We start from the raw sequence: 57,671 nt of genomic DNA, 5'->3' as shown, positions 1-57,671 counted from the left end.
CAACAGATGATGCTGCTGTTGTCGAAAAAGACCGCTGACGAACGCATCGCCACCTTCCTGGTGAACCTGTCGGCGCGCTTCCGTGCCAGGGGTTTTTCCGCCAACCAGTTCCGCCTGAGCATGTCGCGCAACGAAATCGGCAACTACCTGGGCCTGGCCGTGGAAACCGTGTCCCGAGTGTTCACCCGCTTCCAGCAGAACGAACTGATTGCCGCCGAAGGCAAGGAAGTCCACATCCTCGATCCGATCCAGCTCTGCGCCCTGGCCGGCGGCTCGGTGGACGCCTGATCCACAGGCGCTGCGACTGAGCCAAGCGGCTCGGTCGCGGGTATACTGGCGCGGCTTATTTCGCCCGCCAGGACACCTGCAGATGGCCTTCGACTCCTTCGACATCAAATCCCTGATCCGCCCCGTCATCGACTTCCCGAAGCCGGGCGTGATCTTCCGCGACATCACCCCCCTGTTCCAGTCTCCACGGGCCCTGCGCCTGGTGGCCGACAGTTTCGCCCAGCGCTATGTCGAAGAAGACTTCAGCCATATCGGCGCCATGGATGCCCGGGGCTTCCTGATCGGTTCGATCATCGCCTACCAGCTGAACAAGCCGCTGATCCTGTTTCGCAAACAAGGCAAACTGCCAGCGGATGTATTGGCCGAGGGCTACCAGACCGAATACGGCGAAGCCTTCCTCGAAGTCCATGCCGATAGCCTGTGCGAGGGTGACTCGGTGCTGATGTTCGATGACCTGATCGCCACCGGCGGCACGCTGATCGCCGCTGCCAACCTGGTACGGCGCATGGGCGCGAAGATCCATGAAGCTGCAGCCATCATCGACCTGCCAGAACTTGGCGGATCGCAAAAGCTCGAGGACATGGGCATCCCGACCTTCTGCCTGACCCAGTTCTCCCTGACCGAACGCTGATCTCGGCATGCCGTCCCCCGGGGGCGGCGCCTCATACCAGCAGCCACACCAAGCACCGGGCCCACCGGCGGGCCGTCTCGGCATAGTCCGATAGCGGTTGCCGCAGCCATCTACCGGTTCGACGCCCGCCAGGGCCATTGAACCGGCGCAGTCGCTGACGCTGTTCATCAGTGACGAAGACCGTGGCCCGCTGGTGATTCCCGAACCTGGCTAGAGCCCCATCTGCTTGCTGATGATTTCGTTCATCACCTCGCGGGTGCCACCGCCGATGGACAGGATGCGATTGTCGCGATACAGGCGCTCCACCAGGCTCTCGCGCATGTAACCCATGCCACCGAGGATCTGCACGGCATCGTAGGTGACGCGATCGGCAGTGTCGGTGGCGAAGTTCTTGGCCATGGAGATTTCCTTGATCACGCTCTTGCCGGCGGCCATCTTGGCCGCCTGGCGGTAGGTGAACTCCCGGGATACCTCCACGGCCGTGGCCATTTCCGCCAGGCGATGCTTGATCACCTGGAACTTGGCCACTGGCTTGCCGAACGCCTCGCGCTCGCGTGCCCACTTCAGGCTCTCTTCCACAGCCATCTGCGCAGTCATGTTGGCCATCAACGCCAGGGCCAGGCGTTCGCTCTGGAAATTGCCCATGATGCAGGCGAACCCCATGTTCTCGACACCGATCAGGTTGCACACCGGGACCCGGCAGTCCTCGAAGAACAGCTCGGCGGTATCAGACGCCCACCATCCCATCTTTTTCAACTGCCGGCCCACGGTGAAGCCGGGCGTGCCCTTCTCGATCAACAGCAGGCTGATACCGCCATAACCCGGCTCACCGGTACGCACGGCCACGGTGTAGAAGTCGGCGCGCACGCCACTGGTAATGAAAGTCTTGCTGCCGCTGACGCGATAATGATCGCCGTCGCGCACTGCGCGGGTCTGCAGGTTGGCCACGTCGGAACCGCCACCGGGTTCGGTTACCGCCAGGGCGCAAATCTTCTCCCCGGACAGCACCAGGGGCGCCACACGCTCGCGAACCTCGGGACGCGCCCACTTGACGATGGGCGGCAAGCCGATATCCAGCGACCCCAATCCCGCCACCAGCCCACCGGAACCGCTGCGCATCAACTCTTCGCTGGCGGCCACCTTGGCGAACAGATCGCCTTCATGGCTGCCCCCCAGGGCCTGCGGATAACCGATACCGAGAATGCCGGCCGCGCCGGCCTTGAGATACAACTCACGGGGAAAGCTCTCAGCCTCCTCCCACTGTTCGATGTCGGGGAGGATCTCGCGCTCGACGAAACGTCGCACGCTGTCACGGATCAGTTGGTGGCTGGGATCGAAGTATTCCTGGCAGGCAGACATCGGCAAGCTCCTCTGAAGGGTCGGAGAAACTTACCAAGCGCTTGCTTGGTTTTCAAGAGAGCGCAAGCAACCGTCCGCCGGCGGGCCGGCAGACGGATCGGGTTACAGGGTGATGGGCTTGCGTCCGGCGAAGGAGTGGGCCAGGGTGCCGCCGTCCACCAGTTCCAGCTCGCCCCCCAGGGGCACGCCGTGGGCGATCCGCGAAGCGATCAGGCCCTTGTCGGTCAACAGCTGGGCGATGTAATGGGCGGTGGCTTCGCCTTCCACCGTGGGGTTGGTGGCCAGGATGACCTCGCTAAAGGTGCCCTGCTCTTCGATCCGCGCCAGCAATTGCGGAATGCCGATGGCTTCCGGACCCAGGCCGTCCAGGGGCGAGAGATGCCCCTTGAGCACGAAATAGCGACCGCGATAGCCGGTCTGCTCCACCGCGTAGACATCCATCGGCCCCTCGACCACACACAGCAGGCTGTCGTCGCGTCGCGGATCGGCGCACTGCGGGCAGAGCTCGTCTTCGGTCAGGGTCCGGCACTGGCGGCAATGCCCCACCCCATCCATGGCCTGGCTCAGGGCCTGGGCCAGGCGCAAGCCGCCGCTGCGATCACGCTCGAGCAGTTGCAGGGCCATGCGCTGGGCAGTTTTCTGCCCCACCCCGGGCAAGGTGCGCAAGGCATCGATCAGTTGGCGAATCAGGGGGCTGAAGCTCATGGGCAAAGGTCCGACAAAACGACGAGACGCGGTTTATACCCGCGCCCCGGGATAGCGTCAAATGCTGCCGTCGGTGGCGACCTTGACCACCAGCTTGCCGAAGTTGCGCCCTTCCAGCAGGCCGATGAACGCTTGCGGCGCCTGCTCCAGGCCTTCGACCACATCCTCCTTGAACTTGACCTTGCCCTCGCGCACCCAAGGCGCCATGGCCTTGATGAACTCCGGTTGGCGATCACCGTAGTCGTCGAACACGATGAACCCCTGGATGCGTACCCGCTTGGTCAGCAGGCTGCGTTGCAGCAGCGGCAGGCGATCCGGCCCCGCCGGCAACTCCCGGGCGTTGTACTGGGCAATCAGGCCACACAAGGGGATGCGTGCCTTGTCATTGAGCAACGGCAGCACCGCATCGAACACCTTGCCGCCGACGTTCTCGAAATAGATATCCACGCCCTTGAAGCACGCCTGGGCCAGCTCGTCGGCGAATTCCGGGCTCTTGTGATCGATGCAGGCATCGAATCCCAGTTCCTCCACCACGTAGCGGCATTTGTCGGCCCCACCGGCGACTCCCACCACCCGCAACCCCTTGAGCTTGGCCACCTGCCCCACCACCGAGCCCACCGCCCCGGATGCCGCAGCCACCACCAGGGTCTCCCCGGCCTTGGGCTGGCCGATGTCCATCAACCCCATGTAGGCGGTCATGCCGGGCATGCCCAGCACTCCCAGGGCCATGGACGGGCTGGGCAAGCCCGCCGGTACTGGCACCAGGTTGCGCCCATCGCTGATGCAGTGGCTCTGCCAGCCGGTGGCGCCCACCACCAGGTCGCCTTCCTGGAACTTGGGATTCAGCGAACGCTCGACCCGGCTCACGGCACCACCGGTCATGACTTCGTCGATCTCCACCGGTGCCGCGTAAGATGGCGCATCGCTCATGCGGCCACGCATATAGGGGTCCAGGGACAGGTACAGGGTCTTGAGCAGCACCTGGCCGTCCGCCAGCTCCGGCAGCGCCACCCGCTCCAGGCGAAAGTTCTCTGGAACCGGCGCGCCCTGGGGGCGCGACACCAGTACTACACGCTGATTGAGGGTCATTGTTTGCGGCATCACAGACACTCCGTTATCGATGAATGGACAAGACTGTATAGGGTGCAGACCGTGGCCAGGCACCGGTGTTCGATGTTTCTGCCCCTGGCCGCAGTGGCGCACGGGGCGCTTGGGCCCCGCCGGGCCAATCGACGGGCAAAAAAATGCCAGGCTCCGGGCCTGGCACTGTTCGTTGCAATCCGATACGCCGCAGCGAATCAGAAAGGCAGCTTCATGCCCGGAGGCAGCTGCATGCCGGCGGTCATGCCGGACATCTTTTCCTGGCTGTTGGCTTCGATCTTGCGCACGGCGTCGTTCACCGCTGCAGCGAACAAGTCTTCCAGCACTTCGCGGTCGTCGTCGCTGACGCCTTCCAGCAGGCTCGGGTCGATGCTCACGCGCTTGATGTCATGACGGCCGGTCATGACCACGCTGACCATGTCGCCACCGGCCTTGCCAGTGACTTCGGCGTTGGCCAGTTCTTCCTGCATCTTGGCCATCTTTTCCTGCATCTGCTGCGCCTGCTTCATCAGGCCGGCCATGCCACCTTTCATCATGGTAATTACCTCAAAGTATGGTGATGAGAACGGCGCCCGGCCCTTGGCCGGCGCCCTTTAAGTTAAATGCTCAACCCTGCGCGGCCGGGGCCTCGACAGGTTCAATAGTATCGTGGCGCACCACGGCACCGAACTCCTGGACCATCCGCTGGATGAACGGATCGCCATGAATCGACTCCTCCGCCTCGCGCTGACGGTCGGCGCGACGCCGGGACGCGGCCTGGGCCGGGGTTTCCTGCTCGGGCTTGATCAGCTCGATGTTCAGCGTCAGCGTACGCCCGTGGTACTGGTTCAGCGCCTCGTTGAGACGGCGCTGCTGGGTGGCGTTGAACAGCGCGCTGTGGGCCGGATCCAGATGCAGCAGCCACTGGTCGCCGTCCACCGCGATCAGGGTGCAGTTGGCGGCAATACTGCCTGTCATCCCGGAAATAGGCAGCTTCGGAAACAGTTCCAGCCACTCCAGGGCCAGGCCGGTGGCCGGCATGGCGGCCGGCTCAGGCTCGGGTTCCGGGGCCGGCTCGGCGGTATGTTCGCTGGCCAGTTCATCGAGGTAGCTGTAGGCCGAATCCATGTCCGGCTCGATGTAGTCCTCATCCAGCGGTGGCTCATCGTCCAGGTCGCTCCCCGGGGTCGCGGCATCCACCTGGGCCACGGTCGGCTCGGGCATCGGCGCACTGGCCCACTCGGGGACGTCCGGCACCACGCTGTCCGGCACCGGAGTCAGGACTGCCGGCAACTGCGGTGGCTCGGCGATGACATCCAGCATCGGCTCCACGGCCAGCTGTTGTTCCAGCGGCGGCTCCACCGGATCGTTCCACGGCAGGTCGACTACTTCTTCGGCCTGCACGGCCTCAGGCTCAGGCGCGGCTTCGACCGAGGCCGGGGCCGGCTCGGGTGCTGGCGCAGGTATTGCTGTTGGCGCGACGGCCGGCTCGGCTAACGGCTCCGCGGCAGGAGGTGCGGCAGGAGCCGGAGCGACCGGCACGCTGGTCACAGGCACGGCAACGGACGCGACCGCTGCTGGCGCCGCCACGGCTTGGGCGGAATCAACTGTGGCCTGGCTGATCCCCACTGGCTTTAGCGGTTGTCTCGGTGCATCCGCGGTATCCGCCGGCCGGAAGGCCAGCATCCGCAGCAGGACCATTTCGAAACCGCCACGCGGGTCCGGCGCCAGGGGCAGGTCGCGCCGGCCAATCAGGCCCATCTGGTAATAGAACTGTACGTCTTCGGCCGGCAGGGCCTGGGCCAGGGCCAGCACGCGCTCGCGATCGCCGTGGCCGTTGTCGACGCCCTCGGGCAGCGCCTGGGCGATGGCCACCCGGTGCAGCACGTTGAGGATCTCCGAGAGCACGCCGTTCCAGTCCGGCCCCTGCTCCGCCAAGTGGCGTACCGCCTCCAGCAGAGCCTTGGCATCGCCCTCGATCAGCCCATGGAGCACATCGTAGACCTGGCCGTGATCGAGGGTGCCGAGCATCGCTCGCACATCGGCGGCCATGACCTTGCCCTCGCCAAAGGCGATGGCCTGGTCGGTGAGGCTCATGGCGTCGCGCATCGAACCATCGGCGGCGCGGCCCAGCAGCCACAGGGCGTCGTCCTCGAACGGCACGTTCTCCACACCCAGCACATGGCTCAGGTGCTCGACCACCCGCTCGGGGGTCATGTTCTTCAGGGAGAACTGCAGGCAGCGGGACAGGATGGTCGCCGGCAGTTTCTGCGGATCGGTGGTCGCCAGGATGAACTTGACGTAGGGCGGCGGCTCCTCGAGGGTCTTGAGCAGAGCGTTGAACGAGTGGCTGGAGAGCATGTGCACTTCGTCGATCAGGTAGACCTTGAAGCGCCCGCGGCTCGGGGCGTACTGCACGTTGTCCAGCAGTTCGCGGGTGTCCTCGACCTTGGTCCGGCTCGCGGCGTCGATCTCGATCAGGTCGACGAAGCGCCCTTCGTCGATCTCGGTGCACACCGAACAGGTGCCGCACGGGGTGGAAGTGATGCCCGTTTCACAATTCAGGCATTTGGCAATGATCCGCGCGATGGTGGTCTTGCCCACCCCGCGCGTACCGGTAAACAGATAGGCATGGTGCAGCCGCTGGCTGTCCAAGGCATTGATCAGAGCCTTGAGCACATGGGTCTGGCCGACCATTTCGCGGAACGAGCGCGGACGCCATTTACGTGCAAGAACCTGATAACTCATCGAAAACCGTCGCAACTGGAAAGCGGAAGCCGGTAATGCTAGCGGAGCAAGGGCGAAATTGCATCCGGCGCGCTCGTCTAATCTGTCTAAGCTGCCTTTTGCCAAGGATTGCCCGCTCGCCGATACCCGGAGACTCTATGCGCTGGACCCCAGGCGCCCTGCTTCTGCTCTGCGGCAGCCTGCATGCCACGGAGCCACCCCTGCGCTTCGCCGTCGCCGACAGCTGGGCCATGCCGACCGTCGCGCTGGAGGACGGTCGCCCCAGCGGCGGCATTCTCTACGACACCATGGACAGCCTGGCCCGGCATCTGGGCCTGCGTGCCGAATTCCATGTCCTGGCCCGGGCCCGGATACAGAAGGCCATGGCCCAAGGCGAAGTCGACGTGCGCTGCTACGCCGCCCCTGCCTGGCTGCCGGACCCGTCCGCCGACTACCTGTGGAGCGCCCCGCTGTTCCGCCAGCGCAACTTGCTGGTGAGCACCAGCCCGATACCCGCCGTCGTCAAGCTCGGCGACCTGCCGCGCCAGCACATCGGCACCGTCCTTAGCTATACCTATGCCCCCTTGCAGCCACTGTTCGACGCCAACCTGCTGATCCGCGATGACGCGCGCAACGAACAACAGGTACTGCAGAAGCTGGTGGTGGGCCGCTACCGCTACGCCATCGCCAGCCAGTGGACCCTGGACTGGTTCAACAAGACCCAGGCCAGCGACAACCCGCTGCATGGGGTCGCTCTGGTTCAGGACCAGGCCGTGGGCTGTTATGTGCGCAATGATCCGGCCGTACCGGGCGAACAGATCCTGGGCACTCTGCGGCAAATGAAGGAATCCGGCGAAATCGATGCCATCGTCCAGCGCTACGTCGATTCCGCCCCGCCCGCGCAAACCTCGGCCACGCCCTGAGAGCCGCCGCGCCAGGCTGGCGGCGGCAGATAGCGATGGGCCCACTCCAGCACGGCGCCCGCCGGCATCGGCGCGGCGATGAAATCGCCCATGGCCACCTCGCAGCCCAGGGCCATCAGGCGCTCGCCATGGGCCAGGCTTTCCAGGCCCTCGGCCACCACCTGGCGGCCAAACGCCTGGGCCAACCCCACCAGGGCCTGGACCAGCGCCTGGTCGTCCTGGTCGTGGAGCATGTCGCGCACGAACAAGCGGTCGATCTTGATGGTCTGGGTCCGCAGGTGCTTGAGATAGCTCAGGGACGAATGCCCGGTGCCGAAGTCGCCCAGGGAGAACTGCACGCCAAAACCCTGGCAGGCATCCAGGCAATCACTGACCTTGCGGATGTTGTCGATGGCCACCGACTCGACGATCTCCAAATCCAGCAGGGCTGGAGACACGTCCGGAAAACGATCGAGCATGCCCTTGAGCCGCTCGACGAAATCCGCACGCTGGAAATGCCGGGCGGCGACATTCAGGCTGACCGGCCATTGCTGGCCGGCGGCCTGCCAGCATTGCAACTGGTCCATCACGCCAGCCATGACCCATTCGCCGATATCGACGATCAGGTCGGTCTCTTCCACCTGGGGCAGGAACTCGTGGGCCGCCAGCAATCCGCGCTGCGGATGCTGCCAGCGCAACATGGCCTCCAGGCCCACCACGGTCCCGCTGCGCATGTTCACCTTGGGCTGGAAGAACAACCGCAACTGTCCGCCATCCAGGGCCTGGCGCACCTGCTCGACAGTCTGGTAGGTGACCATCACCTCGCGATCGCGCAATACATCGAACAGGTGGAAGCGGTTGCGGCCGCTCTGCTTGGCCACGTACATGGCCTGATCGGCATGGCGCAGCAGGGTGTCGGCATCCTGGTTGTCGGCAGGAAACAGGGTCACGCCGATACTGGCGAAGACATTGATGTCCTTGCCCTGGATCGAATAAGGCTGGGAAATGGTGGCCAGCACCCGTTGCAGCGCGGCGCGCAACTCCAGCATGTCGCGCACGTAACGCAGGATCAGCACGAACTCGTCGCCCCCCAGGCGCGCCACCACGTCTTCGCCACGAATGATCGAGCGCAGCCGCGCGGCCACTTCCACCAGCAGCAGGTCGCCACAGGCATGGCCATAACCGTCGTTGACCGCCTTGAAGCCATCGAGGTCGAGCATGCATACCGCCAGGGGAATTTCTTCCTGGCGGGAGAACTCCAGGGCCTGGTGCAGTCGGTCGGAGAGGAACGCGCGATTCGGCAGCCCAGTGAGCACGTCATGCCCGACCCGCCATTGCAGTGAATGCAGGAGCTGGCGTTTTTCGCTGACATCGAAACGAATCGAGACATAGCGCACCACGCGCCCCGAACGCGGGTCCACCAGCGGCACCATGGTGCTGTCGACCCAGTACAGGCTACCGTCCTTGGCGCGGTTGCAGATCTCGCCCTTCCATACCTGGCCCCGGGTGATGGTGCTCCACAGCCCGGCGAAGAACTCCGGAGCATGCAGTCCGGAGCTGAGCATGCTGTGGTCGGCGCCGATCAGCTCTTCGCGGCTGTAGCCCGAGACCTGGCAGAACAGGTCGTTGACATAGGTGATGCGTCCGGCCAGGTCGGTTTCGGAAAAAATGGCGGCGGCATCGACGGCCCTGCGGTATTTCTCATCCATGAGTCGAACTCACTGTCGCTAGCGGTTGAACCGCTCGACCAGGGCATGCAGCCCGGAAGAGATGTTTTCCAGCTCGGCGCCACGCAGCACCCCGGCGCTGGCGTTCTCGGCAGTGCGCTGCACCGTGGCGGCGACACTGTTGATCTGTTCCGACACCGATTCGGCTACATGGGACTGCTCCTGCGAAGCGGCGGCCATCTGCTGGCTCATGTCGGTGATGCGCTCGACCGCGGCGCCGATGCCTTGCAAGGCCTGCTGCGCCTGCAATACCTGCTGCACCCCCTGCTCGGCCTCCTCGATCCCCAGGCTGGCGATCTGCACCGCTTCGTCGGCCCCGGCCCGCAGGCTGTGGATGATGCCCTGGATCTGCTCGGTGGATTCCCGGGTCTTGCCGGCCAGGGCCCGCACCTCGTCGGCCACCACGGCGAACCCGCGTCCTTGTTCGCCGGCCCTCGCGGCCTCGATCGCCGCATTCAGGGCCAGCAGGTTGGTCTGGTCGGCGATCGCCTGGATCATGCTCGCCGCCACCATGATGTCCTGGGTCTGCCCGGCCAGGTCCCCAACCGCTTGGTTGATCTGGGTGACCGTGCGCGCCAGCACCTGGATAGCGTCACGGGAAGTGCCTGCCACCTCGCTGCCCTGCTGTGCCAGCAGGTTGGCGGTATGGGCTTGGCTGGCGGTGTGTTGCACATGCTCGGCGACTTCGGTGATCGAAGCGGCCATCTGGGTCATAGCAGCGGCGGTCATGTCGGTTTCCGCTCGCTGCTCCAGAAGAGCGGTCTCGGTGCGGCTGGACAACTGGCTGGAATCGGCCGCCGCTTCCGCCATCTGCCGGGCCAGGTCGCTGAGGCGGGTCAAGGCGGTTTTCAACCGTGCCTCCTCGCTCACCAGGATCATCTGCAGCTGCGCCGCCGGACCAAGGGATTCGCTATAGGCCAGGGCGCAGATCGGATCGGCGAAGGTGTTCGGTGTGCTGCTGACGATCTCCTTGAGTTGTCGTCCCAAGCGACGCTGGGCCAACAGACCGACGCCGAGGAAGCCGGCCAGCGTCAGGCCCTGGGCCGCCAGGGTCGGCAACCAATTGAATGCCGCGAGGCAGGCCGTGGCTACGGCCATGGGCAGCAACAAAGGCCGGGCGCCAGCCTCCAGGCGCCGCCAGGCCGGGACCGGTGATTTGTCGGCACGCAACCTTGCATACAGGGCCTCGGCACGGCTTACCTGCTCCCGGGTCGGCTTGACCCGCACCGACTCATACCCCACCAATCGCCCGTCCTCGAGGATCGGCGTGACATAGGCGCTGACCCAATAGAAGTTGCCGTTCTTGCAGCGGTTCTTCACCACTCCCATCCAACTGCGCCCGGCCTTGAGATAGCGCCACATGGATTCGAACACCGCAGCCGGCATATCCGGATGCCGCACCAGGTTGTGGGTGCTGCCGATCAGTTCGGCCTGGCTGAAGCCGCTCATGGCGGCGAACTCGGCATTGCAGTACGTGATGTGACTGCTGGTGTCGGTGGCGGAGATAAGCCGCTGCTGGTCGGGAAAGGTCTGCTCGATAGAGTTGACCGGCAAATTGAGACGCACTTTAGAACTCCATAGACAGCCTGCAATCAATAGTTGCCGGAGCCGGCATTAATTGATTGGCGATTACTTTCCTGGCGGTACGACTCAATCGGAAGATACGCCCTGATTGCAGCCGTACAGCGGGTTTGCGCCGCGGTTGACCGTCGGTGCGACATAGATCAACTAGGATCAGGTAAGGCGTCAGATGGAGGCGGCGGACGGAGTGTTGGCGGGATTACGAGACGTTCGAGCCTCTGCCAAGTCCTGGGTTTAGGTGAACAAGGGAAATGCAATGATTTCTTGTTTCATAAACCTGCCTTCTGAAACTAGATCACCAAATACCTGTCCGAAGCGCCAATTCTACGAAATGCATCACATTTTGCAAAGCAAGGTGATGAAACATGGTGTTGTCTAATGCCAATATTTATCGTTAAGTTCTTGATTCTAAATGGGAATTGAGCGATGCAAATTTCAAGTTTGGGTGCAGCCATCAAGCGCTATCGAAAGGTAGCGGGGCTTACTCAGGCTGAACTAGGTGAAAAAACCGGTTTTGACCCCAAAACCATCAGCCGCTTCGAAACCGGCACCTACACCCCCAGCGTTGAAGCTCTATTTCTATTGGCCGAAGTACTGGGAGTGAAGCTGAAAGCCTTCTTCGCCGATCTGGGTGATGAAGAGGAACAGCGGGCTTATTTGTTCGGTGTCATTCACAAAGCCACCCCGAAGGATCTGGGAAAGCTGATAGCAGCGGTAGACCAGGCCTTGTCCAAGCCTTGAGCCCCGCAGTCAATCAACCAAGAGAGGCCTGCTCGCCCCCCCCTTGCGAGCAGGTCTCTTTTTCACCTTGCGACTCCTGACAGGAACTGACGGACTCGGCGCATAAGCTGCCGCTCCAATCCAGCCCCCCCAGGAGTCATGATGATCACCAACACCTATTTTTTGCTCTACGTGGATAACCCCATCGCCAGCGCCGACTTCTACAGCCGGCTGCTGGACAAACCGCCGGTGCAGGCTTCGGCGGATTTCACCCTGTTCATCCTCGACTCGGGAATCAAGCTCGGGCTCTGGTCCCGCCAGGTCGTCAGACCCGAATCCCAGGTACTGGCCGGCGGCGGCGAACTGGGCTGGGCCGTGGACAGCCGCGAAGCCGTGGATGAACTGCATCGTCACTGGCAGGCGCTGGGCATCCCCATCGTCCAGGAGCCGACCGTGACGGGTTTCGGCTACACCCTGCTCGCCCTCGACCCGGATGGACACCGCCTGCGAGTGCTGTTCCTCACCGCGAACTGATCCGTTTATTCCCCAAGGGCGCAATCGCCGCCCTTGGGCTGCCCTTCTGCCAGTCATCGGAAATAAATGGAAACATTGCATTGAGCAGCACGCGGCTCATCGCTATCCTTGCGCGCCTATCACTTGTCACAAAATGTAAGGGAATACGATGAAGTACCTGCGTCACCTCATGGCCATGGTCGTGCTCTGCGCCACCCCATTCTTGGCCAACGCTGCCGACACGCCCGACACCAAGGACGCCGAAACCCAGACTGCCGAACAGTTTCTCGCCTCGCTCTCGCCACGCCACGGCAACATCAAGCTACCTGGCGATATCGCCAGCCTCGACCTGAGCAAAGAGTTCTACTACCTCACTCCCAAGGACACCGAGAAGCTGCTGACCGAAGGCTGGGGCAACCCGCCCGGCTTCACCACCCTGGGCATGATCGTGCCCAGCGCCGTCAGCCCGCTGGCCGCCGAAGGCTGGGGAGTGATCATCAGCTACAAGAATGACGGCCACATCTCCGACGACGATGCAGCGAAGATCGACTATCAGGACCTGCTCAAAGAAATGCAGGCCGCGGACGAGGAAGACAACAAAGAACGCAAGGAACAGGGCTACGGTGCCATCCACCTGCTGGGCTGGGCCGAGCAGCCAAGCTATGACGCGCAATCGCACAAGATGTACTGGGCCCGCGAACTCAAGGCCGAAGGCGCTGAAAGCAACACCCTGAACTACAGCATCCGCGTGCTGGGCCGTGAAGGCGTGCTGGAACTCAATGCGGTCGCTTCCATGCAGGACCTGCCCACCATCAAGCGCGAGATTCCCAAGGTGCTGGCCTTCACCAACTTCACCGACGGCAACCGCTACGCCGACTACAACCCGAGCACCGACAAGCTGGCCACCTATGGCCTGGCAGCCCTGGTGGCCGGCGGTATCGCCAGTAAGGCCGGACTGTTCGCCAAGCTCGGGGTCCTGCTCCTGGCGGGCAAGAAGTTCATCGTCATCGGCGTGCTTGCCGTCGTCGCCTTCATCGGCCGACTGTTCAAGAAGAAAAGCTGATCCACTGCACAAGGCCCCGTCAAACCGGGGCCTTGTCGCTCACGGCCCGCGCACTGGCGCTCCTGCGCCAGCGCCAGCGCCCCTCCAACTGCATCGCCATCACACTGCCCAGCACCACCGCCGCCCCCAGCACCACCCCGGAGCGCAACGTCTCGCCCAAGACGACCGCGGCCAACAACATCGCCACCGGCGGGATCAGGTACATGGCGATCGATGCCCGGCTGACCTCGACCCGCGCCAGCACATAGGCCCAGGCCAGGTAGGCCAGCGCGCTGGGAAACACCCCCAGCAACAGCACCGCCAGGTTCACCCGCAAGGGCGCCTGGACAACGGCCTGGGCCAGGCCCGGGGTGTACACCGCCAACAGCAAGGTACCGCCCCAGACAATGTAGCAAGTGGTGGTCAAGAGCCCGTGGCGCCCGGAAAAGCGCCGCAGCAGCACGAAATACAACCCCCAGGAAAAAGCCGCCAGCAGCACCAGCAAGCCCTGCGGCTGGATCGAACCCAGGCCGCGATCACCAGCCACCACCAGCAATGCGCCCACCAGGCCCAGCGCCACACAACTCCAGCGCCAGGCACTGACCGGCTCCTTGAGCCAGGAAAACGCGATCAGGGTGCTGAAGATCGGTGCCGATTGCGCCAACACGCTGGACGCGCCAGCACTCAAACCCTGCTGTCCGTAGTTGAGGCTGACGTGATGCAGGGCGATGGCGAAGAACCCCAGCACCAGCAACCAGGGCATATCGCGCCAGCGCGGCAGGGAAATACCTGCAACCAGTGCAATGCCGACCATGAATACCGAAGCGATGAGAAAGCGCAGCAACGCCAGGTGCCCGGGACTGTAGCCCTCAAGGCCGATATGGATGCCCACCGGCGAATAGGCCCAGCACAAGATGACCATGGCCGTGGCCAGAACCAGTTTCAGCGAGGGCGAGATCTTCACGAGACAAACTTCCAGGCAAGGTAGAGAACTACAGTGTCGCGCCCTCGAAAGCTCATCACAATTGATCAATACTGAGCCCATTGCTCACTGGAAATGAACGATGGAACTGACTCAATTGAAGATGGTGCAGGCCGTGGCCCGCTTCGGCAGCATCGCTCGCGCGGCCGAGCAGCTGCACTGCGTGCCGTCCAATATCACCAACCGCCTCAAGCAGCTGGAAAACGAGCTGGGCACTCCCTTGTTCACTCGCATCGGGCGCGGCCTGAAGATCAGCCCGGCCGGGGAAATCTTCCTCGGCTACAGCGAGCGCATCCTCGCCCTGGTGGATGAGGCCCGGCGCGCGGTCGACAGCCAGGCCGGGCCCAGCGGCCTGCTGCGCCTGGGTTCGATCGAGTCCTGCGCCGGCGGCCGCCTGCCCCCGCTGCTGGCCGAGTATCACCGGCGCTACCCACAAGTCAGCGTAGAACTGGTCACCGGCACCTGGTCGCAACTCTTCGAAGAATTGCGCCACCAGCGCATCGACGGCGCCCTGGTGGCCATCGATACCCTGCCGGCGAAACTGCAGCAAACCGTGCTCTACCACGAACCCCTGGTGCTGATTTCCAGTGCCGGCAGCGCTCCGATCCACAGCGCCAGCGACCTGCAAGGCCAGCACCTGTTCATGTGGCCAGTCGGTTGCCCCTATCGCCGCGCCCTGGAGAACTGGCTCGGCAAGCACGGCCTGAACCTGCCGATCACCGGTTATGCCAGCTGGGGCACTATCATCGGCTGCGTCAGCGCGGGTGTGGGAGTGTCGCTGATCCCCGAAGGCGTACTGGAGCGCTATGCGCAGTCCTCGACCCTGACCGTGCAACGCTTCGATGACCTGGCGCCGGTGGACAACCGTTTTGTCTGGCATCAAGACGTGCAGCAGCACCGCGCCCGGGATGCCTTCGCCCAGCTGCTGCGCGAGAAACTCGGCGCATGAGCGAACCCTGAGCGGTCACGATCGACAGCCCTCCATCACTGCATCAATGAAAGGCGCCTTGCGCGCAAGATATTCACCGATACCGTCGCGGTTACTGGCTTCCAGTTGCAGCTTCAGTTCCTGATAGCGCTGGCGCAGGTTCGGGTCACTGCGCAACAGGTCGCGAAACCCCAGCATCCGCCGGATTTGCCCATGCCCCGCCAGGCACACGTGCACCTTGTGGGTCCGCACCCCATCGACGTCCCGCCGATAGAAATGATGCCCGGCAGACAAGTCGCTGCCCCGGACATAACCCAGGGTCGCCATGAAAGCCTGGCGCAGCGCCTCGTCCCGATGCTGCGCGACCACCAGCAGCACATCGATTTCCGGCTTGGCCGCAAGCCCGGCCACCGCAGTACTGCCCACGTGATGAATGTCCAGCAGCTCGCCGACAAAACCCGGCGCAATGCGCTCGCGCTCCGCGGCGAATGACAGGGGCCATCGCGGGTCGTAGGGGGAAATCTTGCTGGTCAACGCCATGTTCACTCCTTGGATGTGCGTTCGTTTCGATTATCCAGGGCACTACTACACCCTCGCGAGTGCTTCGGCACTTGCCACTCGTCAGCAATATGGCGAAGCGCCATATCGATCTTCTGACTGCATCTAGACTCCGGCAGAACATGAAAAACCATGATCCAACGGAAGGGAATTCGGTGAAACGAGCCTTGTCAGCAGCTCTTTGCCTGGCTTTGTTGTCGGGCTGCACCACCGCCCGCCTATCGACCCGGACTCTCCAGGCAGAGGATCGAGTCATAACAGGTATCGAGCGCAAGGAGTTGGTCAACAACGTCCTTCAGGACGTCCGGATCATCTGCCCCGAGCCCAGCCCCGACGCCTTGAAGACATTCGCAGCATCAGGCACGGCGTCCAAGGAAGATATCGCGGCGCTGTCTGCCGCGTACCAGCAGTCCGGAGCCAGTATTGGCCTGCGTACCCAATCCATCCAGCTCCTGCGCGACCAGCTGTTTGCCGTGTGCCAGGCTTATGCCAATGGGGCGATAACTGCCGACATGTATCAGATGTACATGACCCGCAACCAACGCAACACCGTCGCCATTCTTGCAATCGAGCAACTCACCGGTGTAGCCAAGGGCCCCGCCGTGGCCCTGACCAGCGCCAGTTCGACCGCCAACAGCCAATACCTGCTCGACCAGAGCAAGATAATCAAGGACGCTCAGGACAAATTGGCCAAAATGACCGCTGGCAGTGAAGAAGCCAAAACCATGCAAGGCAATATCGACGCCATGCAGACCCAGCTCAAGCAAGCGCAGCAAGCAATGGTGCAAACCTCCAGCGCAGCAACCCTGAGTGCCGCGCCTGCCACCACTCTTCCTGCCGCAGACGTGCAGGCAATTGCCGAAGCGGTCCAGCGCATTACCGAAATGACCACCTGGACCAACGACCTGTTCTACATCTGCCTCAACGCCTATGCGAACCTGCCCAGCGCACGCCGGCCCCCATCATTGGACAGCGCTTGCGCGAAGATCTATGACAATCTCGCCCAGGCCAACCTGCTCCAGCTCAAACACATGATCGGTCTTGAAGGTACAACAGGATCGGCTGCCGCCGCTCCGGATGCCAAGCCAGCAGCGCCTGCGCCCAAGGGAGGTAAAAAGCTCAAACCTGATTTCAGCAAACTGGATGGCATTCCTCTCCACCTCAGAAAACCATTGGATTCCAGCAAATCGCTGTTTGATCCCGGCCTCTGAGTCGCCATGCCAAGGACAACTGCGACCGTTGCTGATTCTTCCGCAGTTCGTTCTCCGAACTAGCGCAGAGAGGTCTTTTAAAATGGAAACGAAGCAGTCCTGCGACTTGACTCAACGATGAGCAGTCGAAGATAGGGGTATGCAGGATTGGAAAAGATACGAAACAAGGCCCAAACACGCGCTAAAGCCTTTGAATTCGTTGAGACTCAATCATCTAGATGATTGGAGGCAGCCCCACCAGCCACACCCCGGCACACAATGTTCCCGCTGTGGCTGCTCCCTTCCGGGCCTGACCAGGTTAACGGGTAATCGTTGCGGGGGGACCGATGGGGCCACCATAACGACGCTCACCTGACGGCGAGCCGCGCCATTGTACCTATCTGAGTTGAAGATACAACCGCTCATTGCAGAATAAAAAACTCGAAGAGCTTCAAGCACTTGGAGTGTCACCAAGCAGGGCCGGCGGGCGCTGGCTCGCGCCGGCCGGCCCACGCTTCAGGCCGAAGCGGAAATGCCGTGCTCACCGAGGAAGGCGACGAATGCCTCCTCGTCCAGCACCTTCAGGCCCAGTTCGTTGGCCTTGGCCAATTTGGAACCGGCCCCGGGACCTGCCACCACGCAATGGGTCTTGGCCGAAACCGAACCAGCCACCTTGGCTCCCAGGCTTTCCAGCTTGTCCTTGGCCACATCGCGGCTCATCAACTCCAGGGAACCGGTCAGCACCCAGGTCTGGCCGGCCAGGGGCAAGCCTTCGACCGCCTTCTTCTCGCTCTGCCAGTGCATGCCGAAGTCACGCAACTGTTGCTCGATGGCCTGGGCCAACTGGGCATTGGCCGGATTGTCGAAGAACTCACGGACCGCCTTGGCCTGCTTCTCCGGCAAGGCCTGGCGCATGTCCAGCCAATCGGCGTCGATCACCCCTTGCAAGGAACCGAACTTGTCCGCCAGCTTCTGTGCCGCGCCCGGCCCCACTGAAGGAATGTTCAACTTGTCGAGCATGCCGCCCAGGGTGGTGCTGGCGGCGAATTCCGCCCCCAGCTCGCCCTGGTCCTGCAGCACCAGGGCGCACTGGTCCGCCGCCAGCAAGGCGCCGATCACCTGCTGGTTATGGCTGTCCTCGAAGAAACTGTGGATTTCATGGGCGACTTCCAGGCCGACATCCGGCAAGTAGGTCAACACCTGCGGCAACGCCAGGCGTACCCGCTCCAGGGTGCCCAGGGAACGCGCCAGGACCTTGGCGGTCTCTTCGCCGACATCGGGGATGCCCAGGGCATAGACGAAACGCGCCAGTGACGGGCGCTTGCTGTCTTCGATGGCCTTGAGCAGCTTGTTGCTGGAGACCTCGGCAAAGCCTTCCAGGTCGATGATCTGCTCGTACTTGAGCTTGTAGAGATCGGCCGGCGAGGCGATGAGCTGCTCGTCCACCAGTTGCTCGATGGTCTTGTCCCCCAGGCCTTCGATATCCATGGCACGCCGGGAGACGAAGTGGATGATCGCCTGCTTGAGCTGCGCACCGCAGGCCAGGCGGCCCACGCAGCGATAGACCGCACCTTCGCTGACGGTTTCGCGGCCCTTGCTGCGCTTGACCAGTTGCGTGCGCTCGACATGGGAACCGCAGACCGGGCAGCTTTCGGGAATCTGCACCGCCCGGGCATCCTCCGGGCGCCGCTCGGTGACCACTTGCACCACCTGCGGGATCACGTCGCCAGCACGCCGGATGATCACCGTGTCGCCGATCATCAGCCCCAGGCGCGCCACTTCGTCCATGTTGTGCAAGGTGGCGTTGGATACGGTCACCCCCGCCACCTTGACCGGTTTCAAGCGCGCCACCGGCGTTACCGCGCCGGTACGACCGACCTGGAACTCCACATCCAGCAGCTCGGTGAGCTCTTCCATGGCCGGAAACTTGTGGGCGATGGCCCAGCGCGGCTCCCGGGCCCGGAAGCCCAGCTCGCGCTGGGAAGCGATGCTGTTGACCTTGAACACCACGCCGTCGATTTCGTAGGGCAGCGCGTTACGCCGGTCGCCGATCTCGCGGTAGTAGTCCAGGCACTCGTCGATCCCCTTGGCCAGGCGCAGCTCGCGACTGATGGGCATGCCCCACTGCTTGAGCTGCTCGAGGTTGCCGATATGGGTATCGGCGATGTCCGCCGTGACCTGGCCCAGGCCGTAGCAGCAGAACTCCAGGGGCCGACTGGCGGTGATCTTCGAATCCAGCTGGCGCAGGCTGCCCGCCGCGGCGTTGCGCGGGTTGGCGAAGGTCTTGCCGCCCGTCTCCAGTTGCGCGGCGTTCAAGCGCTCGAAGCCGGCCTTGGACATGAACACTTCACCGCGCACTTCCAGGGTCGCCGGCCAACCACTGCCCTGCAGCTTCAGCGGAATGTTGCGCACGGTACGCACGTTGACGCTGATGTCCTCGCCGGTGGTGCCGTCGCCACGAGTGGCGCCACGCACCAGCAGGCCGTCCTGGTACAGCAGGCTGACCGCCAGGCCGTCGAGCTTGGGCTCGCAGCTGTACTCCACCGCCGCGCCACCACCGAACAGGTCGCCGCTCGGCAGGTCCAGGCCCTCATTGACCCGGCGATCGAACTCGCGCATGTCGACTTCTTCGAAGGCGTTGCCCAGGCTGAGCATGGGGATCTCATGGCGGACCTGGGTGAAGGCCGAGAGCGCGGCGCTGCCGACCCGCTGGGTCGGCGAGTCGCTGGTCACCAGCTCCGGATGCTCGGCCTCCAGGGCCTTGAGCTCGCGGAACAGGCGGTCGTACTCGGCGTCAGGGATACTGGGCTCGTCGAGCACGTGGTAGCGATAGTTGTGCAGGTCCAGCTCGGCACGCAGCTCAAGAATGCGGGTTTCGGCGGCGGTCATGGGGTTCTCTCATAAAGCAAAAGAGCAGCCTAGGCTGCTCGATCGAAGATGGTGTTCAGGCTTGGCTGGCCAGTCGACTCCTACAGGATAGATCCCGCTTCGGCGAAATCGCTGGCCAGCGATCAGAGGGTCACCGCTTCTGGGTCAGGGCACGGCGCTCGAACTCGACGATGCGCTGGCGGTAGTGTTCGATGGTCTGGGCGGTCAGGACGCTGCGCTGGTCATCCTTGAGCTCGCCATTGAGTTCCTGGGACAACTTGCGCGCCGCGGCCACCATCACGTCGAAAGCCTGTTTCGGATGACGTGGGCCCGGCAGGCCCAGGAAGAAGCTCACGGCCGGGGTACTGAAGTGGTCGATATCGTCCAGGTCGAACACCCCGGGCTTGACCGCGTTGGCCATGGAGAACAGCACCTCGCCGTTGCCAGCCATGCTTTCGTGGCGGTGGAAGATATCCATCTCGCCAAAACGCAGGCCGCTCTCGAGGATGTTCTGCAACAGCGCCGGCCCCTTGAAGCCCGCCGCATCACGGCAGATCACGCTGATCACCAGCACTTCCTCGGCCTGGGGCTGCTCCTTGTCGCCGAAGCTGGCAGCCTTGCCTTCATCGGCCGGGAAATCATCGTCACGACTGCTGAAGCTCGGACCGTTGTCCAGATCCAGGTCCAAGTTGAGGTCGCCCTGCTGCGGCTCGCTACCACGCTTGCCGCGCTTGGACGAAGAACTTTCCCGAGGCTCGCGGGCCGGCATGCTCACCGAAGGCAAGTCATGCTCATCCAGTTGCGGCTCCTTGTGGTTGTCCAGCACCCGGGACGGACCCAGCAGTTCGGCATTGCCTTCCTCATCCGGCAAGTTGGAAAGACTTCGATCAAGACGGAACTTCAACTTGCCCTTGCCGCCGCGCATACGCCGCCAGCCATCAAAAAGAATACCGGCGATGACAATAATGCCGATGACGATCAGCCACTCGCGCAGACCGATTTCCATGTAATCCCGTGCCTCTATGAAAAATGCTGAAAAATAAGGGGCTTACAATCTGCAAACCGCTTTAAAACGTGGCGCCAACTCTATGTTCTGAATGGCCTTTTGCTCACGCGTAGAAAAAATTGACATTAAACTAGCACGACCAAAGGCAACTTTACACCGTCTGTCGCAACGCTTATGGCCAATATGTCGCCTGGCTGGCCCGACAATGGCGAAAAACCTCCTGCGCTGCCCCCGACAGCCCCCTCAACCCCGCTGGTTCAAGCGTCCACCATCGCCATGGCCTCTTCGACGTCCACGGCCACCAGGCGCGAACAACCGGGCTCGTGCATCGTCACGCCCATCAATTGATCGGCCATCTCCATGGCGATCTTATTGTGGGTGATATAGATGAACTGCACCGTTTGCGACATCTCCTTGACCAGCTTTGCATAGCGTCCAACGTTAGCGTCATCCAGCGGTGCGTCAACTTCGTCGAGCATGCAGAAAGGTGCCGGATTCAACTTGAAGATGGCGAATACCAGGGCCAGTGCGGTCAGTGCCTTTTCTCCACCGGAGAGCAAATGAATGGTGCTGTTCTTCTTCCCCGGAGGGCGCGCCATGATCGTCACCCCTGTATCGAGTAGATCTTCGCCCGTCAGTTCCAAATAAGCGCTGCCGCCACCGAAAACTTTTGGAAACAATGCCTGTAGGCCACCATTGATCTGGTCGAAAGTGTCCTTGAAACGATTCCGGGTTTCCTTGTCGATCTTGCGGATCACGTTTTCCAGGGTTTCCAGGGCCTGTACCAGGTCGGCATCCTGGGCATCCAGGTAGCGCTTGCGCTCGGACTGCTGGCGGTATTCGTCGATCGCCGCGAGGTTGATCGCCCCCAGGCGCTGGATCCGCGCCGCAATCCGCTCCAGTTCCTCTTCCGCGGCCGGCTCGCTGGCATCCGCCGCCAGGGTCGCCAGTACCCCATCCAGGTCATAACCATCGGCCAGCAACTGCTCCTGCAGCGCCTTGCGCCGCACGCTCAGCGCCTGCCACTCCATCCGTTGCTGCTCGAGCTGCCCGCGAATCAACTGCGACTGCTGCTCGGCCTGGCTGCGACGCTTCTCGGCTTCACGCAATTCACGGTCGGCGTCTTCCATGGCGATCTGCGCGGCCTTGAGCTCGACATCCACGCTCATGCGCCGCTCCAGCAACTCTTCGAGCTTGAGGCGCAATTCTTCCAGGGGCGCCTCGCCCTCCTCCAGGTTGAGGCTCAACTGTTCGCGCTTCTCGGTCAGGCGCTCGGACTGCATCTCCAGGCGCTCCAGGGCCTGGCGCGTGGAGTCGTGCTGGGCCTTGAGCGAGCCCATGCGCACCGCCAACTGATGGGCGTGGTCCTTATGCTGGCGGGCCTCCTGGCGCACCCGGTCGAGACGCTCGCGCAAGCTGTCGCGCTGGGCCAGCAGCGACTCGCGCTGCTCGGTGTCCAAGGCCATGCCATCCAGCGCATCCTGCAGCTGCAGGCGCGCCTCGCCGATCTGCTCATGCTCCAGTTCGCGCTGCTCAGCCAGCTCCACCAGTTCCTCGTCGAGGCGGCTGCGGCGCAGATGCAACTGCTCGGCCTTGGCTTTGCCAGCGGACAACAGGGCTTTCAACTCACCCTGCTGGCGAGCCTCGTCCTGCAATAGCCGGCGCAGATGCTCACGCCCGTTTTCCTGCTGGCGCTGCTGGGCCCGCAGGTTGAGCAACTGGCTTTCCAGGTCCTCGACACTGGCTTCACGCTCATCGCGCTCGAGTATCAGTTGCTGGATTTCCTGGCCCCGGGCCAACACCCCACTCTGCGCGTCGCCGGCGCGGCGCACCCGCAGGAAATGCCGGCCGACCCAATAACCGTCGCGGCTGATCAGGCTCTGCCCCGCCGCCAACTGGCCACGCAAGGCCAAGGCCTGCTCGAGGCTGTCCACCGGCTTGACCTGGCCCAACCAGGGCGCCAGGTCGACCTGGGACTGCACCTGGTCCAGCAAACTGCCGGGCAAGGACGAAGCCTCTCCCGGCAGGCTCAACAAGCGCAGGTCGCCCTGCTCGAACCCACCCAGGTCGATACCGGTGAAATCCTCCACCAGCACTGCCTGCAGGTCGGCACCCAACACGGTTTCCACCGCCAGCTCCCAGCCGGCCTCCACCTGCAGGTCATCGGCCAGGCGTGGGCGCTCGGCCAGTTGCTGCTCACGCAGCCATTGGGCAGTGCCGGTGTCCGGATCCAGGGCCGCTTGCTGCAGGGCCTCCAGGGACGCCAGGCGACCGTTGAGCCGCTGCAACTCGCCCTGGGCTTGTTGCTGGGTCTGGGTCGCCTGCTGCAACTGCTGACGCAGTTGTTCCAGGCGCTCGACCTGAGACTCCTCGCTGGCTTGCAAGTCCTCCAGGGTGGCCTCGCTGGCGGCCAGTTGTTCATTGAGCTCGAGCATGGCCGCGTCTTCCGGATCGGCGGTCAGTTGCTCACGCTCTTCGCCCAAGCGTCGCTGGCGCTCGGCCAGGCGCTCCAGGCTGGCCTCCAACTGCTGGATGCGTGACTGCTGCACTTCCGCCTGGCGCCTTGGCTCGGCGGAACTGAGGTTGAAGGCGTCCCACTGCTCCTGCCAGCCATGCATGGTGGCCTCGGACTCCTCCAGGGCCGCCGCGGCTTCCTCGGCAGCGGCGCTGGTGAGCTCCTGTTCGGGCTCGAGCATCGCCAACTCTTCGCCCAGGGTCGCCAGCAAGGTGCGGTCGTGGCCCAGGTGCGATTCGGTCTCCAGGCGCGCGCGCTCGGCTTCCTTCAAATCGTCCTGTAACTGGCGCAGGCGCTGCTGACCGTGCTGGATGCTCTGCTCGACCCGGGCGATGTCGCCACCTACCGAGTAGAAACGCCCCTGCACCTGGTTGAAGCGCTCGGACAGCTCATGATGGCCGTCGCGCAGGCGCTCGATGGCGGCATCGGCGTTGCGCTGCTCGGCCACCAGGGCTTCGAAGCTGACCTCCTGGCTGCCGATCACCGACTCGCGCTGCCCCACCTGCTCGTTCAGCGCCTGCCAGCGCAAGGCCGACAGTTGCGCCTTGAGCTGACGCTCCTCGGCCTTGTATTCCTGGTATTTCTCAGCGGCCTGGGCCTGGCGATGCAGGCGCTCGAGCTGGCGCTCCAGCTCCTCGCGCAAGTCGGTCAGGCGCGCCAGGTTCTCATGGGTGCGACGGATGCGGTTTTCCGTCTCGCGCCGGCGCTCCTTGTACTTGGAAATGCCAGCGGCTTCCTCGATGAAATTGCGCAGGTCCTCGGGCTTGGCCTCGATCAGCTTGGAGATCATGCCCTGCTCGATGATCGAGTAGCTGCGCGGCCCGAGGCCGGTGCCCAGGAAGATGTCGGTGATATCCCGGCGACGGCATTTGGCACCGTTGAGGAAATAGCTGTTCTGGCTATCGCGGGTGACCTTGCGCCGGATCGAGATCTCGGCATAGGCGGCATACTCGCCCACCAGGGTGCCATCGGAGTTGTCGAATACCAGTTCGATGCTCGCCTGGCTCACCGGCTTGCGGCTGGTGGAACCGTTGAAGATGACGTCGGTCATCGATTCGCCGCGCAGGTTCTTCGCCGAGCTTTCGCCCATCACCCAGCGTACGGCGTCGATGATGTTCGACTTGCCGCAGCCATTGGGCCCGACCACCGCCGCCATGTTACTGGGGAAGTTGACCGTGGTCGGATCGACGAAGGACTTGAACCCCGCCAGCTTGATGCACTTGAGTCGCACGTTTATGCATCCGCCAGGGCAGACACCACCAGGTCGCTGCTGCGCTGGCCGTAGGCGGTCAGTACCCGGCGGATCTGCGCCAGGTCACGGGCCAGCACGGCAGCCAGCAATTGCTCGAACAACTGAAGGTACTCGCTCATGGACGCCTTGCGCTGGTCCAGCGCCAGGTAATAGGCGCGGCTCATGGCCGGGTGCAGGTTCTCGACGGTCTCCTGCAGGTACGGGTTGTTGGCGAAGGGATAGGCGGCGCGCATCACGCTGAAGCTGTCTTCGACGAAGGCGCGGATGTCCTGGCTCTGGTAGGCACTTTCCAGGCGTTGCTGGATCTGCAGGAACGGCGCCATGTCGCTTTGCTGCTGCCAGCCGCTGGCTACCGAATTGCCGAGCAGGATGTACATCTCGCTCATCAGGGTGCAGAGGCTGCGGACCTTGTGCTCGGTGAGCTCGGTCACGTGGGCGCCACGGCGCGGCAGGATGGCGATCAGGTGGCGACGCTCCAGAATCAGCAAGGCCTCGCGCACCGAGCCGCGGCTGACATTGAGAGCCAGGGTGACCTTCTGTTCCTGAATGCGCTCCCCAGGCTTGAGATCCCCGCGAATGATACGTTCGGCGAGGTGGTGAGCAATTTGCTCGGCGAGACTGTCCGGCGCCTTGAACGTCATGGTTTTCCTTCAGAATCTTTAATCGGCACAAGCGGCGAAGTGTAGCGCAATTGATACCTCGGCGCGGAGTGCCACGGCAGCGGAATTTGCCATGAAACCCGCACATAGACGGCTATTGGTCGGGTCTGCACCGATGGTTGTCGACTGACGCCCGGCCCCGCGCCTGCGGCCACGAGGATCTTGGTCATACTTGAATTGTTGGGCGAATAAATTTCCTGACCTTGAAGTCAGAAAATCATTGACCGAAAAGTCAGACATGACTAAATTCGGCCCACGTCGCTTAACAACAATAATGAGTTTGCGAGGCCTTCCGTGATCCAGTTTCTACTCAACCAGGAGCTCCGCAGCGAGCACACCCTGGACCCGAACCTGACCGTGCTCGACTACCTGCGCGAACACCTGGGCAAGCCTGGCACCAAGGAAGGCTGTGCCAGCGGTGACTGCGGGGCCTGCACCGTGGTGGTCGGCGAACTGCAAGTCGATGCCCGGGGCGGCGAATCGATCCGCTACCGCAGCCTCAACTCGTGCCTGACCTTCGTGTCCTCCCTGCACGGCAAGCAGCTGATCAGCATCGAAGGCCTCAAGCACCAGGGCCAGTTGCACAGCGTGCAGCAGGCCATGGTCGACTGCCATGGTTCGCAGTGCGGCTTCTGCACGCCGGGCTTCGTCATGTCGCTGTTCGCCCTGCAGAAGAACAGCAGCCAGCCCGACAGCCACAAGGCCCACGAAGCACTGGCCGGCAATCTGTGCCGCTGCACCGGCTACCGGCCGATCCTCGCTGCCGCCGAACAGGCCTGCGCTGATGAACGCGGCGACCAGTTCGATGCCCGCCAGGCCGAGACCATCGCCCGCCTCAAGGCCATCGCCCCGCAAGACACCGCCGAGCTCAACAGCGGCGACAAGCGCTGCCTGGTGCCCCTGACCGTCGCCGACCTGGCCGATCTCTACGACGCCTATCCCCAGGCCCGCCTGCTGGCCGGCGGCACCGACCTGGCACTGGAGGTGACGCAGTTCCACCGCACCCTGCCGGTGATGATCTACGTCGGCAATATCGCCGAGCTCAAGCGCATCGAACACTTCGAGGACCGCCTGGAGATCGGCGCAGCCACCGCCCTCACCGATTGCTACGACGCCCTGCGCGGCGAATACCCGGACTTCGGCGAACTGCTGCAACGCTTCGCCTCGCTGCAGATCCGCAACCAGGGCACCCTGGGCGGCAACATCGGCAACGCCTCGCCCATCGGCGACTCGCCGCCGCTGCTGATCGCCCTGGGCGCGCAGATCGTGCTGTGCAAGGGCCAGGTGCGCCGGACCCTGGCCCTGGAGGATTACTTCATCGACTACCGCGTCACCGCCCGCCAGGACAGCGAGTTCATCGAGAAGATCATCGTGCCCCGCGCCAGCGCCGAGCGGCAGTTCCGCGCCTACAAGGTGTCCAAGCGCCTGGACGACGATATCTCCGCGGTCTGCGCGGCCTTCAACCTGCGGATAGTCGACGGCGTGATCGAGGAAGCGCGCATCGCCTTCGGCGGCATGGCCGCAACCCCCAAGCGCGCCAGGCACTGCGAGGCGATCCTGACCGGCGCCGACTGGACCCAGGCGAGCATCGAGCAGGCCTGCGCGGCCCTGGTCCAGGACTTCACGCCGCTCTCGGATTTTCGCGCGAGCAAGGAATACCGCCTGCTGAGCGCGCAGAACCTGCTGCGCAAGTACTTCATCGAACTGCACACACCGCACATCGAGACTCGGGTGACCGCTCATGTCTAACCAGCACAAGGTCGAAAAGACCCAGGACGAACTCTCGGCCCTGTTTCGCCAGGACCTGACCACCGGCGTCGGTCGCAGCGTCAAGCATGACAGCGCCGAAAAACACGTGTCCGGCGAAGCGGTGTACATCGACGACCGCCTGGAATTCCCCAACCAGCTGCACGTCTATGCCCGGCTCTCGGACCGTGCCCACGCCCGGGTCATCAGCATCGACACCACCCCCTGCCATGCCTTCGAAGGGGTGCGCATCGTCATCACCCACCAGGACACTCCCGGCCTCAAGGACATCGGCCCGCTGCTGCCCGGCGACCCGTTGCTGGCCATCGACACCGTGCAATACGTCGGCCAGCCGGTGCTGGCGGTGGCCGCCCGCGACCTGGATACCGCTCGCCAGGCCGCCATGGCCGCGATCATCGAGTACGAGGACCTGGAACCCGTGCTGGACGTGGTCGAGGCCCTGCGCAAGCGCCACTTCGTGCTCGACAGCCACACCCACCAGCGCGGCGACTCGGCCAGCGCCCTGGCCAGCGCCAGGCACCGCATCCAGGGCACCCTGCACATCGGCGGCCAGGAGCACTTCTACCTGGAGACCCAGATCTCCTCGGTGATGCCCACCGAAGACGGCGGCATGATCGTCTACTGCTCGACCCAGAACCCCACTGAAGTGCAGAAGCTGGTGGCCGAGGTGCTGGATGTCTCGATGAACAAGATCGTGGTGGACATGCGCCGCATGGGTGGTGGCTTCGGCGGCAAGGAAACCCAGGCTGCCAGCCCCGCCTGCCTGTGCGCGGTGATCGCGCGCCTCACCGGCCAGCCGGCCAAGATGCGCCTGCCCCGGGTCGAGGACATGCTGATGACCGGCAAGCGCCACCCGTTCTACATCGAATACGACGTGGGCTTCGACGACAGCGGCCGGCTGCACGGCATCCAGCTGGAGCTGGCGGGCAACTGCGGCTGCTCGCCGGACCTGTCGGCGTCCATCGTCGACCGGGCGATGTTCCACGCCGACAACTCGTACTACCTGGGCGACGCCACGGTCAACGGCCACCGCTGCAAGACCAACACTGCCTCCAACACCGCCTATCGCGGTTTCGGCGGCCCCCAGGGCATGGTCGCCATCGAGGAAGTGATGGATGCCATCGCCCGTCACCTGCACCTGGACCCGCTGGCCGTGCGCAAGGCCAACTACTACGGCAAGACCGAGCGCAACGTCACCCACTACTACCAGACCGTCGAGCACAACATGCTCGAGGAAATGACCGCCGAACTGGAAGCCAGCAGCCAGTATGCCGAGCGCCGCGAAGCCATCCGGCTGTACAACGCCAACAGCCCGGTGCTGAAGAAAGGCCTGGCCCTGACCCCGGTGAAATTCGGCATCTCGTTCACCGCCAGCTTCCTCAACCAGGCCGGCGCGCTGGTCCACGTCTACACCGACGGCAGCATCCACCTCAACCATGGCGGCACCGAGATGGGCCAGGGCCTGAACACCAAGGTGGCCCAGGTGGTGGCCGAGGTGTTCCAGGTCGATATCGGCCGGGTGCAGATCACTGCCACCAATACCGACAAGGTGCCCAATACCTCGCCGACCGCGGCCTCCAGCGGCGCCGACCTCAACGGCAAGGCGGCACAGAACGCGGCGCAGACCATCAAGGACCGGCTGGTGGAGTTCGCCGCGCGCAAGTACCAGGTCAGCGAGGAAGATGTGGAGTTCCACAACGGCCACGTGCGGGTTCGCGAGCTGATCCTGACCTTCGAGGAACTGATCCAGCAGGCGTATTTCGCCCAGGTGTCGCTGTCCAGCACCGGCTTCTACAAGACGCCGAAGATCTACTACGACCGCGCCCAGGCCCGCGGCCGGCCGTTCTACTACTTCGCCTTCGGCGCGGCCTGCGCCGAGGTGCTCGTCGATACCCTGACCGGCGAATACAAGATGCTGCGCACCGATATCCTGCATGACGTCGGCGCGTCGCTGAACCCGGCCATCGACATCGGCCAGGTGGAAGGCGGCTTCATCCAGGGCATGGGCTGGCTGACCACCGAGGAATTGGTCTGGAACGCCAAGGGCAAGCTTGAGACCTGCGGCCCGGCCAGCTACAAGATCCCGGCAGTGGCCGACATGCCGGCGGACTTGCGGGTCAAGCTGGTGGAAAACCGCAAGAACCCGGAAGACACAGTGTTCCACTCCAAGGCGGTGGGCGAACCGCCGTTCATGCTCGGCATCGCCGCCTGGTGCGCCATCAAGGACGCCGTGGCCAGCCTTGGCGACTACCGGCACCAGCCACGGATCGACGCCCCGGCGACCCCGGAACGGGTGCTCTGGGGCTGTGAACAGATGCGCCAGCTGCAGGTGGCGAAAGCCGTAGAGAGCGAATCCGAGCTGGCTCCGCTCTAGACCCAGGCGCGCCTGTCGCGGGCAGCCTGGCTCCTGCCGGGATGGCATTTCCCTGGAGGAGCCAGGCTTGCCCGCGATGAGGCCCGAACAGACAACAGCGATGTCGAGGTGAACATGTACGACTGGATCAGCGCCCTCGCCGACCTGCAGAACCAGGGTGAACCCTGCGTGCTGGTGACCATCATCGAAGAGCTGGGCTCGACCCCGCGCAACGCCGGTTCGAAGATGGTGGTCAGCGCCAGCCGGGCCTTCGACACCATCGGCGGCGGCCACCTGGAATACAAGGCCATGCAGATCGCCCGGCAGATGCTCGCCAGCGGCCGGCAAACCACCCACCTGGAGCGCTTCAGCCTCGGCGCCAGCCTCGGCCAGTGCTGCGGCGGGGCCACGGTGCTGCTGTTCGAGCCCATGGGCCAGGTGCAGGCGCAAATTGCCGTGTTCGGTGCCGGCCATGTCGGCCGCGCCCTGGTACCCTTGCTCGCCGCGCTGCCCTGCCGGGTGCGCTGGATCGACTCGCGGGAGCAGGAATTCCCCGAACAGATTCCCCAGGGGGTGCGCAAGATCGTCAGCGAGGAGCCGGTGGACGAGATCGATGACCTGCCCCCAGGCAGCTATTGCATCGTCATGACCCATAATCACCAGCTGGACCTGGAGTTGACCGCCGCCCTGCTCAAGCGCAACGATTTCACCTATTTCGGCCTGATCGGCTCCAGGACCAAGCGGGTGAAGTTCGAACATCGCCTGCGCGATCGCGGCTTCGACGCGGCTACCGTGCAACGCATGCGGTGCCCCATGGGGCTGGGCGAGGTCAAGGGCAAGCTACCCGTGGAAATCGCCATCTCCATCGCCGGTGAAATCATCGCCACCTACAACGCCCATTTCGGCCAGCCCAGCGTCACCGCCGAACCCATTGCCCAGCTGCTGCCGGTCTCGCGCCGCAGCCAGGCCTCGAACTGAAACAGCCACACACTTGAGAATGACCATGTCCCAGACTCGCAAAGCCTACCGTGCCGCCATCCTGCACAGCATCGCCGACCCGGCGCAGGTCGGAATCGAAGCCTCCTACGAGTACTTCGAGGACGGCCTGCTGGTGGTGGAAAACGGCCGGATCAGCGCCCTTGGCCATGCCAGCGAACTGCTCGCGAGCCTGCCCGCCGAGGTACCGGTGAACCATTACCCGGACGCGCTGATCACCCCGGGCTTCATCGACACCCATATCCACCTGCCGCAGACCGGCATGGTCGGCGCCTACGGCGAACAACTGCTGGACTGGCTCAATACCTACACCTTCCCCTGCGAAAGCCAGTTCGCCGACCGGGCCCACGCCGACGAAGTGGCCGACGTGTTCATCAAGGAGCTGCTGCGCAACGGCACCACCACCGCCCTGGTGTTCGGCAGCGTGCACCCCCAGTCGGTGGATGCTTTCTTCAGCGCCGCGCAGAAGCTCGACCTGCGGATGATCGCCGGCAAGGTGATGATGGACCGCAACGCCCCGGACTACCTGGTCGACACCGCCGAGTCCGGCTACCAGGACAGCAAGGCATTGATCGAGCGCTGGCATGGCAAAGGTCGCCTGCACTACGCAGTGACCCCGCGCTTCGCCCCCACCAGCACCCCGCAGCAGTTGACCCTGGCCGGCCAGTTGCTCAAGGAATATCCCGATCTCTACATGCAGACCCACATCAGCGAGAACCTGCAGGAAATCGAGTGGGTCAAGGAGCTGTTCCCCGAGCGCAAGGGCTACCTGGACGTCTACGACCATTACCAGTTGCTGGGCGAACGCTCGGTGTTCGCCCATGGCGTGCACCTGTGCGACGACGAATGCGCGCGCCTGGCGCAGACCGGTTCGGCGGTGGCCTTCTGCCCGACCTCGAACTTCTTCCTCGGCAGCGGCCTGTTCAACCTGCCGATGGCCGAGAAGCACAAGCTCAATGTCGGCCTGGGCACCGATATCGGCGCCGGCACCAGCTTCTCGCTACTCAACACCCTCAATGAGGCCTACAAGGTGATGCAGTTGCAGGGCGCGCGCCTGAGCCCGTTCAAATCCCTGTACCTGGCCACCCTCGGCGGCGCCCGGGCCCTGCGCCTGGAAGAACGGATCGGCACCCTGCACCCCGGCACCGACGCCGACTTCCTGGTCCTGGACTACAAGGCCACGCCGCTGCTGGAGTACCGCCTGCAACAGGCCAAGAGCATCGCCGAGACCCTGTTCGTGCTGATGACCCTGGGCGACGACCGCACCGTGCTGCAGACCTACGCCGCCGGCCAGCAAGTGCACCAGCGCTGATCGGTCCCCGGCGCCAAGGATCCCCCGCTCGACACCGCTCGACCAGGGGATTTTTCATGGAGTCGCAACCTGCTGCGCACGCTCGCGCCGACCATCGGCAAAGAGCTCACGCGGATGGGCTCGCACTGCGTATCATCTGTCCCCTTCGCCCGGGCCCTGCTGCTCTGCCCCGGGCCCCATGGAGCAACAAGGGGCGTCGCCGCAGGCCGCCCCCGAACCGGAAGAAAGCACATGAGAGAGCTAGCTGAACTTGGCATCTACTACCAGAACTGCGTCATCGAACGGCCCATCCCGAGCCTGGATGAGATCGCCGAATTCCAGGCCAGGCAGGGCGTCGCCCTGCCCGCGGACTACCTGCAGTTCCTGCGCACGGTCAATGGCGGCGCGCCCACGCTGAACTTCTTCGAGAACGACGAGGCCGCCTTCGCCATCGAGGCCTTCCACTACCTGGCCCTGGAAAGCGATCCGGACGACAGCTACAGCATCGCCGTGGCCTCCGAGTGGCCTTGCGAGGAACTGGGCAGGAAGGTGATCGCCATCGCCGGGGACGGCAGCGGCGACCAGCTCATCATCGACCCGAGCCAAGGCCCCGAGGTGCGCCTGTGGCGACACGACGACGGTAGCGAGCCGGAGATTCTCGCCCCCAGCTTCGAGGCGTTGCTGGCCGGCCTCAAGCCCGATCCGGATGAGGACGAGTGAAACGGCGTTGAGATCTTGATCGGCGATGGCGGCCGGGCCCTGGGGAGAGCCCGGCTCCGGTACGGGTGCTCGGACTAGAAGGTCACTTCCAGGTTCAGGGTTGGCGCCGAGGTGCGGGTACCACGGCCGCCATCCACGCCGAACTTGTTGTGCCAGTACTCGTAGCCGACCCCGAGGTAGAGGTTGGGCTTGACGTTCTTGCCCGGCAGCACGGCGAACATCAACGAGGTGCGCATCAGGGTTTCCGGGGCCGTGTCACGGTCGTTGTAGTCATGGCCCTTCTCCCCGATGTAGTTGACGAAGCCCTGGAACTTGGCCGCATGGCTGACCATCTCGAATGGCCGCATCCAGGCCAGGTTGAGCAGGTAGGTATCATCGAAGGTATGGTCCGGGTCCTTGGCCCCGGGGATGCCGGAATGGTTGTTTTCCTTGTAGTACAGCAAGCTCAGGTCGAGCACGCCGACGGTGTTGAACTTCAGGGTCGGGCCGAACACCAGGGCGCGTTTCTTCGCCGAACCCAGGTTGTTGTTGCGGCTGGCGTCGAAACCCAGGGTCAGCGCGTAGTCCTTGACCAGGCCTGTGCCCAGGGGCGTATCCAGCACCCGCGAGGCGAAGAGCTGGTGACGATAGACGCCGTACACTTCGCTGCTGCCCTTGTTGGTGCCCTTGCGCGGGTCATCGTTGTCGGAGAGCAGCACATCCAGGTGCAGGTAGTTGCTGCCGTACTGATAGCCGCTGGCGTGGGTGAAGCTATAGACACGCTTGCTGATGTAGTGCGGGTTGTTGGGATTGGTGAATTCCTTGCCATAGCGAAAGCCCACGCTGTTGCTCATCCATTCCAGGGCGGTCGCTTGCCCCGCTCCGATCAAGGTCATCAGCAGGGTCGCGCCTTGTAGTGCCTTTTTCATTTTTATTATGTCCTGTGGCTGATGGCAGCTTCGCTGGCTGCCGACCGGCGCAGTATCGACACAAGCGCCGCAGGGGCCAAAGCACAGAATATCGCCCGGCGTGCTGCCAAAACGGCAGCGCTGGCCTGATGCCGGTCAGTTAAGCGAGGTGATCCCCTGCAGGAGCAGCCGGTCGACGCTCGATTGCTCGCGATGGCTGTCAGCGTTAGCGCTTGCTGACTGGATAAACGCGGCGCTCTGCAGTCCATCGCGGGCAAGCCTCGCTCCTACGATTTCCTCAGCTGATCGACATTAAGCACTGGCTGGCGGCCAGTGCATTCGGCGCGCTGGCGAATACCGATCTCTTCATCCAGCAGGTGCGCCAGTGCCTCCACGGCGCCAGGCAGGTCGCGACCGCTTCGGGCATAGAGCCCCAGGTCGCTGTAGATGCCGCCCTGGTCGCTCAGGGGGATGTGCACCAGCGCGCCGTGGGCCAGGTCCGCCTCGACTCCGATCCGGGTCTGGAAGGCCACACCCAGGCCGTGGCGGACCATCTGCCGCGCCAGCTCCATGGAGTTGCTCTGCAGGGGTGGTTTGTCCACCAGGCCGAGGCGCTTGTGCAGGGGCATCAGCAGGTGATGGATCGACAACTCGCTCTTGGCCAGGATCAGGCCATGCTCGGCACAGGTGGCGAAATTCACGCTTCCCCGATCAGCCAGGGGATGCCCGGGGCTGACCAGCGCTCCCAGGCGAAAATGCCCGACGCTCAATTGGCGGATCTCGGCCGCCCTGGGCAAGGCGAACGCCAGCCCCAGGTCCGCTCGATTGCTGGTCAGCGCCTGGGGAATCGCCTGCGAGCCCTGGACCGTCACACCGATGGTCACCTGGGGATAGAGGTCGCGCATGCGCTTGAGTACCGCCGGCAACAGGTCGACGGTGGCGCCCTCCACCGTGGCGATCTCCACGTGCCCGCTCTGGAGCCCGCGCAGCGCATCGAACTCCAGGCGCACTCGCTCCAGGTCCTGCAGTACCAGGCTGACATGCCGACTCAACGCCTCGCCGGCCAGGGTCAGGCGCAGGCCGCCGGGCAGGCGCTCGAATAGCGAGGTACCGATTTCATCCTCGATCTTGAGGATCTGCCGGTTCACCGCCGAGGAGGCGACATTCAAGCGCCGGGCAGCCTCGCGGATCGAGCGGCAACGGCGGACCATGTCGAAATAATGGATCGCGCAAGAATGAATACGCAGGGTTCTGCCGCTCATGCCTTGGACTCCTTGGGCACGATGAAAGGCCGCCGCGGGCTGGCCGAGAGCGTTGAAGACAGAACTGTATACAATTAAACAAGAAAACCACAACAATCCAGCAGTTGCCCAGCGCCCGGGGCGCCAAACAACAATCCCCCGCCCCATGGAACATGGAACGGGGGATCGGTCGTGCGGGACGAGGTCCTACAGCTTGGCGCTGGAGCGGCCCGGTTTTTTCGTTTGCAGCAGGTGCGAGAACACCGCGTGCAGGTCGTCCGAGGCACTTTCCTCGTCGAGATTGAGCTTGCTGTCGATGTGGTCCATGTGGTGCATCATCAGGTTCACCGCCAGCTCGGCATCACGCGCCTCGATGGCATCGATCAGCTGGGTATGCTCGTCGTAGGAACAATGGGAGCGGTTGCCACTTTCATACTGGGCGATGATCAGCGAGGTCTGGGATACCAGGCTGCGCTGGAAGCTGATCAGCGGGGCATTTTTCGCCGCCTCCGCCAGCTTCAGGTGGAATTCCCCGGAAAGACGGATGCCGGCACCACGATCGCCACGGGAGAAGCTGTCGCGCTCCTCGTTGACCATCTGCCGCAGCTCCAGCAACTGCTCGGTGGTGGCGTGCTGCACTGCCAGCTCGGTGATGGCCCGCTCCACCAGGCGCCGGGCGAGGAACACCTGGCGCGCTTCCTCGACGCTCGGGCTGGCCACCACTGCCCCACGGTTGGGACGCAGCAGCACCACGCCTTCGTGGGCCAGGCGCGAGAGCGCGCGACGGATGATGGTACGGCTGACCCCGAAAATCTCCCCCAGCGCCTCTTCGCTCAATTTGGTACCGGGCGCCAGGCGCTGTTCGAGAATGGCCTCGAAGATATGCGCGTAGACGATATCGTCCTGGGTTCCGCTGCGTCCGGCCTTGCCTGCTCGCGGTTGTTTCTTCAGAGGTTGCAACTGTTCGTTCATGGGCACTCGGGTCGGGAGGACTGCAGCGGCGTCAGCGTGACTTTAATACGCCACGATGGGGCGCTGGCAAGTATCGCGTTAAAACAGGTGCACATTGTACACAACCCTTGGGACGCAACAGTAAAAAGTGTGCTTGCCCCCGTTGGCGCACCCGGACTGTACGGCTGTTTGCAGGCGCGGCTGTATGGCAACGGCAAGCACGGTTTACGTTTAGGCTTGGGCCCTTGGACCTTAGGCATCGCAGTGCCCTCCCTCGCGGCTCGCACCAGGAACAAGAGCGGTCCATCGCGTCTTTCAAGAACAAGGAACCCCATGATGTCCGATGCCAATCCCGCGCAATTGCGCCCCCTGGCCGACACTTCGTCTTCAGCCATAGTCGCCGGCTTCATCGCCATGATGACCGGCTACACCAGCTCCCTGGTGCTGATGTTCCAGGCCGGACAAGCCGCCGGCCTGAGCAACGGCCAGATCTCCTCGTGGATCTGGGCCCTATCCATTGGCATGGCGGTATGCAGCATCGGCCTGTCCCTGCGCTACCGCACCCCCATCACCATCGCCTGGTCGACCCCGGGCGCCGCCCTGCTGATCACCAGCCTGGGGGGCGTGACCTACGGCGAAGCCATCGGCGCCTACATCACCTGCGCGGTGCTGGTCATCATCTGCGGCCTCACCGGCAGCTTCGAACGCCTGGTGAAAAAGATCCCGGCGTCCCTGGCGGCGGCCCTGCTGGCCGGGATCCTGTTCAAGATCGGCAGCGAGATCTTCGTTGCCGCCCAGCATCGCACCGCCCTGGTGCTGGGCATGTTCTTCACCTACCTGGTGGTCAAGCGCCTGTCGCCGCGCTATGCGGTGCTGGCGGCCCTGCTGATCGGCACGGCGCTCTCTGGAATGATGGGGCTGCTGGATTTCAGCGGCTTCAAGCTGGAAGTGGCAACCCCGGTCTGGACCACCCCGCACTTCTCCCTGGCGGCCACCATCAGCATCGGCATCCCGCTGTTCGTGGTGGCCATGACCTCGCAGAACATGCCCGGGGTCGCCGTGCTGCGAGCCGATGGCTACAACGTGCCAGCCTCGCCGCTGATCACCGCCACCGGCCTGGGTTCGTTGCTGATGGCGCCCTTCGGCTCCCACGGCATCAACCTTGCGGCCATCAGCGCGGCGATCTGCACCGGCCCCCATGCCCATGAAGACCACGCCAAGCGCTACACCGCAGCGGTCTGGTGCGGGATCTTCTACGGCATCGCCGGGACCTTCGGCGCCACCCTGGCCGCGCTGTTCGCCGCTCTGCCCAAGGAGCTGGTGTTGTCCATCGCCGCCCTGGCGCTGTTCGGCTCCATCATCAACGGCCTGACCATCGCCATGAGCGAAAGCAAGGAGCGCGAAGCGGCGCTGATCACCTTCATGGTGACCGCATCCGGGCTGACGCTGTTCTCGGTGGGCTCGGCATTCTGGGGCATCGTCGCCGGGGTGCTGACCCTGCTGATCCTCAACTGGCGCAACGCCTGAGACCCGGAACCGGCGTGGGCGCCAAATGACGCCCACGACAAAACCCGGGACAAGCCCGAGGCCGGAGCAACTATCGATAGGGAAAAAGGAAAGGTTGCCCTCGGGCAACAACGCACGGACGACCCGGCCGGGTCGTCCGTGCATGACATCACGCGGTCGGGTTGATCGCGTTGTCCGGGTACCACACGTCCAGCAGCGGGCTGACTTCAACGTTGGTCAGCTCGGTGCGTGCCTTGAGCCAGGCTTCAACGGTGGCACGTTGCTCTTCGCTGACGGAACCGCGCTTGCTCAGGCAAACCAGGCCGAAGTCGTCACCGCCCACATAGCCCAGGCCGTTGGCTTCCATCGCTTCTTTGAGGAATGCGTCGAGGAAAGCGTCGATGGCTTCGTCGGACAGATCTTCTTTGAAATCCAGGTTCAGCTCAAAACCCAGCTCCTGGAATTCATCTACGCAGAGCTTTTTGCGCAGACGGCGGGAACGGTTAGTGGCCATGGAACAATCCTCATAAGTAATAACGGGCGGCACTTTACCAGTTTAGCCAGGCGATTGCCTGACTCTATGAGAACGCCGGTCGGTCATTGGCAAAAAAAATACCGCCACCGCGGGCCGTGGCACGGCACAAGCCGCTATACCTTGGGGCATAATGCCGACACTTTCATGACCACTGAGGGATTTTCATTTGTACCCCTCGCCTTTTTTCCCCTCGACTGCAGGGTTCCATTCCATATGATCAAATCGTTGCGTCCACTACTGCTCGCCAGTGTCGTCTTGCCCCTGGCTTTCCAGGCTTACGCCGCCCCGATCAACACCACCCTGACTCCCAAGGTCCAGCAAGCCCTCAAGGCCGCCAAGGTCCCGGACAACGCCCTGTCCCTGGTGATGCTGCCTCTCGATGGCCCTGGCACCCCGACCATCTTCAACGCCGACGTATCGGTCAACCCGGCCTCCACCATGAAGCTGGTGACCACCTACGCGGCCCTGGAAATGCTCGGCCCGACCCACCAGTGGAAGACCGAGTTCTACACCGACGGCACCCTCAGCGGCGGCATCCTCAACGGCAACCTGTACCTCAAGGGCGGCGGCGACCCCAAGCTGAACATGGAGAAGCTCTGGCTGCTGATGCGCGACCTGCGGGCCAACGGCGTGCAGCAGATCACCGGCGACCTGGTGCTGGATCGCAACTATTTCGTCCAGCCTCAACTGCCGGAATTCGATGACGACGGCAAGGACGAGAACAGACCATTCCTGGTCAAGCCCGATGCCCTGATGGTCAACCTCAAGGCCCTGCGCTTCGTCGCCCGCAACGACTCCGGCCGGGTGCTGGTATCGGTGGAACCGCCGATCGCCAAGATCCGCATCGACAACCAGGTCAAGGCCCTCAGCGGCAAGCAATGCACGGGCGATGTGCGCTACAACCCGGTGACCCAGGCCGATGGCAGCGTGATCGTTACCGTCGGCGGCCAGTTGGGCGATGGCTGCAGCTCGCAGACCTACCTGTCGCTGCTGGACCATGCCACCTACACCGCCGGTGCGGTACGGGCGATCTGGAGCGAACTGGGCGGCAGCATCCAGGGCAAGGATCGCCTGGCCGTGGTGCCCAAGGACGCCAAGGTCCTGGCCCGGGCCTTCTCCCCGGACCTGGCGGAGATCATCCGCGACATCAACAAGTACAGTAACAACACCATGGCCCAGCAGCTGTTCCTGAGCCTGGGGGCCAAGTACCGCAACGAAGCCGACGGCGACGACGCCAAGGCCGCGCAGCGAGTGGTGCGCCAGTGGCTGGCGAGAAAAGGCATCACCTCGCCGCACCTGGTGATGGAGAACGGTTCCGGCCTGTCCCGGGCCGAGCGGGTCAGCGCCCGGGAGATGGCCGGCCTGCTGCAAGCGGCCTGGAAAAGCCCCTACGCTGCCGAGTTCATCAGCTCGATGCCTATCGCCGGGATGGACGGGACCATGCGCAAGCGCCTGAAACGCACGGCCATGAGCGGCGAGGCGCACATCAAGACCGGCACCTTGAACACCGTTCGGGCCATCGCCGGCTACAGCCGCGATGACAATGGCAACACCTGGGCCGTGGTGGCGATCCTCAACGATCCGCAACCCTTCGGCGCTTCCTCGGTGCTGGACCAGGTCCTGCTGGACCTCTATCGCCAGCCCAAACTGGCCGGTAGCGCAGCGACGCGCTAGGCCCTGTTGCAGCGGCGGCGCATCCGCCGCTGCCGTTCACGCCTGCTCCGGCTGTACCCGGTCGCGCCCGGCCTGCTTGGCGGCATAGACGCCAGAGTCGGCCCGCAGCAACAAGCCATCCGCTCCCTCGCCTACCCGCCAGCTGGCAATGCCGAAGCTGGCGGTGACCCTGCCCACCGGCTCGATCGGCGCACTGCGCAAGCCCTGCCACAGCTCCTGGGCCAAAACCTGCGCCTGCTGGCCATTGGTGTCCGGGCACAGGAGCATGAATTCCTCGCCCCCCAGGCGGCAGAACACATCGGTGCGGCGCAAGCGCCGGCTGATGCGCTGGCACACGCCGCGCAGCACCTGGTCGCCCACGGCATGGCCGTAGCGGTCGTTGATCCGCTTGAAGTGGTCGATGTCCAGCATGATCACCGCCATCTCCCCGCCGCTGCGCTCCAGGCGCTGCATCTCCTGTTGCAGTTGCTCCTGGAAATAGCGTCGGTTGTGGATGCCGGTCAGGGCGTCGGTGACCGACAGCGCGCGCAATTCTTCCTCGACCCGCTTGAGATCGGAAATATCCGAGATATAGCCGTGCCACAGCACCCCGCCGCCAGGCAGGCTTTCCGGGCTGGCCGCGCCGCGCATCCAGCGCAGGCCTCGCTCCGGCAGGCAGACCCGGTATTCCTCGCGCCAAGGGCTCAGGTGCTGCGCCGACACCTGGATCGACTGGCTTATCCGTTCCAGGTCCTCGGGATGAATGCGTTCGAACACCGGCGCGGCATCCTCTTGCAGTAGCAGCGGATCGATCTCGTAGATCTCCCGCATGCCATCACTGGCATAGGTGAAGCTCATGTGCCCGTCGGCGTCGATCTTGAACTGGTAGATGCCGCCAGGAACATGGGCGCTGAGCCGCTTGAGCAAGCGGTCACGGGCGGCCAGGGCCTCGTGCACGCGCTTGCGCTCGGTGATGTCGATGCAGATCGCCAGGTGGCCGATCCACAAACCCTGGTCGTCGAGTACCGGGGTCGCCAGCATGTTCACCGGCAGGTGGCTGCCATCCCGGCGCACCAGGGTCCACTCCCGGGCTTCGTGGCCGCCCGCCATGCCCTCTTCCACAAGCATCGCCTGGGACATCGGGATCGGCTTGCCATAGCGCTGGCTGAGGCTCTGGGCCCAGCTCTCCAGCTCCTTGGGCAAATGCAGGCTCTCCAGGGTCAACAACCCCACCACTTCGCTGCTGCTGTAGCCGAGCATCTGCTCGGCCCCGGCGTTGAAGGTGGTGATGATCCCGCGCAGGTCGGTGGCGATGATCGCCACCTGGGTCGCGGCGTTGAGCACGCTGCGCAGCTGGCTGTGGGTCCCGCGCAGTTCGTGCTCGCGACTACGCAGTTCGGCGGTGCGCTGCTCAACCAGGGTCAGGGCCCGCTGGCGCTGGCTGACCAGCACGTAGAGCAAGGCGCTGAGCAACAGGCTCAAGAGCCCGCCGAGGATCACCAGGCTGGCCAGGGAAAAATGGTTGGCATGCAGGAAGGCCGCTCCCGGCCGGATCTCCACCTGGTAATCGCGGTCCGCCAGGCGCAGCAGGCGGCTGGCATTCAGGTACCCGTTGATCGGCGGGTTGTTCGATTCATAGAGCACCTCGTGCCGGCCTTCGCTGGACAGGTCGAGGATGCGCACCGAGAGATTGTCGCTGGCCGGCACCGACAACCCTTCGGCCACCAACTGCCGCAGGCTGATCACCGCCAATACGTAGCCGTCAGGCCGCGACTGCTGTTGGCCGCCGTGCACAGCACGCCGGACCGGGGCCGCCAGGACCACGCCGCGGGCATAGGCCGGGTCGACCGCCACCAGGTGCACTGGCGCCGACACCGCCATGCCATCCAGCTCCCGCGCCCGCTCCAGGGTGGCCCGGCGCAGGGGCTGGGCCAGCAGGTCGTAGCCCAGGGGCGAACCCATGGGGCTCTGGGTCTGGCTGTACAACACCGGGGCATAGTCCTCGCGCTCGCCGGCCGGCTCCATCTGCCCGGCGCCATTGAGTTGCAGGATGGAGAACCCTGCCACGCCCTGGTCGCGCACCTCCTGCTCGAAGGCCGGGCGCCGGGCACGACTGATCAGCGGCGCCCAGGCATAGGCCTGGGTACGACGCAACAAGGGCTTGGCATAACCATCGAAATCCTGGCGACTCACCAGGTCGGAATTGACGAAGAAACGCCGCAGGCCATCCAGGCGTTGCTCCTGGTCCTGGAAGCGTTCCTCGATGCGGCTGTAGCGCTCGCTGGCCAGCAACTGGAAGCGCTGGCGCAACTGCTGCTTGTTGAGGTTGTAGGTGGACCAGGCCAGCAGGCCGGTCAGGATGCCGCCGGCCAGCAGCACCAACAGGGCCACCAGCCAGGCGGAAACTTCTTCACTGATGAAACCCAGGATTTTCGGGCGTACCACATGCAACGGCATAAGTAGAACTCATCACGCCAGCGAGTTTGGGTGTCATTCGGACTTGCTGTGAGTTATAGCCATTAGCCATTAATTTGACCAGTATCAAGCCATTCCGAAGCCTGGAAATTCAGGCCTCGGCGGCTTGTCCGGTCTTCAGCGGACGCTGATTTTCCAGGCGCGGTGGATCTTGCCGTTACGGGCGAAGTCCGGGTCGATGGTACTCGCGGTGATCTCCTCGACCTGGTAGCGCGCAACGAGATTCTCATCCAGCTGGAACTTGCGGAAGTTGTTGGAGAAATACAGCACGCCGCCAGGAGCCAGGCGCGCCAGGGCCAGGTCGAGCAACTGCACGTGGTCGCGCTGTACGTCGAACACCCCTTCCATGCGCTTGGAGTTGGAGAAGGTCGGCGGGTCGATGAAGATCAGGTCGAACTCGTCGCGGCAGGTTTCCAGCCAGGCCATCACATCGCCCTGCTCCAGGCGGTTCTTGTCGGAGAAGCCATTGAGCGAGAAGTTGCGCCGTGCCCAGTCCAGGTAGGTTTTCGACAGGTCGACGCTGGTGGTGCTGCGCGCCCCGCCCTTGGCCGCATGCACGCTGGCGGTAGCGGTGTAGCAGAACAGGTTGAGGAAACGCTTGCCCGCCGCTTCCTTCTGGATGCGCATGCGCATCGGCCGGTGGTCCAGGAACAGCCCGGTATCCAGGTAGTCGGTGAGGTTCACCAGCAGCTTGACCCCGCCTTCGCGGACCTCGGTGAACTGCCCCTGGGCCCCCTGGCGCTCGTACTGGCGGGTGCCGCTCTGGCGCTCACGGCGCTTGATCAGCACACGGCTCTTGTCGACGTCGAGTGCCTGGGGGATCGCCGCCAGGGCATCGAACAGCCGCGCCTGGGCCTTCTCCGGATCCACCGACTTGGGCGCCGCGTATTCCTGCACATGCACCCAATCCTGGTACAGGTCGATGGCCAGGGAGTATTCGGGCATGTCGGCATCGTAGACCCGGTAGCACTCCACACCCTCGCGCTTGGCCCACTTGCCCAGTTGCTTGAGGTTCTTCTGCAGGCGGTTGGCGAACATCTGCCCGCCTTCGCTCAAGCGCGCCTGCTCCACCACCGGGGCCGGGGCTGGAGCGGGCTTGATCGGGTTGCCGTTCTTGTTGTACTGGCGCTCGACCGGCTCAGGCGCGGCCTGGGCCTGCTCGCGTTCCAGCTGGCGTTGCTCGGGAGTCCGGCGCTCGCCAGTGACGAACTGGTCCGGCTGAACCTTGATCAACAGCAACTTGCAAGGCAGGGCACCGTTCCAGAACGAGTATTGCTTGTGGCTGCGGATGCCCATGCGCTTGCCCAGCTCCGGGGCGCCGGTGAAGACCGCCGCCTCCCAGTTCAGGCAGGCCTGGCGCAGGCGCTCGCCAAGATTCTGGTAGAGGTACAGCAGGCTTGCTTCGTCCCCCAGGCGCTCGCCGTAGGGCGGGTTGCTGATCACCAGGCCCTTCTGGTTCTGGTCCGGGCGCGGCTCGAAGGTCGCCACCTCGCCCTGGTAGATCTTGATCCAGTCGCTCAAGCCGGCACGCTCGACGTTGTTGCGGCCCGGCTGGATCAGGCGCGGATCGGCTTCGTAGCCACGGATCCACAGCGGCGGCCGGGCCAACCCGGCCTGGGCACGGGCCTGGGCCTCGTCGTGCAGCTTGCGCCACAGCGCCGGCACATGTCCCTGCCAGGCGGTGAAGCCCCAGCGCTCGCGCTTGAGGTTGGGGGCGATGTCGGCGGCGATCATCGCGGCCTCCACCAGGAAGGTCCCGACACCGCACATCGGGTCGGCCAGGGCCCCGCCTTCAGCCGCGATACGCGGCCAGCCAGCGCGGATCAGCACCGCCGCGGCGAGGTTTTCCTTGAGTGGCGCGGCGCCCTGCTGCAAGCGATAGCCGCGCTGGTGCAGGCTGTGGCCGGAGAGGTCCAGGGAGAGGATGGCTTCGCCACGATCCAGGCGCAGATGGATGCGCAGGTCCGGATTGAGCTTGTCCACCGAGGGACGCTCGCCGGTTGGGGTCCGCAGCTTGTCGACGATGGCATCCTTGACCTTCAAGGCGCCGAAATGGGTGTTGTCGATGCCCGAGCCATGCCCGCTGAACTCCACCGCCAGGGTGCCGTCGGCCAGCATGTGGTCCTGCCAGTCGACATCCAGCACGCCCTGGTACAGGTCGTCGGCGTTCTTCATCGGGAAGCGCTTGAGGACCAGCAAGACCCGGTTGGCCAGGCGCGACCACAGGCACAGGCGGTAAGCCGTCTCCATGTCGCCCATGCCGCGCACGGCGGAGGTGTGTTCGCGCGCTTGTTCAAGGCCAAGCCCGGTGGCTTCCTCGATCAGCAGGCCTTCTAGGCCTTTGGGACAGGTGAGGAAGAGTTCGTAACGATCCGACATGGAAATACCAGGGCCTTAGGCAAATAAGTGAACGGGCAACGCATCGCCCGCTCGGTTTTTAATCAAGCGCTTTTCTTCAAGAGCGCTCGTGTGGCACGCAACGTGCCGTCCCACCCCGGCGGGCAGGCTTTCTTGCAGGACAAAAGAGCTTAGAGGCCGGGGCAGATGAAAAGTCAGGGCAACAAAATGACATAAGTCTACCCTTCGTCGAATAGTAGTTGAGTGCAACCGTTCGACATTCTCACTAAAGCATTAACCTCATCATCTAGTAGAGGCCTGATCACAGCAGGCTTTGCTCCAAGGAGACCGTGCAAAAACCGCTCTGGCTTATGGCCTGGACAGCATTATGGTTACGTTCTTATGACAAAACGATCATTCACTTGCTGTGACCTATTGGTTAGAACTCAACACAGGTTGGCGCCGCAACGGCGTCGACATCAAGGCTCGCGACGCCGGCAGCGAGCACCAACGGCAGAACCGATCTGCCCGACCTCAACGAAGGTCGACGGGACATATACAGTCAACAAGTGAGGGAAACACCCTATGAGAAGACTAAAGCGTGATCCGTTGGAAAGAGCGTTTTTACGCGGATATCAGTATGGCGTTAATGGCAAGTCCCGTGAGCTTTGCCCATTTACTCTACCGTCGGTACGCCAAGCCTGGATCAACGGCTGGCGCGAAGGACGCGGCGACAACTGGGACGGTATGACAGGCACTGCGGGTATACACAGACTCAACGAACTTCGCGCTGTCGGCTGATCAGGGCACATTCCGACACCTAAAACTTGAATAGATGACGATTTAACCACGCGCGCCCCATCCGGGCGGCGGGCTTCGGCCCAGGGGCTCCTTCAAGGAGCCCTTTTTATTACCGCCGCAAAAGTCCGCCGATGCCTCAGCCCATCGCCGCGATGGCATCCACCGATTCGCGAATCAGCGCCGGCCCTTTATAGATGAACCCCGAATACAGCTGCACCAGGCTCGCGCCGGCGGCGATCTTCTCGGCCGCATGCTTGCCTTCGGTGATGCCGCCCACCGCGATGATCGGCAGGCGACCGGCCAGCTCGGAAGCCAGGACCTTGACCGTATGGGTGCTCTTCTCCCGCACCGGCGCACCGGACAGGCCACCGGCCTCGTCGCAATGCTCCAGGCCTTCGACGCCTTCACGGCTGAGGGTGGTGTTGGTGGCAATCACCGCATCCATGCCCGCCTCCAGCAGGGCGCGGGCCACTTCCACGGTTTCTTCATCGCTCATGTCCGGAGCGACCTTGATCGCCAGCGGCACACGCTTGCCATGGATCGCGGTCAATTCCTCCTGGCGCCGGCCCAGGGCGGCCAACAGCTGCTTGAGGGACTCGCCGAACTGCAGGCTGCGCAGGCCCGGGGTGTTGGGTGAGCTGACGTTGACCGTGATGTAGCTGGCCCGGGAATAGACCTTGTCCAGGCAGATCAGGTAGTCGTCCACCGCCCGCTCCACCGGGGTATCGAAGTTCTTGCCGATATTGATCCCCAGCACGCCCCGGTACTTGGCGGCGGCGACCCGCGCCAGCAGGTTATCGACCCCCAGGTTGTTGAAACCCATGCGGTTGATGATGCCCTCGGCCTCCGGCAGGCGGAAGATCCGTGGCTTGGGGTTGCCTGGCTGCGGGCGCGGGGTGACGGTGCCGATCTCGACGAAACCGAAACCCAGCTGGGAGAAGCCATCGATGGCCGCGCCGTTCTTGTCCAGGCCGGCGGCCAGCCCCACCGGGTTGGCGAACTCCAGGCCCATGACCGTCACCGGCTTTGCCGCCGGGACCTTGCACAGCAAGCCGTTGAGGCCCAGACGCCCGCCCGCGCCGATCAGGTCCAGGGACAGATCGTGGGAGGTTTCCGGGGAGAGTTTGAACAGCAGCTGGCGGGCCAGGTTATACATGGGCGCGATGGACTCGGTGGACAGCGAAATGGGGCGGCGATTATAGCCGGGCCCGGGCCCCACAGGCGAGGCGCGTCGGCAAATCCGACCAGCGCTGGCATATGCCTTGCACCTGCCGCTTCGCCATCCTCCCGGGCCAAGGCCAGATCCTTCACGCAAGGTAGCCCCCATGATTGAACACCTTCGCCCGGCGCTGGCCTGGGTCAACGGTAGCGATGCCCCGGAAAAGCCTACAAAAAAACTCAGGCTGGTGATGATCGACAATGGCATGGCCGAGGTCCGCTCTCTGGAGGAACTGCTCAAGCGGAGCGAGAAGCTCGACATCATCGCCTTCGATGCCGACTACAACCGTATCTCGCGGTCGCTGATGCTGACCGGCGAACAGCAGTTCGAGGACATCACTCTCAGCGACCTTGGCCGGCCCCAGGAGCACGGCATCAAGGCGGAGGTGGTGAACGGCATCACCGCCGGCCTGGCCGGCGCCACCAGTTGCGATATCTCCCTGACCTTGCGTGGCGTGGTCCGCGGCGTGACGTTACTCACCGCCCATACCCAGGACGACAGCCCGTTGGACTGGCAGGCACTGGCCCAGGGAGGAACGACCCTGGTGATCTACATGGGAGTGGCGAAACTGACAGATATCGGCGAACAGTTGCGCGCCGCTGGCATGCCGGATTGGACACCGGTGGCGATGATCGAGAACGCCTCGCTGCCAGAGCAGCGGGAATGTCGCAGCATGCTGGGGAATATGCAGCAGGATGCCCTGGATTTCGGGCTCAAGAGCCCGGCGATCCTGGTGATCGGCGCAGTAGCGGCAACTGCCGGTACCAGCGCCACCCGCCTGCTCCAGGCCTGAGGCCCAGGACAAAATCCGGGCAAAGAAAAACCCGGCCTAGGCCGGGTTTTTCCAAGCTGACAGGCTAATTACTTAGCTTGAGCTTCTACCGAGGCTTCTACGCGACGGTTAACAGCACGACCAGCTTCAGTTGCGTTGTCGGCAACTGGGCGGGACTCACCGTAACCAACGGACTGAACGCGCTCAGCGCCAACGCCGTACTGGTTAACCAGTACTTGCTTAACGGCGTTTGCACGACGCTCAGACAGCTTCTGGTTGTAAGCGTCAGGACCGACGGAGTCAGTGTGACCTTCAACAACGGTGGTGGTCTGTGGGTACTGCTTCATGAAGTCAGCCAGGTTCTTGATGTCAGCGTAGCTGTTAGGCTTGACGACCGACTTGTCGAAGTCGAACTTCACGTCCAGCTCAACACGTACGACTTCAGCAACTGGAGCTTCTGGAGCTGGCTCTGGAGCCGGAGCTGGAGCTACTGGAGCTGGAGCGACTTTACCGGCGTTGCCGCCGAAGTTCACACCCAGACCAACCAGGGCAGCGTAGTCCCACTTGCCGTTGTCCATGCCGTAGTCGGCTTCAACGCCAGCACGGGCGAACAGGTTGTCGGTGAAGTAGTACTTAACACCAGTACCGATGATGGCCTGGGTAGTCTTGTCACGACCGCTGTGACCGTCGGCTTCTACGTTGCTACGGCTCTGGTGACCGAAACCACCGGAAACGTATGGACGCAGGGAGTCCACGCCAGCTTGGCCGAAGTGGTAGGTGGCCAGCAGGCTGGCGGTGTCACCCTTGATCTTCTGGTTGCCGGTACCGTCGTTGGAACGGGTGTGGTTAGTCTTGTCGTAGCTCAGGTCCAACGACAGGTCGTCGGTCAAGAAGTAACCAATACGGGCGCCTGGGTTGAAGCCATCTTCGATGTGCTTAACGCTGTCGTTGTACTGTTTTTTGTAAAACAGTTCACCCTCGACCGCGCCTTGGCCTTGCGCCAGAACGCCGAACGAAGTCACGGCAACAATAGAACCAATGGCAATGCCCAAGGTGTTTTTCAGTTTCATCCGTTAAATCCCCATCTGGTGATTGTAAAGCAGTCCCACATACCGGGGGACAACTCGGCGGTAAGTCTATCAGAACTCACCTAGACGTAAGAGATATTTGCGCCGAACTAAGTTTCAGCAATGCCTGCAAATTTCTCACGCAATTTATCAAGAGCACGTTTGTAACGCATTTTTGTAGCACTCAAACCCATATGCATGATGTCTGCGATCTCCTGGAACTCCAGTTCTGCGACAAAACGCAGCACCAGAATTTCCCGATCGATCGGGTTCACATGCACCAACCAGCGGTCAAGTCCGCCCTTCTCCTCAGGTTTCGGCGCCTTTTCTTCAGACGCCTCCTCAAGGGGATCAAGACTCAAAGCATCCATCAACCGCCGCTTGCGTCGCTCCTTGCGATACTGCGTGATGCATTCGTTGTACGTGATGCTGTATAGCCAGGTCTTGAACTTCGATTTACCCTCAAAGTTCTTAAGGCCATACAGCACCTTCAACATCACTTCCTGACAGACATCATCGGCATCCCGATCGTTCCCCAGATAACGCGCACAAACATTAAATAGGGTTCGCTGATAGCGTCGCATCAACTCTTCATAGGCGCGTGTTACGTGAAACAGCTCCGTATGTGAACGCGCAACCAACTCCTCATCAGAGAGCTCACGGGGGTCATAGCGCGTGGATAGCGTTTGGGTGTTATTCAAAACGAGTCGTGCCGACAGTCAGGTCAGTGTCCACCGCAGCCCGGCGAGGGGCATTTTACGGCGGCATACATTAGCAGGGTGCCGGGTTAGCGGCTACTTACATGCTGCTCCAGCAGGATCCGATTGGAGAGAGAGACTAGCTCACCCTCATCGGTCAGCAATGTAGTTTTGACCGTGCCAATCTCCTCGATCTGGCCTTCAACCTCGCCAACACGCACTTGTTGACCCACCTGGTACAACTCACGCACATAGATTCCCGCAAGAATCTGACCGGCAATTTCCCGGCTTCCCAATCCCATCGCCAACGCAACTGCCAGACCAACGGTAATCAAAACGATCACGATCACATGGTTGAGCAGGTCGGTCTTGACCTCCAACTGGCTGATCGCCACGGAAATACTGATGATGATCACCAATCCCTGAGCAATCCGCCCCACGCCGCTGGCGTACTCCAACCCCACGCCTTCCGCCGCGCCCCGCACCAGCCCATTGGCCAGCTGCGCCAGCAGAACCCCCACCAACAGCACCAGCGCAGCGCCGAAAACCTTCGGCAAATACAACGCAAGCATGTCGAGCGTAGCCGAAACTCGCTCAAGGCCAAGGGATTCAGCAGCAGAAACCAGAAAAATAAGCAGCACGAACCAGTAGACGATCTTGCCGATCAGGGTCGAAATGGGAACTTGCAAGCCCGCCCGGGACAACAATTTGGTCAGGCCGGTACCACCCATGAGGCGATCCAGGCCCAGCTTGGCCAGCAATTTGGACAGCAGGGTGTCGAGCAGCTTCGCAACCACGAAGCCCAGCAACAGCACCACCAATGCGCCGAACAGGTTCGGAATGAAGTTCGCCACCTTGGTCCACAAGGCGGTCATCGCTGTGACGAGGCTCTGCGTCCAGAGATCAAGTTCCATATTCAATCAGCCTTATCAGCAGTGCGAGCAGTAGATTTAAGACGAGAAACCGGCGCGATATGGGCCGATCCGTTATTCAGGGCGATCATCAAGGCCGGCAACCAGCGACCCAGCAGGCTGAACAGGTCCCCTGCCCCCACTTGGCGGTTGGCGGTTTTCAATACGCGGCCCAGGCAAGCGTCGTCATCGCGGCTGGATGGCGAGGCCTTGAGCATGTCACGCAGCGACTCTTCAAACGGATCGTGCATAAGCACCTCTGGTGATGTTTGAAAAAGACGCGATCAGATTTATTCGGGTCACATGAAGCCTCTTCATACCCAACGCAAACGCCGGAATAGCCACCATTGGCCCAGCGCCACCGCCACCAGCAACAGGCAGGCGATGATGAAGCCATAGGGACTGGCAGAGAACGGAATGCCACCGACGTTGATCCCCAAAAGCCCGGTGAGAAAGCTCATCGGCAGGAAGATCCCGGTAATGATGCCGAAGCGGTACATGGTGCGATTCATGCGCACGCTCAAACGCCGATCCTCGGCCTCGAGCACAAGCCCCACGCGCTCCCGGGCCAGTTCCAGCTCTTCCAGGTAGCGGGTCAGGCTGTTGTGCAATTCATTCCAGTAGTCGCCATCGTCGGCAGCGAACCAGGGCAGTTTTATCCGGCTCAACTGCGAGAAGATATCCCGTTGCGGGGCCAGGAACCGCTTCAGCCCGGCAGCCCGACGACGAATCTGCAAAATGCTGCCATGCTCCGGGGTATACCGTTCGTCGGCATCCAGTTTTTCTTCCTCGTCATCGACCACTTCAGCAAGATCGCTGACCAGGGTCTGCACCTTGTGGGTCAGGTATTCGGCCATGTAGAGGAGCAACTCGGCGGCGCTTTTCGGGCCATTGCCCTCGCTCAACTGCGCCAGTAGCTCATCGGTGGCTCGCAAGGGGCGCAAACGCAGCGAGATCACCCGCTGCGCACTGGCGAAGATCCGCACCGAGACCATGTCCTCAGGCTCGGCACCCGGATTGAGGTTGATACCACGCAAGAACAGCAGCAGTTCCGAATCAGGCAGTGCAAGCAAGCGTGGCCGGGTATTTTCCTCCAGCAGCAAGTCGCAACTGAACTCGCTCAAGCCACTGGAGCGACGCAGCCAGGTCTGGGTCTGCGGATGGCTGCGATCCCAATGCAACCACAGGCTCTCATGGGCCTGCAGTTGCAGATCGTCGAGCTCAGTCCGGGCAGTCGAGCGCGCGCCGCCTTTACCATCCAGCACGAGGGCATGCACCAGCCCCCACTGCGCGTTTTCTTCCTCGAACATCCTCACCCCTTGTCTGGCCGCTTGGTCATTCAGGCATTTTCAGCGGGCTGGGCGAAACGATCACGCCATTGTTGTCGGCGTAAACATATTCACCCGGACGGAAGGTCACCCCGGCAAAGGTCACGGCCACGTTGAGGTCGCCGATACCGCGCTTGTCGGTCTTCATCGGGTGGCTGGCCAGGGCCTGGACGCCGAGGTCGGTCTGGGCGATGACATCCACGTCGCGGATGCAACCGTAGATCACCAAGCCTTCCCAGCCATTCTTGGCTGCCTTCTCGGCCAGCATGTCCCCCAGCAGGGCGCGTCGCAGGGAACCGCCACCGTCGACCACCAGCACCTTGCCATGCCCCTTGAGCTCGACTTGCTCCTTGACCAGCGAGTTGTCCTCGAAGCACTTGATGGTGACGATTTCGCCACCAAAGGAATCGCGCCCGCCAAAGTTGCTGAACATGGGCTCGACCACCTGCACCAGGTCCGGGTAGGCATCGCACAGGTCGGGAGTAAGGTAATGGTTCATCGAGAAGCTCCTGTAACAGAAAGAACACGATCGACGGTGTCGGTCATTCCGGGGCCAGCAATGAAAATACGAGCCCAATCGGCAGATGTTTAGCCTACCGCACTCGGGCCGCCCACCAACCTGGCGGGCATTTTCGCAAGACTGCCGACAGAACGGAAAGTCGACTCAATAACTGAATGTGACCAAAACGGTTCAGCGCGTCATATCTTAGCCGCAAGCGCTATCCAGCGAAATGCCCTTGTCAGAGCCTCTGCGTCAAACCGTCGCCATCTGCTCGGTGGCGCAAACCAGCAACGGCGCCTGCTGGTCCCTGAGCCAACGTGCCACCAACGGCCAGACCTCGGCCTGCGCCGGTTTGCTCACGAGCATCTCGACATGGCCGAAATTACCGCCAAAGCCCTGTTCACGCCCCAGGCAGACGAACTGCTTGTGCTCGCTGCCCAGTTGATCGAACAGCTTGCGGCAGGCCCAGGTCGGATCCTGGTGGTCGCCAGCGGCGCTGACCGCCAGGGCCGGTACGCCGACCTCCGTCAGGCCGGCCCACCAATCCTTGTCGGCATCACCGAAACGCCCGAACAGCCCATGCCAGCGCATGCTCTCCAGGGCCAGGCCAATGGGCTCGTCCTCCGGGCCGCGCTTGAGCCGGGAACCGGACAACTGGGCAAACCGCTTGATGAACAGGCGTCCGCTCCACTCCACCAAGGGAATCTTCAAGGGCCAGTAGATACGGCTGACCTGGGTGCCGAAGAACGCCGCCGAGGCCACCCCCGCGTCGCCCAGGTATTGGCCGCCCAGCGCCGCGGCCAGGGTGGTACCGCCCAGGGAATGGCCGATCCAGTGGGGAACCTGCCCACTCAGCTCACGAACGAAGGCCGCGATGGCCGGCAGGTCGTAGCGCGCGTAATCCGCCACTCGGTTGTTGCGGTACTGGGCATTGCGGCGCGACAAGCCATGGCCACGCATTTCCGGGATCCACACATCGAAACCGGCCCGCGCCAGGTAGGCCCCGAGGCCGATGCCCTTGGGCGAGTACCAGAAGCGCCGGTTGGAAAAGCTGCCGTGCAACAGGACCACGGGCACGCCTTGGGCCCCAGGCGCATCGGCCAGGCCCAGGCGCGTCACGGCCAGCTCCACCGAAGGATCGGGGCTGTTGCCGGGTTTCAAGCGATAGACATCTTCGCTGAGGTCGCCTCGACGCTCGGCACTGATCAAGTCGACAGGAAATAGGTTGCTGCTGCTTTGCATATTCTTTCTTGCACAAAAAAGGGCGGCATCCGGAAGAAGCGCGCCCTGCTTGAATCGCAAGGCCCGGCCAATCGCTGGCCAGGCCTGCACTCACCGATTATGCGGCGCCCTGGCCCTCGGCCAGGAAGAACCACGTCTCGAGCACCGAGTCCGGGTTCAGCGAAACGCTTTCGATGCCCTGCTCCATCAGCCACTTGGCCAGGTCAGGGTGATCCGAAGGGCCCTGGCCGCAAATGCCGATGTACTTGCCAGCCTTGTTGCAAGCCGCAATGGCGTTGGCCAGCAGCTTCTTGACCGCAGGATTACGCTCGTCGAACAGGTGGGCGATGATGCCGGAGTCGCGGTCCAGGCCCAGGGTCAGCTGGGTCAGGTCGTTGGAACCGATGGAGAAACCATCGAAGTACTCCAGGAACTCCTCGGCCAGGATCGCGTTGGATGGCAGTTCGCACATCATGATCACGCGCAGGCCATTCTCGCCCCGCTTGAGACCGTTTTCCGCGAGCAGATCAACCACTTGGCTGGCTTCGCCGAGGGTACGCACGAAGGGCACCATGATCTCGACGTTGGTCAGGCCCATCTCGTTGCGCACGCGCTTGAGGGCACGGCACTCGAGTTCGAAGCAATCACGGAAGGATTCGCTGATGTAGCGCGAGGCGCCACGGAAGCCCAGCATCGGGTTTTCTTCTTCCGGCTCGTAGAGCTTGCCGCCGATCAGGTTGGCGTATTCGTTGGACTTGAAGTCCGACAGGCGCACGATGACCTTCTTCGGCGTGAATGCCGCGGCCAGGGTGCTGATGCCCTCGACCAGCTTGTCGACGTAGAAGTCCACCGGATCATGGTAGCCGGCGACACGCTTGTCGACGCTGTCCTTGATGTCCTGTGGCAGGCCCGCATAGTTCAGCAGCGCCTTGGGGTGCACGCCGATCATGCGGTTGATGATGAATTCCAGGCGGGCCAGGCCCACACCGGCGTTCGGCAGTTGGGCGAAGTCGAAGGCGCGGTCCGGGTTGCCGACGTTCATCATGATCTTGAACGGCAGCTCCGGCATGGCGTCCACGGAGTTCTGCTTGACGTCGAAGCCCAGTTCGCCCTCGAAGATGAAGCCGGTGTCGCCCTCGGCGCAGGAAACGGTCACGCCCTGGCCATCCTTGAGCAGCTCGGTGGCGTTGCCGCAACCCACTACCGCCGGAATGCCCAGCTCACGGGCGATGATCGCCGCGTGGCAGGTACGGCCGCCGCGATTGGTGACGATGGCGCTGGCGCGCTTCATCACCGGTTCCCAATCCGGGTCGGTCATGTCGGAAACCAGCACGTCGCCGGCCTGGACCTTGTCCATCTCCGACACGTCCTTGATGATCCGCACCTTGCCGGCGCCGATGCGCTGGCCGATGGCACGGCCTTCCACCAGGACGGTGCCTTTTTCCTTGAGCAGGTAGCGCTCCATCACGTTGGCCTGGGTACGGCTCTTCACGGTTTCCGGGCGGGCCTGCACGATGTACAGCTTGCCGTCGTCACCGTCCTTGGCCCATTCGATGTCCATCGGGCACTGGTAGTGCTTCTCGATGATCATCGCCTGCTTGGCCAGCTCGCTGACCTCGGCGTCGGTCAGGCAGAAACGTGCGCGATCGGCCTTGTCCACGTCCACGGTCTTCACCGAGCGACCGGCCTTGGCTTCGTCGCCGTAGATCATCTTGATCGCCTTGCTGCCCAGGTTGCGACGCAGGATCGCAGGACGGCCGGCGCTCAGGGTGTTCTTGTGAACGTAGAACTCGTCAGGGTTGACGGCGCCCTGCACCACGGTTTCACCCAGGCCGTAGGCGCCGGTGATGAACACCACGTCACGAAAGCCCGACTCGGTATCCAGGGTGAACATCACCCCGGCGGTACCGGTTTCCGAACGGACCATGCGCTGCACGCCGGCGGACAGGGCCACCAGCTTGTGGTCGAAGCCCTGGTGCACGCGGTAGGAAATGGCGCGATCGTTGAACAACGAGGCGAACACTTCCTTGGCGGCGCGGATCACGTTGTCCACGCCACGGATGTTGAGGAAGGTCTCTTGCTGGCCGGCGAAGGATGCATCCGGAAGGTCTTCGGCGGTAGCCGAGGAGCGCACGGCCACGGCCATCTCGGGGTTGCCCGCCGACAGCGCGGCGAAGGCCTTGCGGATTTCCGCGTCGAGGCGCTCGGGGAACTCGGCGTCCATGATCCATTGGCGGATCTGTGCGCCGGTCTTGGCCAGGGCATTCACGTCATCGACATCCAGCGCGTCGAGCGCTGCATGGATCTGGTCGTTCAGACCGCTCAGCTCGAGAAAGTCCCGATATGCCTGGGCGGTCGTGGCGAAGCCACCCGGGACCGAGACGCCGGCACCCGCGAGGTTACTGATCATCTCGCCCAGGGATGCGTTCTTGCCCCCCACATGCTCAACATCGTGTTTGCCGAGCTTATCGAGGGAAACTACGTACTCTACCAAGGTGATCTCTCCACTAACTGTGTTGGAAAAGCTCAGAAACGGGCTGCTTCAGGGGTGCATCTGCCCGTCATATGGCCTGGACCTGGAAAATAAGTGAGAATGCGGGCCATTCCCGGCCGACAAATCGCGCCTATCATATCCAAGAATCGTCACTAGCTTAAGGCCCAAGCCGCAAATGAAACGATCTGCCTTCTTCATCTCCGACGGTACCGGTATCACAGCGGAAACCCTCGGCCAGAGCCTTCTGGCGCAGTTCGAGAACATTACGTTCAGCAAATTCACGCGGCCGTATATCGACAGCATGGAAAAAGCGCGGGCCATGGTACAGCAAATCAATATAGCCGCCGAAAAAGACGGTTATCGGCCGATCATTTTCGACACTATCGTCAACCAGGACATCCGTGAGATTCTCGCGACCTCCAATGGTTTCATGATCGATATCTTCTCCACCTTCCTCGCCCCCCTGGAACAGGAGCTGAGCGAGCATTCCTCCTACTCCGTGGGCAAATCCCACTCCATCGGCCACAACTCCAACTACATGGAGCGGATCGAGGCGGTGAACTTCGCCCTGGACAACGACGACGGCGCCCGCACCCACTACTACGACAAGGCCGACCTCATCCTGGTGGGCGTGTCACGCTGCGGCAAGACCCCGACCTGCCTGTACATGGCCATGCAATTCGGCATCCGCGCGGCCAACTACCCGCTCACCGAAGAAGACATGGAGCGCCTGCAACTGCCCAACGCGCTGCGCCCGCACAAGCACAAGCTGTTCGGCCTGACCATCGACCCCGACCGCCTCACCGCGATCCGCAACGAGCGCAAGCCCAACAGCCGCTATTCCAGCTTCGCCCAGTGCGAATTCGAGGTACGGGAAGTCGAGAACCTGCTGCGCCGGGAAAACATCCCGCATATCAACTCCACGCACTTCTCCGTCGAGGAAATCTCGGCCAAGATCCTCGTGGAAAAAGGCGTCGAACGCCGTTTCAAGTAAAGCTGTCCCCTATTCCCAGGGCCTGCGCGGCCCCGGCGACCATCGGCAGGCAGCGCACCAGGCGCTGCCTGCATCGCGGTTTCAAATCACCAGCAGATCGACGAAGCGCTGCACCGGCGTGGCCGACAGCCGTCCCGGGTCCTGGCACAGATCGAAGATCTGCGCCGAGCGCTGGGCGCTGAAGCGCGTGGCCAGGTTGGCCTTGAACTTGTCCTCCAGCAGCGGGATGCCCTCGGCCCGCCGCCGGCGGTGACCAATGGGGTACTCCACCGCCACCTGCTCGGTGCAACTGCCATCGGCGAAGAACACCTGCACCGCGTTGGCGATCGAACGCTTGTCGGCCTCCAGGTACTCGCGGGTGTAGCGCGGGTCCTCGACGATCTGCATCTTGTCGCGCAACTGGTCGATGATCGGATGCGCCGCGTGGAAATCATCCCCGTAGTGCTCGGCCACCAGGGTGCCGAACGCCAGGGGCACGGCGGTCATGTACTGCAGGCAGTGGTCGCGATCGGCGGCATTGGCCAGCGGCCCGACCTTGGAAATGATGCGGATCGCCGACTCATGGGTGGTGATGACGATCCGCTCGATCTCCTGCAACCGATCGCGCACCAGCGGGTGCAGGGCCACTGCCGCCTCGCAGGCGGTTTGCGCATGGAACTCGGCCGGAAAGCTGATCTTGAACAGGATGTTTTCCATCACGTAGCTGGCGTACCCCTGGGGCAGGCTGAAGCGCCGCTGGCCCTCGGGCTTGAGCGAAAGGTCCTTGTTGGCATGGCTGAACAGCACGTCGTAGAAGCCCCACTGCGGCGCGCTGAGCACGCCAGGAATGCCCATTTCGCCACGCAGCGCCATGTCCGCCAGGCGCACCCCGCGGCTCGAGGCATCCCCCGCCGCCCAGGACTTGCGCGACCCGGCATTGGGTGCATGGCGATAGGTACGCAGCGCCTGGCCGTCGACGAAGGCATGGGACAGCGCGGACAACAGCTGCTCGCGATTGGCCCCCATCAAGCGGGCGCAAACGGCGGTGGAGGCCACCTTCACCAGCAGCACATGATCGAGCCCGACGCGGTTGAAGGAGTTGTCCAGGGCCAGCACACCCTGGATCTCGTGGGCCATGACCATCGCCTGCAGCACATCGCCCATGCTCAGCGGCGCCTCGCCGTTGGCGACGCGTTTCTGCGAAAGGTGATCGGCCACGGCCAGGATGCCGCCGAGGTTGTCCGACGGGTGCCCCCACTCCGCCGCCAGCCAGGTGTCGTTGTAATCGAGCCAGCGCACGATGCAGCCGATATCCCAGGCGGCCTTCACCGGGTCCAGGCGATAGCTGGTACCCGGCACACGGGCGCCATGGGGCACCACGGTGCCTTCGACGAGCGGCCCCAGGTGCTTGGTGCATTCGGGAAAACGCAATGCCAGCAGGCCGCAGCCCAAGGTATCCATCAGGCAATGGCGGGCGGTATCGAGAGCTAGGGGGGAGTCGACGCGATACTCCAGGACATAATCGGCAATGTCCTGCAAAACCGGGTCGTAATCGGGACGGTTGTTCAGATCAACGTTGGCGCTCATGGATCGTGCACTCCAATGACGGGGTTATGGGTAGGTCGATTCCTCAGGCTGCAGGTTCAGGTCAATAACGGCATCGCAGGTCTGCGTCTGCTCAATGATTCGATAACGGCATCGGTGGCGAGGGAGCCGGCTCCCACGCCACCGCCCGGCCTT

The 57,671-nt window shown here is 63.1% G+C and carries 47 protein-coding genes, 1 other RNA gene and 1 pseudogene (1 of these 49 running past the window's edge); 18 read left to right on the top strand and 31 right to left on the bottom strand.

The window, feature by feature from the left end:
* Together fnr and AC3WK8_RS23835 are read left to right on the top strand one after the other, a co-directional pair.
* On the top strand, positions 1 to 288 hold the final stretch of the coding sequence (fnr, locus tag AC3WK8_RS23840; protein WP_022643317.1) for a fumarate/nitrate reduction transcriptional regulator Fnr. It extends 447 nt beyond the left edge of the window; 288 of the gene's 735 nt are visible here — the last part of the coding sequence; its start codon lies beyond the left edge, outside the window; it ends in the stop codon at positions 286 to 288.
* 82 nt (positions 289 to 370) lie between these two features.
* Positions 371 to 919 carry an adenine phosphoribosyltransferase gene (locus AC3WK8_RS23835; protein ID WP_103326007.1) on the top strand — a complete coding sequence of 183 codons (549 nt, stop codon included), beginning with the start codon at positions 371 to 373 and terminating at the stop codon, positions 917 to 919.
* 210 nt (positions 920 to 1,129) lie between these two features.
* Here AC3WK8_RS23835 and AC3WK8_RS23830 read toward each other — a convergent pair whose 3' ends face one another.
* From AC3WK8_RS23830 to dnaX, 5 genes are all read right to left on the bottom strand, one after another.
* The gene (locus AC3WK8_RS23830; protein WP_103326006.1) at positions 1,130 to 2,278 is read right to left on the bottom strand and encodes an acyl-CoA dehydrogenase family protein; all 1,149 of its coding nucleotides are present in this window, start codon (positions 2,276 to 2,278) and stop codon (positions 1,130 to 1,132) included.
* Between the two features lie 102 nt (positions 2,279 to 2,380).
* Positions 2,381 to 2,983 carry a recombination mediator RecR gene (gene recR, locus AC3WK8_RS23825; protein WP_022643314.1) on the bottom strand — a complete coding sequence of 201 codons (603 nt, stop codon included), beginning with the start codon at positions 2,981 to 2,983 and terminating at the stop codon, positions 2,381 to 2,383.
* Positions 2,984 to 3,040: 57 nt separating this feature from the next.
* Positions 3,041 to 4,084, bottom strand: a complete 1,044-nt coding sequence (gene curA, locus AC3WK8_RS23820) for an NADPH-dependent curcumin/dihydrocurcumin reductase (protein ID WP_103326005.1) — start codon at positions 4,082 to 4,084, stop codon at positions 3,041 to 3,043.
* Between the two features lie 197 nt (positions 4,085 to 4,281).
* Positions 4,282 to 4,620, bottom strand: coding sequence for a YbaB/EbfC family nucleoid-associated protein (locus AC3WK8_RS23815; RefSeq protein WP_031321305.1), 339 nt, complete (start codon positions 4,618 to 4,620; stop codon positions 4,282 to 4,284).
* Between the two features lie 70 nt (positions 4,621 to 4,690).
* Positions 4,691 to 6,811 carry a DNA polymerase III subunit gamma/tau gene (dnaX, locus tag AC3WK8_RS23810; protein WP_103326004.1) on the bottom strand — a complete coding sequence of 707 codons (2,121 nt, stop codon included), beginning with the start codon at positions 6,809 to 6,811 and terminating at the stop codon, positions 4,691 to 4,693.
* Between the two features lie 137 nt (positions 6,812 to 6,948).
* Between dnaX and AC3WK8_RS23805 the strand changes: the two genes are divergently transcribed.
* Complete coding sequence (locus AC3WK8_RS23805) at positions 6,949 to 7,713, top strand: substrate-binding periplasmic protein (RefSeq protein WP_103326003.1); 765 nt, start codon at positions 6,949 to 6,951, stop codon at positions 7,711 to 7,713.
* On the opposite strand, the gene AC3WK8_RS23800 is transcribed toward AC3WK8_RS23805, so the two are convergent.
* The 3 genes and pseudogenes from AC3WK8_RS23800 to AC3WK8_RS23790 form a co-directional block, all read right to left on the bottom strand.
* Positions 7,668 to 9,401: a putative bifunctional diguanylate cyclase/phosphodiesterase gene (locus AC3WK8_RS23800; protein WP_103326002.1), complete on the bottom strand. Its 1,734-nt coding sequence runs from the start codon at positions 9,399 to 9,401 to the stop codon at positions 7,668 to 7,670. The genes AC3WK8_RS23805 and AC3WK8_RS23800 overlap by 46 nt on opposite strands.
* An 18-nt stretch (positions 9,402 to 9,419) precedes the next feature.
* Positions 9,420 to 10,517 carry a methyl-accepting chemotaxis protein gene (locus AC3WK8_RS23795; protein WP_371857878.1) on the bottom strand — a complete coding sequence of 366 codons (1,098 nt, stop codon included), beginning with the start codon at positions 10,515 to 10,517 and terminating at the stop codon, positions 9,420 to 9,422.
* A 186-nt stretch (positions 10,518 to 10,703) separates the two neighbouring features.
* Positions 10,704 to 10,985, bottom strand: a pseudogene (locus AC3WK8_RS23790) (PAS domain-containing protein); the annotation flags it as partial.
* Positions 10,986 to 11,426: 441 nt separating this feature from the next.
* Here AC3WK8_RS23790 and AC3WK8_RS23785 point away from each other — a divergent pair.
* The 3 genes from AC3WK8_RS23785 (at position 11,427) to AC3WK8_RS23775 (ending at position 13,296) form a co-directional block, all read left to right on the top strand.
* Complete coding sequence (locus AC3WK8_RS23785) at positions 11,427 to 11,741, top strand: helix-turn-helix domain-containing protein (RefSeq protein ID WP_011060220.1); 315 nt, start codon at positions 11,427 to 11,429, stop codon at positions 11,739 to 11,741.
* A gap of 141 nt (positions 11,742 to 11,882) precedes the next feature.
* A complete protein-coding gene (locus AC3WK8_RS23780; RefSeq protein ID WP_103326000.1) occupies positions 11,883 to 12,254 on the top strand; it encodes a VOC family protein in 372 nt (123 codons plus the stop codon).
* A 148-nt stretch (positions 12,255 to 12,402) separates the two neighbouring features.
* Complete coding sequence (locus tag AC3WK8_RS23775; RefSeq protein ID WP_022643305.1) at positions 12,403 to 13,296, top strand: DUF2167 domain-containing protein; 894 nt, start codon at positions 12,403 to 12,405, stop codon at positions 13,294 to 13,296.
* A 19-nt stretch (positions 13,297 to 13,315) separates the two neighbouring features.
* Here the strand turns inward: AC3WK8_RS23775 and AC3WK8_RS23770 are convergent, their stop codons facing one another.
* Complete coding sequence (locus tag AC3WK8_RS23770; protein WP_256592352.1) at positions 13,316 to 14,239, bottom strand: DMT family transporter; 924 nt, start codon at positions 14,237 to 14,239, stop codon at positions 13,316 to 13,318.
* A gap of 100 nt (positions 14,240 to 14,339) precedes the next feature.
* Between AC3WK8_RS23770 and AC3WK8_RS23765 the strand changes: the two genes are divergently transcribed.
* Positions 14,340 to 15,206, top strand: a complete 867-nt coding sequence (locus AC3WK8_RS23765) for a LysR family transcriptional regulator (protein ID WP_085597126.1) — start codon at positions 14,340 to 14,342, stop codon at positions 15,204 to 15,206.
* A gap of 15 nt (positions 15,207 to 15,221) precedes the next feature.
* On the opposite strand, the gene AC3WK8_RS23760 is transcribed toward AC3WK8_RS23765, so the two are convergent.
* The gene (locus AC3WK8_RS23760) at positions 15,222 to 15,725 is read right to left on the bottom strand and encodes a GrpB family protein (protein ID WP_103325998.1); all 504 of its coding nucleotides are present in this window, start codon (positions 15,723 to 15,725) and stop codon (positions 15,222 to 15,224) included.
* Positions 15,726 to 15,865: 140 nt separating this feature from the next.
* Between AC3WK8_RS23760 and AC3WK8_RS23755 the strand changes: the two genes are divergently transcribed.
* Positions 15,866 to 16,954: an OmpH family outer membrane protein gene (locus tag AC3WK8_RS23755; protein ID WP_146043280.1), complete on the top strand. Its 1,089-nt coding sequence runs from the start codon at positions 15,866 to 15,868 to the stop codon at positions 16,952 to 16,954.
* 232 nt (positions 16,955 to 17,186) lie between these two features.
* Here the strand turns inward: AC3WK8_RS23755 and ffs are convergent.
* From ffs to AC3WK8_RS23730, 5 genes are all read right to left on the bottom strand, one after another.
* Positions 17,187 to 17,283, bottom strand: an RNA gene (ffs, locus tag AC3WK8_RS23750) — signal recognition particle sRNA small type.
* Positions 17,284 to 17,449: 166 nt separating this feature from the next.
* Positions 17,450 to 19,822 (bottom strand): NAD-dependent DNA ligase LigA, encoded by a 2,373-nt coding sequence (gene ligA / locus AC3WK8_RS23745; RefSeq protein ID WP_103325996.1) that lies wholly within the window; start codon positions 19,820 to 19,822, stop codon positions 17,450 to 17,452.
* 130 nt (positions 19,823 to 19,952) lie between these two features.
* Positions 19,953 to 20,807, bottom strand: a complete 855-nt coding sequence (gene zipA / locus AC3WK8_RS23740) for a cell division protein ZipA (RefSeq protein WP_085597130.1) — start codon at positions 20,805 to 20,807, stop codon at positions 19,953 to 19,955.
* Between the two features lie 257 nt (positions 20,808 to 21,064).
* Complete coding sequence (smc, locus tag AC3WK8_RS23735) at positions 21,065 to 24,553, bottom strand: chromosome segregation protein SMC (RefSeq protein ID WP_103325995.1); 3,489 nt, start codon at positions 24,551 to 24,553, stop codon at positions 21,065 to 21,067.
* 2 nt (positions 24,554 to 24,555) lie between these two features.
* Positions 24,556 to 25,215, bottom strand: coding sequence for a GntR family transcriptional regulator (locus AC3WK8_RS23730; protein WP_085597132.1), 660 nt, complete (start codon positions 25,213 to 25,215; stop codon positions 24,556 to 24,558).
* Between the two features lie 312 nt (positions 25,216 to 25,527).
* Between AC3WK8_RS23730 and xdhA the strand changes: the two genes are divergently transcribed.
* The 5 genes from xdhA to AC3WK8_RS23705 all read left to right on the top strand — a co-directional run bounded on the left by xdhA (position 25,528) and on the right by AC3WK8_RS23705 (position 32,360).
* On the top strand, positions 25,528 to 26,982 hold the full coding sequence (gene xdhA, locus AC3WK8_RS23725) for a xanthine dehydrogenase small subunit (protein ID WP_085597133.1): 1,455 nt from the start codon (positions 25,528 to 25,530) through the stop codon (positions 26,980 to 26,982).
* Complete coding sequence (gene xdhB / locus AC3WK8_RS23720; RefSeq protein WP_103325994.1) at positions 26,975 to 29,374, top strand: xanthine dehydrogenase molybdopterin binding subunit; 2,400 nt, start codon at positions 26,975 to 26,977, stop codon at positions 29,372 to 29,374. The genes xdhA and xdhB overlap by 8 nt, the downstream gene beginning before the upstream one ends.
* Positions 29,375 to 29,488: 114 nt before the next feature.
* Positions 29,489 to 30,331 (top strand): xanthine dehydrogenase accessory protein XdhC, encoded by an 843-nt coding sequence (xdhC, locus tag AC3WK8_RS23715; RefSeq protein ID WP_103325993.1) that lies wholly within the window; start codon positions 29,489 to 29,491, stop codon positions 30,329 to 30,331.
* A gap of 25 nt (positions 30,332 to 30,356) precedes the next feature.
* On the top strand, positions 30,357 to 31,661 hold the full coding sequence (gene guaD, locus AC3WK8_RS23710; protein WP_085597136.1) for a guanine deaminase: 1,305 nt from the start codon (positions 30,357 to 30,359) through the stop codon (positions 31,659 to 31,661).
* Between the two features lie 231 nt (positions 31,662 to 31,892).
* Positions 31,893 to 32,360 carry an SMI1/KNR4 family protein gene (locus tag AC3WK8_RS23705; protein WP_158250060.1) on the top strand — a complete coding sequence of 156 codons (468 nt, stop codon included), beginning with the start codon at positions 31,893 to 31,895 and terminating at the stop codon, positions 32,358 to 32,360.
* A gap of 74 nt (positions 32,361 to 32,434) precedes the next feature.
* On the opposite strand, the gene AC3WK8_RS23700 is transcribed toward AC3WK8_RS23705, so the two are convergent.
* The 3 genes from AC3WK8_RS23700 to AC3WK8_RS23690 all read right to left on the bottom strand — a co-directional run bounded on the left by AC3WK8_RS23700 (position 32,435) and on the right by AC3WK8_RS23690 (position 35,460).
* Complete coding sequence (locus tag AC3WK8_RS23700; protein WP_103325991.1) at positions 32,435 to 33,268, bottom strand: nucleoside-binding protein; 834 nt, start codon at positions 33,266 to 33,268, stop codon at positions 32,435 to 32,437.
* Positions 33,269 to 33,534: 266 nt separating this feature from the next.
* A complete protein-coding gene (locus AC3WK8_RS23695; RefSeq protein WP_103325990.1) occupies positions 33,535 to 34,509 on the bottom strand; it encodes a LysR family transcriptional regulator in 975 nt (324 codons plus the stop codon).
* A gap of 186 nt (positions 34,510 to 34,695) precedes the next feature.
* Positions 34,696 to 35,460 carry a GntR family transcriptional regulator gene (locus AC3WK8_RS23690; RefSeq protein ID WP_022643289.1) on the bottom strand — a complete coding sequence of 255 codons (765 nt, stop codon included), beginning with the start codon at positions 35,458 to 35,460 and terminating at the stop codon, positions 34,696 to 34,698.
* Positions 35,461 to 35,775: 315 nt separating this feature from the next.
* Here AC3WK8_RS23690 and AC3WK8_RS23685 point away from each other — a divergent pair, with 315 nt between their 5' ends.
* Entirely contained in the window at positions 35,776 to 36,966 is a 1,191-nt protein-coding gene (locus tag AC3WK8_RS23685; protein ID WP_103325989.1) for a benzoate/H(+) symporter BenE family transporter, read from the top strand.
* 148 nt (positions 36,967 to 37,114) lie between these two features.
* On the opposite strand, the gene AC3WK8_RS23680 is transcribed toward AC3WK8_RS23685, so the two are convergent.
* Positions 37,115 to 37,459 carry a YggL family protein gene (locus tag AC3WK8_RS23680; protein ID WP_022643287.1) on the bottom strand — a complete coding sequence of 115 codons (345 nt, stop codon included), beginning with the start codon at positions 37,457 to 37,459 and terminating at the stop codon, positions 37,115 to 37,117.
* Positions 37,460 to 37,693: 234 nt separating this feature from the next.
* On the opposite strand from AC3WK8_RS23680, the gene dacB reads away from it, so the two are divergent.
* Positions 37,694 to 39,154, top strand: a complete 1,461-nt coding sequence (dacB, locus tag AC3WK8_RS23675) for a D-alanyl-D-alanine carboxypeptidase/D-alanyl-D-alanine endopeptidase (RefSeq protein WP_103325988.1) — start codon at positions 37,694 to 37,696, stop codon at positions 39,152 to 39,154.
* Positions 39,155 to 39,190: 36 nt separating this feature from the next.
* Here dacB and AC3WK8_RS23670 read toward each other — a convergent pair whose 3' ends face one another.
* Both AC3WK8_RS23670 and rlmKL read right to left on the bottom strand, forming a co-directional pair.
* Positions 39,191 to 41,590, bottom strand: coding sequence for a sensor domain-containing diguanylate cyclase (locus tag AC3WK8_RS23670; protein ID WP_103325987.1), 2,400 nt, complete (start codon positions 41,588 to 41,590; stop codon positions 39,191 to 39,193).
* 135 nt (positions 41,591 to 41,725) lie between these two features.
* Positions 41,726 to 43,987: a bifunctional 23S rRNA (guanine(2069)-N(7))-methyltransferase RlmK/23S rRNA (guanine(2445)-N(2))-methyltransferase RlmL gene (gene rlmKL, locus AC3WK8_RS23665; protein ID WP_022643285.1), complete on the bottom strand. Its 2,262-nt coding sequence runs from the start codon at positions 43,985 to 43,987 to the stop codon at positions 41,726 to 41,728.
* A 543-nt stretch (positions 43,988 to 44,530) separates the two neighbouring features.
* On the opposite strand from rlmKL, the gene rmf reads away from it, so the two are divergent.
* On the top strand, positions 44,531 to 44,746 hold the full coding sequence (gene rmf, locus AC3WK8_RS23660; RefSeq protein ID WP_016965693.1) for a ribosome modulation factor: 216 nt from the start codon (positions 44,531 to 44,533) through the stop codon (positions 44,744 to 44,746).
* Between the two features lie 136 nt (positions 44,747 to 44,882).
* Here rmf and AC3WK8_RS23655 read toward each other — a convergent pair whose 3' ends face one another.
* Positions 44,883 to 45,902, bottom strand: coding sequence for a quinone-dependent dihydroorotate dehydrogenase (locus AC3WK8_RS23655; RefSeq protein ID WP_085597144.1), 1,020 nt, complete (start codon positions 45,900 to 45,902; stop codon positions 44,883 to 44,885).
* Between the two features lie 169 nt (positions 45,903 to 46,071).
* Here AC3WK8_RS23655 and AC3WK8_RS23650 point away from each other — a divergent pair, with 169 nt between their 5' ends.
* On the top strand, positions 46,072 to 46,758 hold the full coding sequence (locus AC3WK8_RS23650; protein ID WP_103325986.1) for an SAM-dependent methyltransferase: 687 nt from the start codon (positions 46,072 to 46,074) through the stop codon (positions 46,756 to 46,758).
* Positions 46,759 to 46,826: 68 nt separating this feature from the next.
* On the opposite strand, the gene AC3WK8_RS23645 is transcribed toward AC3WK8_RS23650, so the two are convergent.
* The 8 genes from AC3WK8_RS23645 to ppsA all read right to left on the bottom strand — a co-directional run bounded on the left by AC3WK8_RS23645 (position 46,827) and on the right by ppsA (position 54,958).
* Entirely contained in the window at positions 46,827 to 47,807 is a 981-nt protein-coding gene (locus AC3WK8_RS23645) for an OmpA family protein (protein ID WP_085597145.1), read from the bottom strand.
* Between the two features lie 107 nt (positions 47,808 to 47,914).
* Positions 47,915 to 48,505: an RNA polymerase sigma factor SigX gene (gene sigX / locus AC3WK8_RS23640; RefSeq protein ID WP_031321291.1), complete on the bottom strand. Its 591-nt coding sequence runs from the start codon at positions 48,503 to 48,505 to the stop codon at positions 47,915 to 47,917.
* An 86-nt stretch (positions 48,506 to 48,591) separates the two neighbouring features.
* Positions 48,592 to 49,416, bottom strand: coding sequence for a mechanosensitive ion channel family protein (locus AC3WK8_RS23635; protein WP_022643246.1), 825 nt, complete (start codon positions 49,414 to 49,416; stop codon positions 48,592 to 48,594).
* Between the two features lie 2 nt (positions 49,417 to 49,418).
* Positions 49,419 to 49,664 (bottom strand): hypothetical protein, encoded by a 246-nt coding sequence (locus AC3WK8_RS23630; protein WP_022643245.1) that lies wholly within the window; start codon positions 49,662 to 49,664, stop codon positions 49,419 to 49,421.
* A 63-nt stretch (positions 49,665 to 49,727) separates the two neighbouring features.
* Entirely contained in the window at positions 49,728 to 50,723 is a 996-nt protein-coding gene (locus AC3WK8_RS23625; protein WP_103325985.1) for a zinc transporter ZntB, read from the bottom strand.
* A 25-nt stretch (positions 50,724 to 50,748) separates the two neighbouring features.
* The gene (gene rraA, locus AC3WK8_RS23620; RefSeq protein ID WP_009042919.1) at positions 50,749 to 51,240 is read right to left on the bottom strand and encodes a ribonuclease E activity regulator RraA; all 492 of its coding nucleotides are present in this window, start codon (positions 51,238 to 51,240) and stop codon (positions 50,749 to 50,751) included.
* A gap of 255 nt (positions 51,241 to 51,495) precedes the next feature.
* Complete coding sequence (locus AC3WK8_RS23615; RefSeq protein ID WP_103325984.1) at positions 51,496 to 52,485, bottom strand: alpha/beta fold hydrolase; 990 nt, start codon at positions 52,483 to 52,485, stop codon at positions 51,496 to 51,498.
* A 97-nt stretch (positions 52,486 to 52,582) separates the two neighbouring features.
* Positions 52,583 to 54,958, bottom strand: a complete 2,376-nt coding sequence (gene ppsA, locus AC3WK8_RS23610; protein WP_085597148.1) for a phosphoenolpyruvate synthase — start codon at positions 54,956 to 54,958, stop codon at positions 52,583 to 52,585.
* Positions 54,959 to 55,133: 175 nt separating this feature from the next.
* On the opposite strand from ppsA, the gene ppsR reads away from it, so the two are divergent.
* A complete protein-coding gene (gene ppsR, locus AC3WK8_RS23605) occupies positions 55,134 to 55,952 on the top strand; it encodes a posphoenolpyruvate synthetase regulatory kinase/phosphorylase PpsR (RefSeq protein WP_022643241.1) in 819 nt (272 codons plus the stop codon).
* A gap of 81 nt (positions 55,953 to 56,033) precedes the next feature.
* On the opposite strand, the gene prpD is transcribed toward ppsR, so the two are convergent.
* Positions 56,034 to 57,518, bottom strand: coding sequence for a 2-methylcitrate dehydratase (gene prpD, locus AC3WK8_RS23600; protein WP_103325983.1), 1,485 nt, complete (start codon positions 57,516 to 57,518; stop codon positions 56,034 to 56,036).
* Positions 57,519 to 57,671: the final 153 nt, after the last annotated feature.

This window comes from Pseudomonas sp. FW507-12TSA (genome assembly GCF_058781435.1).
Note: the sequence above shows the minus strand (reverse complement) of the source record. Positions and strands in the feature narration are given on the sequence as shown.

Coding starts and splice junctions, on each gene's coding strand:
- AC3WK8_RS23835 (WP_103326007.1), top strand. CDS start 371: ATGGCCTTCGACTCCTTCGACATCAAATCCCTGATCCGCCCCGTCATC.
- AC3WK8_RS23830 (WP_103326006.1), bottom strand. CDS start 2,278: ATGTCTGCCTGCCAGGAATACTTCGATCCCAGCCACCAACTGATCCGT.
- recR (WP_022643314.1), bottom strand. CDS start 2,983: ATGAGCTTCAGCCCCCTGATTCGCCAACTGATCGATGCCTTGCGCACC.
- curA (WP_103326005.1), bottom strand. CDS start 4,084: ATGCCGCAAACAATGACCCTCAATCAGCGTGTAGTACTGGTGTCGCGC.
- AC3WK8_RS23815 (WP_031321305.1), bottom strand. CDS start 4,620: ATGATGAAAGGTGGCATGGCCGGCCTGATGAAGCAGGCGCAGCAGATG.
- dnaX (WP_103326004.1), bottom strand. CDS start 6,811: ATGAGTTATCAGGTTCTTGCACGTAAATGGCGTCCGCGCTCGTTCCGC.
- AC3WK8_RS23805 (WP_103326003.1), top strand. CDS start 6,949: ATGCGCTGGACCCCAGGCGCCCTGCTTCTGCTCTGCGGCAGCCTGCAT.
- AC3WK8_RS23800 (WP_103326002.1), bottom strand. CDS start 9,401: ATGGATGAGAAATACCGCAGGGCCGTCGATGCCGCCGCCATTTTTTCC.
- AC3WK8_RS23795 (WP_371857878.1), bottom strand. CDS start 10,517: ATGGCCGTAGCCACGGCCTGCCTCGCGGCATTCAATTGGTTGCCGACC.
- AC3WK8_RS23785 (WP_011060220.1), top strand. CDS start 11,427: ATGCAAATTTCAAGTTTGGGTGCAGCCATCAAGCGCTATCGAAAGGTA.
- AC3WK8_RS23780 (WP_103326000.1), top strand. CDS start 11,883: ATGATCACCAACACCTATTTTTTGCTCTACGTGGATAACCCCATCGCC.
- AC3WK8_RS23775 (WP_022643305.1), top strand. CDS start 12,403: ATGAAGTACCTGCGTCACCTCATGGCCATGGTCGTGCTCTGCGCCACC.
- AC3WK8_RS23765 (WP_085597126.1), top strand. CDS start 14,340: ATGGAACTGACTCAATTGAAGATGGTGCAGGCCGTGGCCCGCTTCGGC.
- AC3WK8_RS23760 (WP_103325998.1), bottom strand. CDS start 15,725: ATGGCGTTGACCAGCAAGATTTCCCCCTACGACCCGCGATGGCCCCTG.
- AC3WK8_RS23755 (WP_146043280.1), top strand. CDS start 15,866: ATGAAAAACCATGATCCAACGGAAGGGAATTCGGTGAAACGAGCCTTG.
- ligA (WP_103325996.1), bottom strand. CDS start 19,822: ATGACCGCCGCCGAAACCCGCATTCTTGAGCTGCGTGCCGAGCTGGAC.
- zipA (WP_085597130.1), bottom strand. CDS start 20,807: ATGGAAATCGGTCTGCGCGAGTGGCTGATCGTCATCGGCATTATTGTC.
- AC3WK8_RS23730 (WP_085597132.1), bottom strand. CDS start 25,215: ATGACGTTCAAGGCGCCGGACAGTCTCGCCGAGCAAATTGCTCACCAC.
- xdhB (WP_103325994.1), top strand. CDS start 26,975: ATGTCTAACCAGCACAAGGTCGAAAAGACCCAGGACGAACTCTCGGCC.
- xdhC (WP_103325993.1), top strand. CDS start 29,489: ATGTACGACTGGATCAGCGCCCTCGCCGACCTGCAGAACCAGGGTGAA.
- guaD (WP_085597136.1), top strand. CDS start 30,357: ATGTCCCAGACTCGCAAAGCCTACCGTGCCGCCATCCTGCACAGCATC.
- AC3WK8_RS23705 (WP_158250060.1), top strand. CDS start 31,893: ATGAGAGAGCTAGCTGAACTTGGCATCTACTACCAGAACTGCGTCATC.
- AC3WK8_RS23700 (WP_103325991.1), bottom strand. CDS start 33,268: ATGAAAAAGGCACTACAAGGCGCGACCCTGCTGATGACCTTGATCGGA.
- AC3WK8_RS23695 (WP_103325990.1), bottom strand. CDS start 34,509: ATGAGCGGCAGAACCCTGCGTATTCATTCTTGCGCGATCCATTATTTC.
- AC3WK8_RS23690 (WP_022643289.1), bottom strand. CDS start 35,460: ATGAACGAACAGTTGCAACCTCTGAAGAAACAACCGCGAGCAGGCAAG.
- AC3WK8_RS23685 (WP_103325989.1), top strand. CDS start 35,776: ATGTCCGATGCCAATCCCGCGCAATTGCGCCCCCTGGCCGACACTTCG.
- AC3WK8_RS23680 (WP_022643287.1), bottom strand. CDS start 37,459: ATGGCCACTAACCGTTCCCGCCGTCTGCGCAAAAAGCTCTGCGTAGAT.
- dacB (WP_103325988.1), top strand. CDS start 37,694: ATGATCAAATCGTTGCGTCCACTACTGCTCGCCAGTGTCGTCTTGCCC.
- AC3WK8_RS23670 (WP_103325987.1), bottom strand. CDS start 41,590: ATGCCGTTGCATGTGGTACGCCCGAAAATCCTGGGTTTCATCAGTGAA.
- rlmKL (WP_022643285.1), bottom strand. CDS start 43,987: ATGTCGGATCGTTACGAACTCTTCCTCACCTGTCCCAAAGGCCTAGAA.
- rmf (WP_016965693.1), top strand. CDS start 44,531: ATGAGAAGACTAAAGCGTGATCCGTTGGAAAGAGCGTTTTTACGCGGA.
- AC3WK8_RS23655 (WP_085597144.1), bottom strand. CDS start 45,902: ATGTATAACCTGGCCCGCCAGCTGCTGTTCAAACTCTCCCCGGAAACC.
- AC3WK8_RS23650 (WP_103325986.1), top strand. CDS start 46,072: ATGATTGAACACCTTCGCCCGGCGCTGGCCTGGGTCAACGGTAGCGAT.
- AC3WK8_RS23645 (WP_085597145.1), bottom strand. CDS start 47,807: ATGAAACTGAAAAACACCTTGGGCATTGCCATTGGTTCTATTGTTGCC.
- AC3WK8_RS23635 (WP_022643246.1), bottom strand. CDS start 49,416: ATGGAACTTGATCTCTGGACGCAGAGCCTCGTCACAGCGATGACCGCC.
- AC3WK8_RS23630 (WP_022643245.1), bottom strand. CDS start 49,664: ATGCACGATCCGTTTGAAGAGTCGCTGCGTGACATGCTCAAGGCCTCG.
- AC3WK8_RS23625 (WP_103325985.1), bottom strand. CDS start 50,723: ATGTTCGAGGAAGAAAACGCGCAGTGGGGGCTGGTGCATGCCCTCGTG.
- rraA (WP_009042919.1), bottom strand. CDS start 51,240: ATGAACCATTACCTTACTCCCGACCTGTGCGATGCCTACCCGGACCTG.
- AC3WK8_RS23615 (WP_103325984.1), bottom strand. CDS start 52,485: ATGCAAAGCAGCAGCAACCTATTTCCTGTCGACTTGATCAGTGCCGAG.
- ppsR (WP_022643241.1), top strand. CDS start 55,134: ATGAAACGATCTGCCTTCTTCATCTCCGACGGTACCGGTATCACAGCG.
- prpD (WP_103325983.1), bottom strand. CDS start 57,518: ATGAGCGCCAACGTTGATCTGAACAACCGTCCCGATTACGACCCGGTT.